The sequence below is a fragment of the Rickettsia endosymbiont of Pantilius tunicatus genome (assembly GCF_964291875.1).
GTDB lineage: Bacteria > Pseudomonadota > Alphaproteobacteria > Rickettsiales > Rickettsiaceae > Rickettsia.
The window spans coordinates 1,323,699-1,381,369 of sequence record NZ_OZ198175.1 but is presented as its reverse complement, the minus strand read 5'-3'; the positions used below and the strand labels follow the sequence as shown (position 1 = coordinate 1,381,369).

The following is a 57,671-nucleotide window of genomic DNA, read 5'->3' as shown; positions in this document are numbered from 1 at the left end:
CATTTCTTGGCTCTACTATCAAAAGCATCCCAAATACCTTCAAAGCTTCCTCATATTTACCTTGATCTAAATAGTTGATGCCTTTCTTCAAGCATGTTTTTTGTTCCTCCTCACTCATACGCATGCTTCTTTGGATATAATTCTTATTTGTCATATTCGTCCTACCACTGTTTTAGAGTTAACATCTTGTGTTATTTATAATTCTCTGCCGTTAAATGAGCATTGCTGCTAATGCTACTCTAATGTCATATCTACTAAATCTTGCTCTATTCCAAATGCACGTAATATATGTTCTTTCATCTTTGTATAGGTGATATCTGAAGGGGCATCGTCAAGTTAAGTAACATAGTGTCAAAAAGAGTAATATTTTTAGATTTCAGGCAGCAAGAAGTCTTTGAGTAGCTTCATCCCAAATGGATTTAGCGGATGCAAATGCAATTCTTTGGTCAGGTGCTGTTTTAGTATATCTTCCAACATTTACGGCAAATATATTTCTAACTTTTCCCATCAGTGATAATGTACATTGTGCTACATTAGGATGCTTAAATTTAATCAATATCTTCTCTTTTCGCCTAGTTGGTTGATGTGCATTCTCAACGCGATTATTTAATCTCTTATTAGTTCGATGTTTAGTCCTAGGACACATAAGCTTAATCAGTTTAATGTAACTCTTGAGCTTATCAGTAACAATTACTCTTGGAGCTGGGTAATTGCCCAATAATCTTAATAAAAAGCGAATAGCTGATTTCTTGTTGCGTCGCTTCTGTAGCAATACTTCTAATTCATGTCCCTCAGAGTCAACAGCCCTCCATAGTATGAATACTTCACCTTTAATCTTAATGTTCATTTTATCTAAATGCCATTTATCAGTTGGCTTCCGCTCTCTCCTTCTGATAACATCTTGAAAATAAACTGCAAATTTGTTGCACCAAAATCTTACTGTCTCATGACTCAAAATAATACCTCGATATGCCATCTGTTCTTGAACATCTCGGTAGCTACTATTAAAACGATGATATAACCATACTGCATGGCTAATGATGCTTGCTGGAAAACGATGTCTCTTCGGAGCTTGAGTAATACGCATAATGGTGAAATTTAGAGATAAATGGTTACTGCTATTCTATAAATTATTCCATGCATTTGCTCAATACTTAATTTACATCTCTCTTAACTTGACGGTGCCCATCCGCTAAATCCATTTGGGATGAAGCTACTCAAAGACTTCTTGCTGCCTGAAATCTAAAAATATTACTCTTTTTGACACTATGTTACTTAACTTGACGATGCCCTGGAATATTACAGTTCTTTATGAAACATATTCATGAAAGAGACTTACTTAAAAGATGGTATGAAGTAGCTGATCTATTACCTGAATTTGCTAAGTTAAATATTGGTATTGATTACCTAGAGCTGATATTAACCTATACATTGATTAAAATAGAAAAATCTGATAAAATAGAGTTAGAAAAAATATTAAAATCTCGTTTAAATAACCAACAAGGAGAAAAACTTATGATTAGCTTAGCTCATCATTGGGAACAATAAGGTGTAGAAAAGGGCATGCAGATTGGGGAAGCTAAAGGTCTACAGGTTGGTAGAAATGAGGGAAAACACGAAAGAACGATAGAAGTAGCTAAAAATATGCTTGCTAATAATCTGCAATAGTTGAGATTTTATCTTACATTTAGTAAAATAAATTAATTATTAAATGGAGATAAGAAATGAACTTAAATCAAAAAATAATAAAGCCAAAATTAGGATTACTAGAACTCGCTAAGAGTCTTGGTAGCATATCATCAGCATGTAAAGCGATGGGCTATAGCAGAGATAGTTATTACAGATTTAAAGAACTGTATGAAACTGGTGGTGAAGAAGCGTTGTATGAAATTAGTCGAAGAAAGCCAATAATAGCCAATAGAGTTGATCCAGCGATAGAGAAGGCAGTAATGGATATGGCAATAGAATATCCAGCATATGGTCAGCTAAGAGTATCAAATGAGCTTAAGAAGAGCGGTATACTTGTATCACCTGGAGGAGTGAGATCAATTTGGTTACGTAATGATTTAAACAATATCAATAAAAGGCTTAAAGCATTAGAAGCAAGGATGGCTCAGGATGGTATTGTACTTACTGAATCTCAGTTACAAGTACTAGAGAAACGACGTAGCGAAAAAGAAGCCCATGGCGAGATTGAGACACAGCATCCAGGTTATCTAGGATGCCAAGATACATATTATGTAGGAAATTTTAAGGGTATAGGTAAGGTTTATTCTCAGGTATTTATTGATAGCTATAGCAGAGTAGCTGATGCTAAACTATATACTGATAAAACAGCTTTAACTGCTGCTGATATGCTTAATGACCGCGTGTTACCATGGTATGAAACTCAAGGCATACAATACTTCGTATTCTGACAGATCGCGGGTCAGAATATAAGGGAAATATAGAGCATCATGCTTTTGAATTATTTCTAAGTATCGAAGGTATAGAACATACTATTACTAAAGCATATTCTCCTCAAACAAATGGTATGTGTGAACGTTTTAATAAAACTATGACACAAGAATTCTTTGATACAGCTATGCGGAAAAGGATCTACACTGATCTTGATGATTTACAATTAGATCTTGATATTTGGTTAGAGCATTTCAATAATGAGCGACCACATTCAGGAAAATATTGTTATGGTAAAACGCCTATGCAAACTTTTAAGGATAGTAAGAAATTAGCTATTGAAAAGAACAATGAAATCTTATATCTTGAATACTCATCTGACAGTCATAATTTATCAGATATTCAGATATAATTTTTATAGTGTCTGTAAGATCAAATCTTGACTTCTACAACTATTAACGGATTCCACAGCATTAGTTGTATAAATTATTTTCCTTATTTCTTCTGGATATCCTAAGAAAATCATTAAATTATCCCAGTGAATGTACCAAGATTTAGCAATTTGATGATATTGTTTATTCCATTTAGATTCAAAAGCCTCTAAAGCGGAAAGTGCTTCTTTTTCTGTGCTAGCTGTATAAATAGGTTTTAAATCACCAGCAAGCTCTTTCCGGTCCTTGTATGATACATATCTTAAACTATTTCTAATTTGATGTACAATACATAATTGATGCTCCGTCTTTGGAAAGTAGTAGCATCTACTACTTTCATCTATATTTTTACTTGATACTTTGTTCTCGTGTTTTGTCGCTGTTAATTATTCTGTACGGAAAACATATGTTTTACGACATAGTAACTATCCTCTATTTACAAATATAGCTTAATGCGATAAGATAGTGACTTAGAGTATGAGTTAGATTATACTAAATGAAAAACTTATGGCAAAGGCATATTCATACGATTTAAGAATACGAGTAATAAAAAGTTTAACAGATGGTAAAACAATAAAAGAGACTTCTGAGATATACTCTATTAGTAGGAAGACTATAATAGAATGGAAAAAATTAAAGAAACAAACCGGCGATATCAAAGCAAAAAGTGGTTATCATACAGGACATCGTAGAATAATAAGAGACATAGAGGGATTTAAAAAATTTATAGAATTAAATTTTGATAAAACCACCATGGAACTAGCTAACAACTGGAGTCAAAAAGTATCTGCAAGTACGATATCAAGATTGCTTAATAAATTAGGTTATAGTTATAAAAAAAACTTTTCTTCATCCCAAAAGAGATGTTGGTCTAAGGAATGAGTTTATATTGAAACTAAAAACTATAGACAAACAAGATTTAGTATTTATCGATGAATCTGGGATAGAACATACTATAGTAAATTAAGTTGAGGTTTGAGTATAGGGATGATATATATAAAGGAAAATGCCAAGATCATATAGTCAAGATTTTAGAAAAAGAGTTATAGGATATGTAGAAAGAGGTAATAGCTGCAATAGCACTGCGATAAGATTTGAAATAGCAGCAAACACAGTAAGGAATTGGTATAAGAGATATAAGTCCGAAGGACATTATTTAGCAAGAAGAATAGGAGGCAAAAAAGGACGGGTAACAAGTCAAGATGTTGAGTTGTACGTGAGTTCTAATCCTAATTTCACATTATTAGAAATGGGTACGTATTTTAATATGAGTTCTGTGGGTGCGTATTATTGGTTAAAGCAACTAGGTTTTAGCTATAAAAAAAAGACTTTTCCTACTTGGAAGCAAGTCAAGAAAAGCGAGATAAGTACCAAGAGGTCATAAAAGATACACCAATAGAACATCTTGTATATATTGATGAAAGTGGTATTGAGATAAATATCTGCAAAGATAGAGGATGGGGCAAAAAAAGCGAAAAACTTATTGGTAAAAAAAGCGGTAAATATTACAACAGAACAAATATCATAGCTGGTTATGTTAATAAAGAGTGTATAGCACCGATGATATTTAATGGAACATGTAATAGACAATTATTTGAAAGTTGGGTTGGAGAATTTTTAATAAAAGAGCTAAAACCTGGACAAGTTGTAGTGATGGATAACGCTGCTTTCCATAAGTCTCAAAGGACCAAAGAACTAATAGAATCAGTAGGTTGTAGGATAATATTCTTACCACCTTACTCCCCTGATCTAAATCCAATAGAGAAATTTTGGACCAATATGAAGCGATGGATTAAAGCTACAATTACTCAATTTGATCAATTATATAATGCTTTAATTCAATTCTTTAATACGCAAACTTCAACTTAATTTACCATAGCTGTAGAGAACACGGGTGGAGCATTATCGGTCAAAGATGTTATGGTGAAAGGGTCTATCAACATAAATCACGGATTAGTATGATTGCTGGGGTGTCTGCCAAAGATATTATTGCCCCAATAATATTTGATGGGACATGTAATAAGGACATTTTTGAAACTTATGTACAAGAGATATTGATCAAAGAGTTAAAGCCTGGTCAGATAGTAGTAATGGATAATATTAATTTTCATAAAAGTACAAAAGTGAAAACGTTAATTGAATCTGTTGGTTGCAGTATTTTATTTTTACCAACTTACTCTCCTGATTTAAATCCTATTGAGCATTACTGGTTTAAAATCAAGAACGAAATAAGAAAAACTGTTTATAATTTTGAGCACTTTTTTGATGCGGTTTACTATGCTCTTGAAAAAGTCACTACCTTATCGCATTAAGCTATACCAAAAAATAAGCTATTTTTATACGATAAACACTGTCGCATTGCTTTGCTGTACGACAACTGACTAAAAAAGGTTTTTCGTACATGCTTGTTGGATATATGAGAGTTTCCAGTGAAAATGATCGTCAAGTGTTCGATCTACAATATGATGCTCTTATTAAAGAAGGTGTCGATCCAAGACATATTTTTCAAGATAAGATAAGCGGAGCGACTTTGCAGTACTACTTATCCTTATCAGTTTTTCCATCCATAACAATTTTCGTTATAACTGTTCTCTCCAACAATACTAATGTATATACTGGATGCTACAAACAGTAATATAATCCCTACTACAATCATCAATGATACTACCCATGATAATTTTCCTTTTAATGCCAAAACCCCTAATCCCATTATAGCAATCATACCAATTATTCGTGTTACATTATATTGAAGTATTGCTATCATAAAGCACATTCTGCTTCCTATAGGCTCTGTATCATCATTTGCTAAAACATCAAAAGAAACAAATACAGTAAAGAATATAGCTAATAATTTCACCAACTATATTACTTAGATTGCCTTTAGTTGTACTATGCATTCAAACTACTTTTTTATATAAAATTTTCTTGAAAGTAATACTTCATCTCTATCAGAATTAATTACCTTGTTTATAGTAAAATATGATATTTGTATTGTCACATATTCAATAATGGAGATGCACAAATTGTAATATAACTGTTGTATCAAAGAGACAAAAAGTACCTAATACAATTTATAGTTTACTAATATCTTCACAAAATCTTAGCTTTCTTTGCAATATCACTCATAGCCATACTCCACAATATCAATCCCTACACTACCAGCCATCCTTCTTATCACATGCGAGTAATTATTCCTAATCCAATCCGCCATAAATCTTGTGGGCATTGTTAGCGTTAGTATGTTGGTTTCTGTACATGTCTTAGCTACAACTTTAGAAAACCAAGCTTGGTCAATGTGATCTCCTAACTCTTCTCTTAATCCCTGTCTGATTTGATTCCACACTGTGTTTTCTGATTTTGCTAAGGATGTATTACTTAAGGCTAAGTGCTTAATAGATTTGTTATTATATGCAATATCAGCTTTTGATGTTTTAGGAGGTTGTAGCATTTTCCTTTCCACTTCCTGTACATAATACCCATTAATGCCCATACTCCACCTTCTTAACACCGCATCCTTCGCTAAGTCTTCGTATCACCTTGCTTTAGCTAGATGAGGATGTCAATTTTGTCTTAAGTAGTTTTTTAATAAATCAAATCCAACTGAGCTTTCTACCTTACTATTTATATATTCATAATTTATTCTTTCATTTTTCATTGGAATTGCAATCTTTACATCTTTGAGTAATTTTGTGTTGCTACATTTTCTATAATAGGTGAATTTCCATGCACTACTTCTTATTGCAGTACATAAAAAGATTTTAAAATGTAGATTATTGTATTCTTCTTTTAGTTTACAAATTAATACATCTGCATTTGCACTAAATTCATAAGGATGATAAAAAGCACAACAAGAAGAACCATTCGCTGAAATTGTAATACAATCTTTATAAATCATATCTTCTGCTATGTTATAATACCCAACAATACCATTATTTGATTCCGTCGTTGTTATAACTGGTATAATACCCTCTGTTAATGAATTAATAGGGGGGCATTTACCTCTTTTTATTTCAGTAAAAAATTCTCTTATATCAAAATTTTTGATATTTTGATCATGGTTATTTGCACTTTGTTTGGATTTTTGTTTATCTTTATTAATAAAAGCTTGTAGCAGGTTTGTTGTAATTTCAAATGTTTGGGTAAAATCACTAGTCGCTTGCAGATAACTCTCAGGGGCAAAATCAACGGTTTCATCATCTTGGGTCAATTTTTCAAATCCAATGACTTTCTCTATTTGATTTACTTTATCATTCATTAAAAGAAATTTTCTTATCCCATCTTGTATTATTTTTATATTTGAAGGTACATTATCAGATAAAACTCTTTTTGCTTTTTTCATAGTGAAACCATCATCCATTATTGCGAATAACGTTTCTTTATTAAAATTGTGAGGTATATGAGCCTGAATAATTATTGCATAAGTCCCTTTTGAAGCAACAGGATAAAATAATTCATCTGATAATTTTATTACTGCTTTTACAGTATGCCTTTTTAATAATTCTCTTCTCCATTCTATTTCTCCATTGCCATTACTTGCAGATGTTATTGTCGAATTCGGAACTACGGCAAATAATAAACCTCCTCTTATCATTTGACTTAGTGCATGATTAATAAATTTATATTCTTGTTCATTCTCTATGGCAAAAGGTGGGTTCATTAATGTTTTTGTTAAAAAAGACTCTCCTATAAATGGTTTTCCTATTTGCTCCTTTAATCCTCTATCATTAATTTTAAATTCTTGATATTTGAGATTGATACTATTTTCTAATAATTCATAATCATGTTTCAATAAATCTATTCTTTTTAATTCATTATTAACTTTTTTAAAATGAGTGTTTAATGTGTTTCCTTCATAAATATTACTATTGCCATCTCCTCTGAATATCATATTCACAAGAGCCAACCCAACTATTTCAGGATCTTGTTCTATTCCATATATGTGGTTGTTCTTAAATTCTGTGATTTGCTCTTCGGAGGCATCTTGTTTAACATCATCAAAAGCAGAAACTAAAAAACCTCCAGTGCCACAAGTAGGGTCGTAAACATAATCATTATGCTTTATATCAATGCAAGTGACCGCAAATTCAGTGATATGTCTAGGTGTTAGAACTATCCCTATCTCTTTAGCATCATTTGCATATTTTAAAAATGCTTCATAGAACTGTCCTAGTACATCTCGACCACTATTTATTGCGGAACGAATATTTAAGTTTTTTAATTCCTGTATTGCATTAACTATTGCTTGCCTATGTTTTATATGATTATCTTTTGAGGTAGGTAATTTTAATTCAATCTCACCTATAAAATTCTCTTTATTATGTTTTGATAATATACTACTAACTCTTGTATTTATATCCTTTATTAAAGTTGTTGGGGCTTTACTGATTTTTAAATATTCATCTTCTGCCAATGCAAGTAACAATGAAGCAATAACCTTCGCTCTACTTCTTTTGTTTATTGCTCCATTATGTAGAATGGTATTAATTTTATTTGCTTTCTCTTGGAATAACTCATCACTTACAACCTCCTCATTTATAGAGTAATTATTTGTATTTATAATTTTATCAATTATTTCTTGAGTTAGAAAACCAGTGGTTTTATATCCATTAATTGTAATTCTATTCCATGAATTAGATTGCAAATAATATGTCTCTACTAAAAAAGAATCTTCCTTATTGCCTGCAACACCTGTAATAAAAAGACAACTATTCTGTTTCTTATTATTTAGCATTTCAGCATATCCCTTTGCTTCTTTAATAGCAGCTTCAATCTCATTATGACCGCTTTTTGCCTCAATAATCCAGTATGCATTGTTTTGTAATCTAATTACATTTTCTGGTACTTTTCTTTTTAAACTATCCTTCAAAAAGCTATCTTGTAGTGCCTCATGCTGGGTGTAAACCTGTCCACTTATATTAAAAGATGGATTTTTAACATTCCAACCTAATTCTTTTAGAGAATTAGGTATAAAAGCATATGCTCTAAATTCACTATTTTTCATTGTTTTTCTTTTTAGTTGCTTTCTTTCTATCTTTGACATCTTTATTTAGTTCTAATAGATGTATTAATTTTCTTTCTCTATAATATCACTCATATCCATACTCCACTCTCTTAACACCACATCCTTCGCTCAGCCTCCGTATCACATGCGAATAGTTATTCCTAATCCACTCAGCCATGAATCTTGTTGGCATTGTTAAGGTCAAGGTTTTGGTTTCCTTGCACTCTATAGCTGATGCTTTTGCAAACCATGCTTGGTCAATATGATCACCTAACTCTTCTCTTAAGGTTTTTCTGATTTGATTCCATACTGCGTTTTCTAGTATTTCTTCTGATCTTGCTGATGATTTGTTACTTGAATCTAGTATTTTAATAGATTTTCCACCAGATGCAATATTTGATGTTATTGTTTTTTGTGGTAGCATTTCTTGCTTCACCTCCTGCACATAATACCTATTAATGCCATACACTGCCTGTAGTAACTCAATATTCTGCTTCGTATCATCTACTATTAAAATATTTGCTGTCATTTACTCTCGCTCCTAATTTAGGAATATTATATTTTTACACAAAAACGTAAATATTTTATATATTTTAAGTCAAGTGTTCTTGATGCTACAATCTCTTGACTTTAGAATTCCTCTACTATCCCTTCAAGTTCTCTTTCATCTTTCAAAGCTTCTTGCCTGCAACTAATGCACGGAACAAGAATATCTGCATCTTGATATCTTTGAGTCATCTCATATTGCATCTCCGTATCCTGATCTTGCATGTTACTTTGTAGTAACTGGTAATCTGATATGATTTTTTCACCTAATTCTTGATTGTTTAAACTTTGTAGTAACTCTAGGTACTGATCAACGCCATCCTCTAACTCCAATAGCGAATTAGTATGAATTATGCCTGCCAGATATTTTTTAACATTTAAGAGGACTTGCTCCCTGTTCTGATCTGTCATGAAATGAACATCACTAGATACGTCAACCTGATTACTGCTATCTGAGCGTACTTTACTTAATTCATCATTGTACAATACTAGTGCTTGATTCTGATCCGTATATTTCTGATCTGTATTTGTCGCTCCTATATCTGATATGTCTATATCTTCTTCAAAACTCTCACTCGCTGAAGCTAAAGCGTGATCTATAGGTTTTTTAGTTAATGCAGATTGTGGTTCTATAGATTCTGCATCCTCATATTCTTCACAATCTTCAAACGCGTCCTCAAAACCTTCATCAATCAAATCTATCATTTGATCAATTACTTGATCCTCTTGGCTTGATATATATGGATCTTGGAAATCATCATTGTGTTGATCTATTGGTAATTGCGTTTTTTGTGGTTGATCATCGTTTTCAAATGCACTTTGATCTATGAAATGATGTCTGATATCTTCAATACTTAAATAATTAGCTTTTTTACCTAAACTATATCCAAGCTTAAATATTTCATTAGTGATTATCTTGATTAATTGTTGCTCCTTGATTTGTTCCTCCGAATATTCTATACCTCCCTTAACCCAAAAATTCTTAAGCTGCCCTAGATACGGTATATTATTGTACATTGCATTTTTGATCTTGGTAAAATATGACTCTTCTTGCGTTGGTACTAAATTAGGATTTGCTTCCCATTGTTCTAATATATTGTGGCATAACGCTGTTAATTCTTGTTTATCGATTCCTTCAACCGCATATAATATCTTTTTAGATATTCCTTGATCCATCTTATCTTTTAGGATTTTTGGCACGTTAATTACATTATTAATAGATATCATGCCTCCAGAGAAAAGCTTAACTACTCCAGATATCACTACTAAAGGTAAGGATAGCACATTTAAACTATGCCCTAAAATGCTGTATCTGGTAGAATGTGTTGTTAAATTATAGATTTCATGTGGTCTGTGTAACTCTTCATGCGATATATTATTCAGAGTTTCAAATGTTGTGTTTATTCTGTTTTCTATAAATAATGTGCTGTATAAATTCATATTTTACCTATTAACTTCTTAATTTTTTCTGATATTTCAGATATTTTTTGTTGTTTAGCCAATAACCTTGCTTGTAGTTTGTAAAACTCCTCTAATGCTCCAGCACTTTTCAATATCATCATTATTGCCGCTCTTCTATCGTCTGCATTTCTAATTGTGGTATCTAGGTCTTCTATCCTGTTGCGGAGTGATACTGTCTCTGCTTTTAAGAAGCGTTCTCTGTCTTTTACTATTTTTTCGTGGAATGTTCTTACTTCTTGAAGGGTTTTCTTTACATTTGCACTAAAATTTACTCCTAATTGTTCGTATAGATGATCTAATTCAGTGTCAGCTGGAGGTTTTTTGTATTCTACTGACTGCATATTGCTGGAGCATTGCTTTTTTGTTTATTGCTCCATGCATGATACGTGTGCATTCGTCCGCTTCTTCTTGAAGTTCCTTGTACTGATTGTGCACTTTGAACTTAGATAGTTCATTTTGATCCCTTTCTATTTCAAGCTCTAATGCTTCTTTCCTTGCCTTTAGCACTTCTACATTAGAAGCTAATATTAGAATTAGTATTAGCGTTAATTGTATCATTTGTTCCTAGCATAGCTTCTTCCTCATGAGTAAATTGTTTTCAATATCTATTAGTCCAAAACAAAACAGCAAATCTAAACCAAGAATAAATCTTTCATATGTTGCAATACTTGGTATATCTTTCGCTTCCTGCCAAAGTTTTGCTATATCCAACTGCTTACCTAAAATCTCAAGTAGGTCTATGCCTACTTGTAGCAAAGTATCTTCTTCCTCAATGAATTTTGTTGGTAATATCATTGCTCAGATACCTCACATGTTTGAATTGAATTTCTTAATATTTCGTTAATTGCACAAATAGCTCGTATGAAATTATCTTTAGCCTTAGTTAAATTTGCTAAATCTATCTTAACATATATTTCATCCTCATTTCTCCTTATGTCTAATTTTTGTAATATTTGTGCTATTAACTCTTGGTTTTCATCATAATTTGCTAAGTGCTTGATATCATCTAGTATCCAACCATCATCTGTTAGAGTGTATCCTTGCTCTTCAGCAATTAAATATATTTGCAAGTAATCATTACGTTGATCTAAGTACTGAGTGGTCAGACAGACTGTATTTCGCTCAATCTCTTCTACTTTTTTTGCATATTTAAACAAGATAATAGCTTTTTCTAAAACATCACTCATATCCACTTACCTCACAATCTCATGATTTTGTACCTCATCATCTATCCCTTCAAGGTCCATATCTTCCCTTGAAACCTCCTGTCTGCAACTCATGTAAGATGTCAGTTCATTATTATCCTCATTTGCATCTTCATCCTCGTTTACTCTAGTTGACTGATTCTGTAGCTCCATATCATGATTCTGCACTCTACTTTGCAATATTTTGTAATCTGATATGATTTTCTCACCTAATCCTTGGTTGCTTAAACTTTGTAATGAAGCAAGATACTGATCAATATTTACTTTTAAATCAGGATTATCATTTGCAAATGATGTAAGATACTGCTTGATTCCTTCAAGTATCTGCTCTCTATTTGCATTAGTGATAATAGAGTTATTTGCAGTGTCATCACCAACACCCTTATTAGCACCCTGAGCTTGTACTAATGTGCTACCCTCGATCTCTTCCTCTTTAGCATCTTCATGACCATTTGCTATATCATCAGATGTAACTGTTATAGCTTCCTTATTTACAATAGTAGTATTGTTATCACTACTATTATCTAAGCCTAAGCCAAGTTCTATTGCTACCTCAGTATCTTCTGCTACTTTCTCATAAGGCATAGCTTGAGTCTCAACTACTACATATTTTACTAAATTATCACATAGCTTTTGTAATTGCTCCGTGTGTTCTTCTATATATTTATGACCTACCGCTACTAATGCATCTATGTTTTTAGAGTTACTATTATCTAGACTACTTGTCTCTTTAGTAATAGGTAGCTTTACTTCCACAAACTCATCTTCTCCTAGTAAATCTAATTTTACCTCTGCTGTGGAGCTATCTTCGCTGCTTTGCATTAAACGACTAACTAACTTGCCTTTAACAAGCCATCCTATAAGCCCATCAAGTCCTATCTTAGGTATTGAGCTACTAGCTTCATGGTCATTATCAAAGTTAAGTGATAATACCATTGTATCATCTAGTATTTTTGCATTCTCTTCTCTGCTATGACCATTCTTTAATATCTTGAGTGCCTCATATGCAGGTCTATTAGCCCCAAGTCCGAGTCTTCCCAATTAAGTGTGTAAACTTTTTCAAAGGACTAGATTCTATCTTCAAATTTTATTAAAAAATGAGCCATAGCCGCATTCCAATTTGGCATAGGCATTGACCATTTTTTGGTCATGCAATAAATTGCTAAATATAAGCTTTTAAAAACAGCATTATCATTTGGAAAAACCCGTTTATTTTTTGTAACTTTTCGAAGTTGACTATTAACGGATTCCACAGCATTAGTTGTATAAATTATTTTCCTTATTTCTTCTGGATATCCTAAGAAAATCATTAAATTATCCCAGTGAACGTACCAAGATTTAGCAATTTGATGATATTGTTTATTCCATTTAGATTCAAAAGCCTCTAAAGCGGAAAGTGCTTCTTTTTCTGTGCTAGGCTGTAATAAATAGGTTTTAAATCACCAGCAAGCTCTTTCCGGTCCTTGTATGATACATATCTTAAACTATTTGTAATTTGATGTACAATACATAATTAATGCTCCGTCTTTGGAAAAACAGCACCTATAGCTTCAGACATACCATTAAGGTTATCGCTACATGCTATCAGTATGTCTTGCATACCTCTATTTTTCATCTCAGTAAAATTACCAAGCCAAAATTTAGCTCCTTCATTCTCGCTGATCCACAATCCTAAAATATCTTTCCGTCCTTCTAAATCAACGCCTAAGGCAACATATACTGATTTATTGATAATACGTTTATCTTGACGCACTTTTACTATTAAACAATCAAAAAATACTATAGCATATACTGGATCTAATGGACGGCTCTGCCATAGCTTAACATCCTCTATTATATCATCTGTGATCCCGCTAATTAAACTCTTGCTTACATCAGCTCCATATAACTCCTGAAGCTGTAATTTTATATCTGATAAACTCATACCTTTAGCATACAAAGATAGTACTTTATCATCAAAACCATCAAGTCTTCTTTGACGCTTTGCTACCAATGATGGTTCAAAGCTACTATTTCTATCTCTTGGTACCTCAATCTCAACAGCACCATTCTTTGTAATTAGATTCTTTGTATTATAACCATTACGTGAATTCTGGGCAGCACTTTGATTATACTTGCTATATCCTAAATGATTATTCATCTCAGACTGTAAAGCTCTCTCTACAAGACGCTTGGTCAGTTCTTTTAATAAATCATCCTACGCAAATAAAGTTGATACATCTGTATCATTATTGATCAATAAATCTATCGCTTGATCCATTGCAGCATTTTGTTTCTCTGTCATTGTAATTTCTCTTTTTGTTATATTTTCTTTTATATAACCTTTGGGAAATTTACACACTTATTTGGACAGAGCCCAAAAAAGAAGCCCATGGCGAGATTGAGACACAGCATCCAGGTTATCTAGGATGCCAAGATACATATTATGTAGGAAATTTTAAGGGTATAGGTAAGGTTTATTCTCAGGTATTTATTGATAGCTATAGCAGAGTAGCTGATGCTAAACTATATACGGCACCGTCAAGTTAAGAGAGATGTAAATTAAGTATTGAGCAAATGCATGGAATAATTTATAGAATAGCAGTAACCATTTATCTCTAAATTTCACCATTATGCGTATTACTCAAGCTCCGAAGAGACATCGTTTTCCAGCAAGCATCATTAGCCATGCAGTATGGTTATATCATCGTTTTAATAGTAGCTACCGAGATGTTCAAGAACAGATGGCATATCGAGGTATTATTTTGAGTCATGAGACAGTAAGATTTTGGTGCAACAAATTTGCAGTTTATTTTCAAGATGTTATCAGAAGGAGAGAGCGGAAGCCAACTGATAAATGGCATTTAGATAAAATGAACATTAAGATTAAAGGTGAAGTATTCATACTATGGAGGGCTGTTGACTCTGAGGGACATGAATTAGAAGTATTGCTACAGAAGCGACGCAACAAGAAATCAGCTATTCGCTTTTTATTAAGATTATTGGGCAATTACCCAGCTCCAAGAGTAATTGTTACTGATAAGCTCAAGAGTTACATTAAACTGATTAAGCTTATGTGTCCTAGGACTAAACATCGAACTAATAAGAGATTAAATAATCGCGTTGAGAATGCACATCAACCAACTAGGCGAAAAGAGAAGATATTGATTAAATTTAAGCATCCTAATGTAGCACAATGTACATTATCACTGATGGGAAAAGTTAGAAATATATTTGCCGTAAATGTTGGAAGATATACTAAAACAGCACCTGACCAAAGAATTGCATTTGCATCCGCTAAATCCATTTGGGATGAAGCTACTCAAAGACTTCTTGCTGCCTGAAATCTAAAAATATTACTCTTTTTGACACTATGTTACTTAACTTGACGATGCCTCTCATATAACTAATATTATATAAGCTTAAAACTTAAGTCAAGCATAATTCATACTTATGAAGTAATAATTATTTTTTATGAAGTATAATTATTATTAACTTGTTATATTTTGATATAGCAAAATTAGTTTTTAACATTTAATGAAAAATTTTTATGATTGTGATTATAGGAAGTAATAAGGGTGGTACAGGTAAAACAACTACTGCTACTAATATTGCATTAGCACTTGCATATAGCAATTATGATGTGTGTTTAGTAGATGCTGATTTCCAAAGATCCGCATCACGTTGGCATCAAGATCGGCAAGAAGCAAAACTTTTGCCATCAATTACTTTGATAGAGAAATACGATAATATTTCCACTACTTTAGAAGAATTAGACAAAAAGTTTAATTATATTATTGTGGATGTTGCTGGACGTAATAGTAGGGAAATGATTACAGGTTTAAGTGTTGCTGACATACTAATATCCCCTCACCAAGCTAGTCAATTAGATCTAGATACGATAGTTGAATTACAAGAACAAATCATAAGAGTTAAAGATATTAATCCTAAGTTGTCATCTTACATATTACACACCATGGCTAGCACGAATCCAACTGTGAGAGCAAATGAAAGAAAAGAATTTTTTGAGTATCTTAGTGATTTTCCGCAGCTAAAACTATTAAATACATGTTGTTATTACCGAAAAATATATAGAGATGTGATGCCTTTAGGAAAGGCAGTCATAGAATATAACAATTTGCAAGCTAAAAATGAAATACTAGAATTAATTAAAGAAGTGTTCTGATTATGGCATTAAAAAAACGTCCATTGCAGATTTCTCAACAAAAGATTGAGAATTTAGCAAATGAATTAGCAGATAAACCTTATGGTAATGCAAAAGAAGATGATACTCTTGTGCGTACTACAATTTCACTCCCTTCTTCTGTTTTATTCAAATTAGAGGATCTCTCAAGACATAATAAACGGACAAAGAGCTCATTAAAATCCGTGAGTGCAATAATACGTGATTGTATTGCAAAATCTTTAAATATTTAATTATAGGACATGATGTATATAACAGCGCTACAGTTAAAAGTTGCTCGGAATATTTTAGATTTAGGGGTGCGCGACATCGCAGTATTATTACATGTTAGTAAAACTACAATTAGCAAAGTAGAACTCAACAAAACTCGCGATTTCCTACTAAAACATAATGCTGCACTTGTTCATTTTTTTTCTTGTAATAATATCTCCTTTCCTAATCAATTTAGCATTCAATATAAATCACAAAATATAATTAATACCAACACAGAGAGTACAATAACTAGATTCCAGTTAAAAGGTGCTCGATGCATTCTCAATATCAGTCAAGCCGATCTTGCTAAAGCATTAAATATAAATAGATCAGTAATAATTGAGGCTGAAAAGCACCAAAATGAGCAATGCTTAACACTTTTTGGGAAACAGAAAGAACTTGAGATAATACAATTTTTTAATGACAATAATATTGTACTATATGATCATTTGTCCTTATTTTTTAGAAAAAGAGTAGACAAATGATTTTTGTTATGCTAGGCTCATACTTCATGAGGTTATTTTGCATAACAAAACAAAGGGTTAAGTCCTAGAATTAAAATGTCCCAAGACTTAACGACTTATAAAAGCTTTCGCAGGGCTTTATAGGTTTATAGTACATGTTTTTACATAAAAAGTCAAGAATTTTAGGCACTTAGCTCCATAAAAGGAGCATAAAATGCAATTATTTTATCCACTTGGTAACCCAAGTGATAATATTGGTATACATGGGTTCCATGATACCACAAAGAATCAATCACAATCATACATCCCAATAACTGGATGTGTCTTATCTCACATATTATCATGCCCTAGATTATCTTCCAACATTTACGGCAAATATATTTCTAACTTTTCCCATCAGTGATAATGTACATTGTGCTGCATTAGGATGCTTAAATTTAATCAATATCTTCTCTTTTCGCCTAGTTGGTTGATGTGCATTCTCAACGCGATTATTTAATCTCTTATTAGTTCGATGTTTAGTCCTAGGACACATAAGCTTAATCAGTTTAATGTAACTCTTGAGCTTATCAGTAACAATTACTCTTGGAGCTGGGTAATTGCCCAATAATCTTAATAAAAAGCGAATAGCTGATTTCTTGTTGCGTCGCTTCTGTAGCAATACTTCTAATTCATGTCCCTCAGAGTCAACAGCCCTCCATAGTATGAATACTTCACCTTTAATCTTAATGTTCATTTTATCTAAATGCCATTTATCAGTTGGCTTCCGCTCTCTCCTTCTGATAACATCTTGAAAATAAACTGCAAATTTGTTGCACCAAAATCTTACTGTCTCATGACTCAAAATAATACCTCGATATGCCATCTGTTCTTGAACATCTCGGTAGCTACTATTAAAACGATGATATAACCATACTGCATGGCTAATGATGCTTGCTGGAAAACGATGTCTCTTCGGAGCTTGAGTAATACGCATAATGGTGAAATTTAGAGATAAATGGTTACTGCTATTCTATAAATTATTCCATGCATTTGCTCAATACTTAATTTACATCTCTCTTAACTTGACGGTGCCATCTCAAATGCTAAGACTATAGAGCAAGACACGCTAATTACAAATATGCATAATATGGTAGTATATGCTAGGAAACATGGTATATTCAATGACCAAGATATACTAAATCAATTTAACTCTAATGAGAGTCAAAACGCACTTAATAATTTAAGTAAGACATGCCAGAAGCATTATATGGATCATCACAATGAAAATATTAAGCAGCTGTTAGATGATGAGCATGTAATGGTAGGAACTAAGAAATATACATGCCCGCTTAAATATATGAAGCATGAGATGCAAAATAATATACCAAGCTTTGTAGATGAAAAACAAGTAGCTACAACCTTTGCAAAGGTAAAAGCAGAAGTTAAAGAGCTACGTCTAGAAAGAGAGTTAGAACATACAATGACTATGAGATTTTAAGGATTTGCAAACATGACTAACAAAGAGCTTAATCAGAGGCAACAACAAGCAGAATTAAGTACAGATGGCGATGTTAGTGCTACTGGCGATAATTCTACTTCTGAACGTCCAAAACATGATGAACTATTCAAAAAGGTCATGAGCGAGCCTGTAGCTGCTCGTGAGTTTCTAGAGCATTATTTGCCAGTATCATTTAAGAACAAGATTAATCTTGATAGTATTAAAATAGAAAAAGAAAGTTTTGTTACAGAGTATTTACGCAAAAGACTTAGTGATGTTATTTATTCCGTTTCTTTAAAAAAGAATAATATTAAAGATAGCACTACTGAAAGTGTCAATAATGACAAAGCTTATGTATATGTTCTGATCGAACACCAGTCTAGTAGCGATTACTGGATTGCTTTTAGACTATGGCAATATATGCTGCTATTATGTGAAAGGCATAAGGACGCTAATCAAAATATAAGGAATGCCACAAAAGACCACGATAATAAGCTTCCTCTAATATGTCCTATAGTAGTATATGCAAATGATAAGCCCTATAATGCTCCAAGGAGCTTTTGGGAGTTGTTTGAAGATAGCAAGACTGCTAAAGAAATGATGGGTGATGAGTATTTACTTGTAGACTTACAAAAACAAAGTGATAATGAGATAGAGCAAAAGAAGCATCTTGGTATGATGGAGTATATGCTTAAACATATCAAAGCTCGTGATATCTTAAATCTATGGCACAGTCTACTTGAGAAGTTTGCAAGTAGTATTGAAATAGATAAAGAAAATGGCTACATTTACATTAAGTGGTTATTGTGGTATAGTGATGCTAAGGTATCTGAAGATAAACAAGTAGAGCTTGCTAAGATCATAGCTAGCTACTTAAAACAAGAAGATCAAGAGGGACTTATGAGAACAATAGCTGATAAATATATTGATGAAGGCATGCAAAAAGGTATGGTCCAAGGCATGCAGATTGGTAGAAACGAAGGCGTGCAGATTGGTAGAAATGAGGGAAAATACGAAAGAACGATAGAAGTAGCTAAAAATATGTATAATGCCGGTGCTGATATTTCTTTTATATCTAAAGTCACCGGACTATCTATTTCTGAGCTCAATAAGCTTCTCAAGTCCTAACCCCTAGGTGCAAAAGGATATCCATTTGTGCCTAAAGTCTTCGGGGCTCTGTCCAAATAAGTGTGTAAATTTCCCAAAGGTTATATAAAAGAAAATATAACAAAAAGAGAAATTACAATGACAGAGAAACAAAATGCTTGATGGCTCATTTTCAAATCCAAAACTGTCTACCCTTACAAAACTCGCAGATTTTTGTAATGCTTCTATTGATGAAATATTAGGTTGCGACCCCAAATATTATTCATCCAGAAAACAGACTTCCAATCCAGTTGATGCTAATTCAATTACCAAACATTAAGAAAACTACCTCTACCAAGCACCTGAATAAGCAAAAAGATGATGGTAAAGTGTAATAGTTGAGTTTTAAAAATCGCTATGGTTGATCTGTTCGCCTAATATTTCTGTATTAGAATCAGATGTATTAGATCCATCTGTTATTAATTTAAAAATTTCTCTACCATCTGGTAATATCATTACTTTACTAAAATCATCCATTTGTTTATTAACATGCTGCATATCGATTCCTGATTTTGGTATTTTCACCTGTTTCATCAATGCCGCAGTTTCATGCACCTTATCTTTAAAAGATATAGGCAACGAAAACATACATTCTTTATTAGCAACTCTTACATCTTTTAATTCTTGAGCTAACGCAAACATGAAACTTGCTATATCATTATCTTGTTTTACGCCAATGCCCTGTCCAAAACATGCATATAATGAGAATGGGGCTTTTTCATAACCTAAGCACAAAGCAACCCAAAAATCTTTAGCTGCTAGCACTCCTGCACTATCAATTTTAGTTTGGGATTCATTATTATCTATTAATTTTTGTCTATCATGATAATAATTTTCTGCAAGTTTATACCAGTACTCTCCTGTAGTATGTGCATAAGTATTATTTTTTCTCTTAAAGATATTCTTAAACATATTATTATCCTTTTATAATTTATAAAATACACAGCACTAAATCTGCTTATCTCTGAGGCAAGCCTACGGGGTATTGACGGCAAATTTTCCTTTGTACCGTTCTGCTTTGATTATAATAATCGTAGCTGACCGCAGGGGATATAACCAGAAAAGATTTAAATATCCCATTGCTGCTTAGTCTTTTTATTTGTTTTACCATTTTCCTTAGCTTGGCTCTGTAGCTTTGATGCAGCTTTATTTGTAATCTTTGTTTTGTCTTTTGTATCGCTTGAGTCCATACCTTGATTATTTATATCAGACAACGATCTGATTTTATCAACTTTCTCTGAAACCTCAATTGAGAGTTTAGCCTTTTCAGGATGCATTGCATGTATATTCTCAAAAACTTTTGCTTGGTTAACCCAAAAACTTTTTATATCTTGAGTCTTTGCAAATTCCAAACCCTGCCCAATTTTTATCGCTTCCTTTTTTCTCTCATCATAATGTTTTGCTGTTTCTTTAATTTTAGTTTTCGCTGCTTCTCGTTGTGCTATGTGAAAATCTTTTTTATTCTTTAAAAATATAATTTTTTCATAGTTTGTTGAATGATTAACTTTTGATATCTCTTGATCTATTTTGTCTATTTCAGTTGAATGGTGCATATGCTCATTGTGTGCGACAACTCTAGCATTATGAACTTTTGCCCATTTTTCTTTTTCTTCCTCTATATCTTTGGGTGTACGCTTTAACTGTTGTCTTAATTCTTTACTAAGCTCTCTGCCGGATTTGGTAGCATCTAATGCTTTATCCAGCTTTGCATTACGATCCTGTTGTTGATTTAAATATTCTTCACTTATCGCATCAAAACTACTATACACAGCTTGCGTTTCCATAAACCTTAACATTTCTTCTTTCCAAGCTTGGACTTGGGCAGCTTCATCAGTGATGCGTTGATTTTCAGACAAGATATTAGTTATTAGGCTATTTTTTTCCTCTTTTTCTTTTTCGATAATAGATGCGATTAAATCTTTTAGCTCTTTTGCAATCTCGGGGTCTACCCCTTCAGTTGATATAGATGCGGCATTAGATTTTAATTGCTGTATTTCTGTTGGATTAAAAGCGTTAATACGACCTATTATTTTATTTATTACATTTTTTACTTGTGCACCACTATATAATTGTGTACTTATCTCGTCGTTATCTTCATTTTTATCATCTTGTCCATCATTACTCATAGAACCTCCTTTATATTTTAATTTTTTATAACCTAAATACTTTACGACTGGCTGATTCCTTCAGTTTCTTACACAAAAATGTTAGTATGTTATATGCTCTCGGTCAAGCATTTCTATCTGAATTAAGTTGCTGTCCAATTTTTGCAATCTATTATACTTTAAATATTAAATACTATCGTGAGTATCTCACTTACATGTGATACAAGATGTATTACTAGCGCTTTCTTGATTTCCTCAGGTATCTCAGATAAATCACGCTCGTTATCCTTAGGTATGATTACTTCCTTAATACCCTCTCTTACTGCAGCAGTGAGCTTTTCTTTAAGCCCTCCTATCTCAAGCACCCTACCTTTTAATGTAATCTCACCAGTCATTGCTATATCTTGTCTAATCTTCTTGTTGCTTAACAGTGAATAAAGAGCTGTGTAAATGGTAATACCTGCAGATGGTCCGTCTTTAGGTGTTGCTCCTGCCGGTAGATATATGTATGTCATGCGTCTTTAAGATATCATCGCTGATCTCGTGGGTTTTAAAATCTATACTTGATTTTAAACAGGTCATAGCAGCATCTATTGATTCTTTTAATACCTCTCCAAGTTTACCTGTTGCTTTAATCTTGCCGTCGCCTTTGTATTTTGAAGCTTCTATTGTAATTAAATCGCCTCCCCTTGCTGTATGAGCAAGACCGTTGATCATTCCAATAGTTACTTCATCATCTTGCAATTTTTGTTTGTGATATTTAGAGTGCTTGAAATACTGATCTATAGTTTCTTTAGTTAAGGTGCTTTGTTCCTTTCTTGCTTCTGCTAAGAGATATTTTTGTAGTAGCTCTCTTATTTTTCTCTCAATGTCTCTTACGCCTGATTCTCTGGTATAATTCTCGATTATGTGCTTGATTAGTTCATCTGAGAGTGTGAATTTGTTGCTCGGAACATTTACCTCTTTCATTAGCTTTGGTATGATGTAATCTTGCGTGATCTTTACTTTTTCATTATCTGTATATCCACTAATATCTATGACCTCCATACGGTGTAATAGTGGATATGATATATGATCTATTGAGTTTGCTGTGGCGATGAAAAATACTTTTGACATGTCATAGCCGGAATCAAAGTAATCATCAGTAAAACTATCATTTTGTGATGGATCTATTAACTGCAGCAACGCTCCTTCAAGAGCTGCTCCTCGCTCTTTGCTAATTTTATCTATTTCGTCTAAGATCATTACGGGGTTGCTGCTACCTACTTCAGAAAGTAGTGACAATGCCTTGCCAGGTCTTGCACCCATATAGAAATCCATGCATCCCCTGATTAGCCCCTCATCTCTTGCCCCAGCAAGTGATAATGTTACACTCTTGCGGTTTAGTGCTTTTGATATTATTTTAGCAATTGATGTTTTTCCGACTCCAGGAGCACCGACTAAGCATAATATTGGAGGTTTTGTATCTTTAGAAGTTGCCATGAATGCTAGAGCTTCTATTCATCTTCTGTTTAACGCTCTCAAGACCATAGTGATTTTCGTTTAGTACCTGCTCTGCTTCTATAATATCAATAGATGCTTCGTCATATTTACCCCATGGAAGCCTGAATAGATAATTTAGATATTTTTCTGTATAACTTCTATCTCCATCATTACTACCATGACTTCCTTTAAGGCGTGCTATTTTCTGCTCTGCTACTTTTCGTGCCACTACTGATAAAGGTGTGTTTTTTAGTAATATTTCAAAATCTTTGTTACTTGCTTGGCTTACCATAGCTTCTAGTGCTGCCTTTTTATTATCTAATGCTTCTTGAAAATGAGGATCTAGTATTATTGCTTTGTTATACTCCTTTACAGCTTCATCATACTTACCTTCTCCTTGGAATGAATCACCTTTACAAGAATATGCAAAGGCATATTTGTAATCTAACGCTATTGCTTTGTTACAACACTTAAGTGCATCATCATACTGTTTCAAAGCAATATAAGTGTTACCCTTATAAGCATAAGCAGCTGCATTATCAGGCTTTAACTCTATAACCTTGTCGTATGCTGCTATAGCCTCCTCGTATTTTCCAAGTTGGTGTAATGTAGTGCTTTTATCTATATAAGCTTCAGCATAATCAGGCTCTATCTCTATAGCTTGATCATATGCTACAATCGCCTCCTCATATTCTTGCTTATATGATAGTGCAATACCTTTTTTATAATAATATACCGAATCTTCAGGTTTGAGTGCTATAGCTTGATCATACTCTATGATTGCTTCGTGGTACTTCTTCTGTCTATATAACGCATCTCCTCTATAACAATAAGCAGCTCCATAATCAGGCTTTAGCTTTAAGGCTTCATCAAACGCTTTTACTGCCTCTTGTGCAAAAACACGATCGTGTATATTAAGATTTCTACCGATCTCATAGTAAAGCTTTGGATCATTTGGCTCTAACTCTATAGCTCTTTCATAACAACTATGTGCTTCAGAAAGCCAACCTGTCTTAGATAGCAATAATCCTTTATTATAATAGACACCGGAGCATAGTTTGTTTATAGCTCTATCATATGCTTCTTCCGCTAACTCTTGATGACCTGTAGGTAATAAACTAGCTCCTTTGCATAAATAGGCCTCTCCAAACATATTCTCCTCATTCATAGCTATTGCCATATCAAATGCATTTAAAGCTTCCTGATATCTTTCACGCTTATATAATTTGTAGCCCTTATTTAAAAAATTTAATTTACTTAGAGCCTGTCTTGAAAAGATATAAGAAATAATTTATATTGTCAAAAAATAATAAAGTAGGAATATGTATCCCAGTGATATAGTGGAAGAAGAAAGGATACATTTAGCTCCATTTGTTGGTCCTTGCAAGATAGGACGGTCACGTAAACATAATATAAGAGATATAATTAATGGCATTCGTTACGTAATGAGGAGTAGTTGTCAGTGACGATTATTACCTAAAGATTTTCCCCCATGGCAAACAGTATATGACTATTATTTACGTTGGCGTAAGAATGGTAGATGGCAAGAAATACATGATAGATTAGTCCAAAAAGTAAGGGAGAAAGAAAGTAAGAAATCCACTCCTACTGTAGGGATTATAGATAGTCAGTCTGTTAAGACTACCCAAAAAGGGGAGCTAGAGGATATGATGCAGGCAAGAAGATTAAGGGTAGGAAACGCCATATAGTTACAGATACACTTGGTTTAGTATTATCATGTGAAGTACATTCAGCAGGTATACAAGACAGAGATGGTACTAAAAATGTAATAATCAAGGCAAAAGCAAAATATCCTAGTATTATCAAATTTTTTGCAGATAGTGGTTATGCTGGAGCATTACAAATTTGGTGTTTTTTAACTGTAAGAGCATTACTGACAATTTCTCGTAAAATTGTTGATCAAGTGGGGTTTAAAGTGATTCCCAAGCGTTGGATAGTTGAACGTACTTTTGGCTGGCTCAATAATTTTCGTCGTATGAGTAAAGACTATGAGCATAACTATAAAACTTCTGAACATATTATTTATATCAATATGATTACACTTATGCTTAAAAAATTGACTAAACCTTAATTTCAAGACAGGCTCTAATATATCCAAGGTAAAATGCGGTGCAATAAAAGGTAAGTTTTTACTTTGACTAAATTTAATTGGTAAATTTATCAATTCTTTATAAGTAATATCTTGTGGATGATTTTCTAGCCACTTAGTAAATAAATATTTTCGCATTTCTAAAATATTTAGATTATTACCTCCTCTTTTTACAGGATTTTGCGGGATGACAGCTAAGCTTAAGATATCAATTAAGTTTAAACCTTTCAGATCACGATTAAAATAAATATAACTACTCGCCGATATCCCTTCAATATTACTACCATAAGGTACTAAGTTTAGATAAGCCGTTAAAATCTCATTTTTTGAGCAATGTAACTCTATGTGAATAGCTTTGATAATTTGATAAATTTTACCAAAAATAGTAGAGGAATTTATCCCATATTTTAGACGAGCTACCTGCATTGTTATGGTAGAGCCACCTATTTTACGATCATTTTTTAGATAAGTAGAATAAAAAGCTTTGATTAAAGAGGTAGGATTAATACCGAAATGTTTATAAAAATGCTTATCTTCATATAGCAATACTGCTTCTATAAAGCTCTGCGGCACTTCATCAAGCGGAGTAAATATCCGATATTTATCATCTTTAGAAAGCGAAATATGCATAAATAGCCTATATAAAAATACATCATTGCAAGGATTTGTAAGATTTTCCACATGGATCGAGAGTCGTCACTGCGAAGAAAAACTGAAAGTTTTGACGAAGCAATCCAGTTGAAAAATGCTAACTTTTAGCATTTTTATTATTTTTTCTGGATTGCCACGCTCCTTACTGTCGCTCGCAATGACGCACCTCGATCCAAGCAACAAACCTTAAACAAGGATGACATAACAATAACTATACAACATTATAAAGCATCTTTTCAAGTTCCTCTAAACGTTGTTCTATTCTTTCAATATCTTCTTCTGTTGCGGGGTTTTCTAATAAATGTGCAACTTCATCTTTAAGAGTATTTATCTCTTTTTCAACGGAATCTAGCGTAATATTGTTGATGGCTTTTTTGTTTTGATTTGACATTTGATGACTCCCGATTAATTAAACCACCAAAGAAAATCTCAGGTGGTTGGGGAGTTAGAAGAACCGTCGTAGAAACAGTTATAATAGCTTTTAGGTTTAAAGTTATGCACTTTAAACCCTGAACATATGCTATTATCTCCCCAACCATAAAGTTGAGGAGCATTTTTAAATGGATAATGCTAACCATCTACGTTAAAGGACTTCTACATCCCAGAAAAGCTTAATAGCCGTTCCGATTACGATTCTATATGTGACTACTAGAAAGTCAATAAGTTTATAGGTTGAATGTAATTTCCGCTTCTGTCACACTGTAGCGGCATTGTTGCGTGGATACTAAGTCGTCTGAGCTACGCGAATGAAATGAGCTTGGCAATCCAGAAAAAATAATCCACGCTGGCAATGCCTCCCGTGACTTGGGAACTAGAACCAGTAATAAAAATATATTAATTATTATTTAGCTCTTCTTTCTGCTGCTTATACCAAAGTTCTGCGTAATAGCCTTTTTGTTTCAACAGGGTTTTATGGTTGCCACACTCGACTATATAGCCATTATCTAAAACAATAATCTCATCAGCGTCGATTATCGTTGATAACCTGTGAGCAATAATTAAGGTAGTATAATGCTCCGATATTTCTTTAAGACTTGCCTGAATTAACTTTTCAGTTTTGGTATCAAGCGAGCTTGTTGCTTCATCAAACACGTATATAGATGGATTTTTGAGTAACGTTCTTGCTATGGCGATACGTTGCTTTTCGCCACCAGAAAGTTTTAAACCACGCTCACCTACTTGAGTTTCATACCCCTCCGGCAGGCTAGTAATAAACTCATGAATATGGGCGTTTTTCGAAGCAGCTATAACCTCATCATAGCTAGCCGAATTATCACCATAAGCGATATTGTAATATATTGTATCATTGAACAGGACAGTATCTTGTGGCACGATTCCAATAGCTTTGCGAAGCGAGCTTTGTGTAACTCCTCTTATATCCTGCCCATCTATAGTAATACTGCCACTATTAATATCGTAGAATCTGAAAAGCAAACGTGAGATAGTCGATTTACCTGCTCCGCTACTCCCAACTATGGCAAGTGTCTTACCGCTATCTATAGCAAAACTGATATTATGCAAAATCGGACGTTCTGGATTATAAGCAAAATTCACTTCTTTAAAAGCAACCTCGCCTTTTGATATAATCAGCTCTTTAGCATCTTTAGCGTCCTCTACTTCTTTTGGTATATCTAAAAGATTAAACATATCTTCCATACCGACTAGGGCGTTCTTAATTTCCCTATAAGCAAAACCAAGTATTGAAAGCGGAATTGATAGCTGGAAGAGATAAGTATTAACCATAATTAAATCTCCGACTGTCATTTTACCTTGGTTTATTTTAGTCGCCAATAGTATCATAAGAGCTACAAGACCAAGGGATATTATAACATCCTGCCCTATATTTAAAATTGATAAGCTATTAGTTGTTTTTGTGGCTGATCTTTCATAAATTTGCAATGCTTCATTAAATTTAGAGGCTTCATATTCTTCATTGCTAAAATATTTAACAGTCTCAAAATTCAGCAAGCTATCGATTGCCCTATTATTTGCGGTATTGTCGCTTTGATTCATCTCGCGGGCAAACGAAATTCGCCAAGTACTAATTAGAAAAGTGAAAAGAACATAAATTGACATGGTTACTAGGATAGTAACAGAAAACCAAATACCATATACATACCATAATATCCCGCTTACAAGAATAATTTCTACACTTGTCGGAAGAATATTAAATAATGAATAACGCAGTACCGCTTCTATGCCTTTAGTTCCACGCTCTATTGATCTACTTAAGCCACCGGTTTTTCGGGTAACATGAAACCGCATGCTTAAATTATGCATGTGTTTAAAGACGTTCAGAGCAATAAGCCTAGTCGCTTGATGCCCTACTTTTGAGAAAATAATATTGCGTAACTCATTAAATATTCCAACAAATATTTTAGTCCCGCCATATGCAATAATTATGCCGATAATAACCGAAAGTGCTAGATTTTTATTTAATCCATCTATTACGTATTTATAAACTATTGGTACGAAAATATTTATTGCTTTAGCAAGAAGCAGACAAATAAGTGATGAAATAATACGCAAACGTATGTTAAAATCTTTCGACCATAAATAAGGCAGAAGTGAGTAAAATGAATTTTTATGTTGAGTTTGATTAGTCATTGTTTGGGCTTTATGAATAGGTTTTAACGTCATTGCGAGGAGATGCATAGCAGATGGCGGAGGCAATCTCAGGAATTATACATTATTTCATGAGATTGCCATGCTCACTTTGTTCGCTCGCAATGACGAGTTAGTATCTAAGCAAAAATGACATAGAAGTTGCAGGATGAAAAATGTGGCAATACGCTCCTCACAATGATGATAGGTTTCAAGCACCGGCAGCAGCTGAATCCTTCTTCGGTTGTCCTTCCAACAACTTATCTAATCTTCTTTCTTTATCAAGATCATATAAATCGTCACAACCGCCTATATGCATACCATCTATAAATATCTGCGGAAACGTTAATCTATCAGGATTATTTAACTTCTTTCTTAATTCTGCTACATTTGGATCTTGAGCATTCTGAACTTCGATTTCTTGATAAGCAACTTCTTTTTTATCAAGTAGTGCTTTAGCTTTTATGCAATAAGGACAACCGGCAAGGGTGTAAATAATAATAGCGTGTAATATAGCTTTATTCATAATGTTGTACTCTTTTATTTAATTTTAATATATTATCTTAAACTATAATTATTAAAGCAAGAAAAAAGCGATGAATAACTTTTCTATTATATCAGATTATAAACCAGCAGGTGATCAACCGAAAGCAATTGATGAAATTATCAAAGGTTTAAACAGTAAAAAGCGTTCACAGATGCTGCTTGGTATTACAGGCTCAGGTAAAACCTTTACTATGGCAAATATTATAGAAAGAACTAACCGACCAACGCTTATTATGGCACATAATAAAACGCTAGCGGCACAAATTTATTCCGAAATGAAATCGATTTTTCCGAAGAATGCAGTTGAATATTTTGTATCATATTACGACTATTACCAGCCGGAAGCTTACATCCCAAAAACCGACGTTTTTATAGAAAAAGACTCCTCTATTAACGAGCAGATCGATTTGATGCGGCACTCAGCCACAAGATCATTATTAGAGCGTCGCGATGTTATAGTTGTGTCCTCTGTTTCTTGCATTTATGGTCTTGGCTCCCCTGATTTATATTACCAAATGACAGTCAATTTAGAGCCTGGTAAAAGTTACCCTCGTGATAAGCTACTTAATGATTTAGTGAATTTGCAATATGAGCGTAATGATATTGGTTTTGAACGTGGTTGCTTTCGGGTCAAAGGCGATAATGTTGATGTTTTTCCATCACACTATAGCGATAAGGCTTGGCGTTTATCATTTTTTGGTAATGAACTTGAGTATATTCACGAATTCGATCCGCTAACTGGCGAAAAACTTGCCAAGCTTGATAAGGCTATAATATATGGTAATTCTCACTTCGTAATGCCGAAAGAGACAGTAAATAAAGCAATATCGGAAATTGAAGAGGAATTGCAAAAACGTATCGCATTCTTAAAATCGCAAGATAAATTACTAGAAACTCAAAGGATTAATCAACGTACCCAGTATGACCTTGAAATGTTAATCGAAACAGGAAGCTGTAAAGGTGTAGAAAATTACTCTAGGTTTTTCTCAGGTCGTAAAACTGGTGAGCCACCGCCAACTTTGTTTGAATACCTACCAAAAGATACATTATTATTTGTTGATGAAAGCCACGTATCCGTCCCACAAATTAGAGCTATGTATAATGGCGATAGAGCAAGGAAAGAAGTGCTAGTAGAACATGGATTTCGTTTGCCGTCAGCTCTTGATAATAGACCGCTAAAATTTGAGGAATGGGAAAATTTTAGACCGCAAACTGTTTTCGTATCAGCAACCCCTTCACCTTTTGAATTAAATGAAACCGGCGGTGAAGTCGTAGAGCTGATAATTAGACCTACGGGGCTACTTGATCCTGAATGTATTATTAAGCCAGCTACTAATCAGGTTGAGGATTTAGTAGGCGAAATTCAAAGCACCATCGCAAAAGGCTTCCGTGTGCTGGTTACTACTCTTACTAAAAAAATAGCAGAAGATTTAACCAATTATTTGCAGGAGCTTAAATATAAGACTTCTTATTTGCATTCTAACGTCCACACATTAGAGCGTATCGAAATATTAAGGGATTTAAGGCAAGGAACAATTGATATTCTAGTAGGTATTAACTTACTACGTGAGGGTTTAGACATTCCCGAATGCGGCTTAGTTGCCATACTTGATGCTGATAAAGAAGGGTTTTTGCGTTCGGAAGTGTCGCTAATACAAACAATTGGTAGAGCTGCAAGAAATAGCGAAGGAAGAGTTATTCTTTATGCCGATAAAATGACTAAGTCCATCGATAAAGCTATTAGCGAAACGATGCGTAGACGCACAATACAGCAAGAACATAACGAAAAACACGGTATAATCCCAAAAACCATCAACCGCACTATCCATGCTTTAGCAGAGCTTGAAAAGGTAGATATTAAGCTTGATAAAAAACAAACCCATAATTTATTTGATAATCCTGCTAAACTGAAAGCTCATATTGATAAATTACGAAAAGAAATGCTCAAAGCTGCAAGTAATCTTGAATTTGAACAAGCAGCAAAGCTTCGTGATCAACTCAAAACTTTAGAAGCGGCAGCATTAGAATTGAGTTAAATTTACGATAAGTACACTTCTTTATCTAAAGTCCCCTCACTATTATCGATAAGCATAGTAATCGTTGCATCACCGGTAATATTGATAGTAGTACGAAGCATATCAAGTATACGGTCAATACCTGCAATAATTGCTACTCCCTCAATTGGTAGATGTACAGATGAAAGCACCATAGGCAGCATTATTAAAGAAGCTCCTGGAATACCAGCACCACCAATTGAGCCAAGAGTTGAGGTTAGAATAATTACTAAATAATCATGTGGAGCAAGTGTTACTCCCATCATTTGAGCAAAAAAGATAGTGGTAAGCGATAAATTTATAGCAAAACCGTCCATATTAATTGAAGCACCTATCGGCAATACAAACGAAGTACTAGACTCTGAAATTCCAAGTTTCTCACGACAAACTTGCATAGTAGTTGAAAGAGTCGCTTTACTACTTGAAGTGGAAAAAGCAAGTATCTGATACTCAAAGCTTTTCTTATAAAAAGGTATAGGGGATACACGACAAAATATATATATAAGCAAACCGAATACTAGATATTGGAATGTCATAGCCACAACAACCGCTATAACAAGTTTTGAAAGGCTTATCATTACTTCTATACCTTGCGTACCTATAATCCAAGCTGTTAAAGCAAAGGCACCATAAGGTGATAATTGAATAACAAAAGATATCATTTTTAGTACTAATTTTGACATTAAATGTACTAAATCAGTAATAGGTTCTGCTGCTGCTTTCATTTTATTTAAGGTAATACCGACAAAGACGGCAAAGAATACTACTTGCAAAACATCACCATTTGCAAAAGCACCGACAGCATTATCAGGAACTATATTGACAAAAAAATCTATTATATTAAACGATGTTCTTTCAATTTTACTAGAGCCCGAAGGAGAAAAATCTATATGCATGCCTACGCCAGGCTTTAATATTGCAGCAACAGTAAGACCAAAAACCGTAGCAAAGAAAGTAGTTCCTAAAAAGGCTGCTACCGCTTTCATGCCTACCCTGCCAAGTGCAGAAGTATCATTCATACTAGTAATGCCTGAAACCAAGCTAGAGAAAATTAGCGGTGCAATGATCATTTTTATCAAACGTAAAAATATGTCACCTGCCGGCTTAATATAATCAACATATTGCGGTAGGTAAATACCGAATATAATACCGAAGATTAGACCTAAGGTAACTTTTTGCCATAATTTCATTTTTTACTCCGAGTATACTTACTTTATTTTTCGATTTAAATTATTCAACCATAGGTTTACTTACTATTTTGATTAATCCATTCTAAGTATTTTTGAAGACCGCAGTCAATGTTTATTTTTATTATTTGCGGTAATTCATAATTATGAACTTCAAGGATTTTATTTTCAATCTTTTTATAATTAGAAGATTTTGCTTTAATCACAATTCTATATTCTTTTTCTAAAGCTACTTTAGCATCCCATTTAAAGTAACTTTTCACATCATCAATTTGTATACAAGCAGCAAGATCTAACTCTAATAATAGAGAGGCTATTTTTTCAGCAATTTGTAAATCATTAGTCGTGGTCAAAACTAAGCAAAACTCTTGCATGCTTAGACCTCAACAAAACAATTAGGTGTTTCAAATAGTTTTATATTGGTAATAAAGAATTTTTGACTTTCAAAAAGCTTAGGGAAAATCTCGTTTTTTAAATGCATAGCAATATTTTCAGCCGTCGGATTATTCTTCAAATAATATACTTTCTGACCTGTATGACTTTCAATTTTCTGCCCAATTTCTTTATCATCCTGATGCAAGATTAGGCTGTGATCAAAATTCTTATCAACCCAAACTTTAGCTAAATCTTTGATCAAACCGAAATCCGCTACCATACCAAGTTCGTCAGTATCATTTGCTGCTATAGTTATTTCAAGAACATAGCGATGACCGTGCAGATATTGACATTTATTTTGATGACCGATAATTCTATGCCCTGCATCGAACTCAATACGACGAGTACATTTTATCATTAATTATACTCCAAACTATAAGTTTAGCAGCAGCTTTTCAGGACTTTCTATTAGCTCTTTAATTTTCACTAAGAATGAAACGGCTTCTTTTCCATCAATTATACGGTGATCATACGATAGAGCTATATACATCATCGGGCGTATTTCAATTTTACCGTCTATAGCTACCACTCTTTCCTCAGTTTTATGTAACCCTAAAATACCGGATTGAGGCGGGTTAATAATAGGAGTAGATAAAAGCGAACCATATACACCGCCGTTGGAAATCGAGAATGTACCGCCTGATAAATCACCCATAGAAAGCTTACCATCTCTTGCTTTTTTAGCGAGTCCCCCTATCGTCTTTTCAATATCAGCAAATCCCATTTTATCCGCATCTCTAACCACCGGTACAACAAGACCTTGCTCAGTTCCAACAGCTACACCTATATCGTAATAATTTTTATATACTAAATCATCACCATCTATCTCAGCATTTACTGACGGAATAAGTTTTAAAGCTTCGATAGTTGCTCTAACAAAAAATGACATAAAGCCAAGCTTCACGCCGTGCTTTTTCTCAAACTCATCTTTATACTTACCACGCAGAGCTATAACTTTTGACATATCAATTTCATTAAAGGTAGTCAAAATAGCAGCTGTATTTTGTGAATCTTTTAAACGCTGTGCAATAGTTTTACGCAAACGTGACATACGCACACGCTGCACTCTTTCTTCATTAGTTTTAGCTGAAGAAGTAGTGACAGGAACAGGAGCGTTCATCGTTTCCAACACATCACCTTTAGTAATTCTACCGTCTTTACCTGTCCCTTTTATATTATTTGGATCAAGCTTGTTTTCAGCAACTAGTTTTTGTACGGATGGAGCAAGATTATTATTAACTACTGCTGGTTTTTCTGCTGGCTTTTCTGGAGCAACCTGGGGAGCTGCTTGAGGCTTTGCTGCTTCGTTATTATTTGTTGCTACAGCTTCTCCCTCATTTATCTCGCCTATTTCTTCACCAACTCCAACATTTGCTCCGTCAGCTTTTGTTATTTTGCCTATAGTACCATTGCATGGGGAATTAACTTCCAATGTTACTTTCTCAGTTTCAATTTCCAATAATAATTCATCGGTTTTAACAGCATCGCCCTCTTTCTTATACCACTTGGCAATAGTCGCTTCTGTTACCGATTCACCGAGAGACGGTACTATAATTTTAACACCCATATTATTTTACTCCTAAGGCTTCTTTTAATAATTTTTCTTGCTGCTTATTATGTGCTTGTAGTGAGCCTACTGCCGGAGATGCTGATTCTTCTCTACCTATATATTTGAATTCATTATTAATTCCTGCTTCTTTTAAAGCATTATTTAGGTGAGAGGTTATATATCTCCAAGCTCCCATATTCATTGGCTCTTCCTGACACCAAATAAATTCACTTGCTTTATTATATTTTTTTAACAGCTCTACTACAACCTTTTTTTCAAATGGGTATAATTGTTCAAGCCTAATAATCACTATACTATTATTACTGCCACGCATTTCAAATAGATCATAATACACCTTACCGCTACATAAAATTACTTTAGTAATATTGCTTGCTTCTAGTTTATTTACTTCATCTAAAACCGGTAAAAAAGTAGTATTGCTATCTAATTCATCAAGTTTAGAAACCACATTTTTATGACGCAATAAAGATTTCGGTGACATCACGATTAGTGGCTTTCTAACATTATCAATTATTTGACGACGAAGTAGATGGAAAATTGAAGCAGGCGTAGTAGGATATGTAACATACATATTATCCTCAGCTGCTAGCTGTAGGAATCTCTCAAGTCTTGCTGAGCTATGCTCTGGTCCTTGCCCCTCAAAACTATGTGGTAGTAAAACTACTAGTCCGCTCATGCGAAGCCATTTTGTTTCACTACTTGAAATAAATTGATCAAAAATAATCTGGGCTCCGTTAGCAAAATCGCCAAACTGTGCTTCCCATAAAACTAAATTTTTTGGATTTGCGAGTGAATAACCATATTCAAAACCAAGTACTGCATATTCAGATAAATTACTATCTGCTACTTCATATGTTGCTTGTTCTTTGGACAAATTATTTAGAGGTATATAGGTAGTATCATCAACTTGACTATGTAATACCGAATGGCGATGCGAGAAAGTGCCACGTCCGCAGTCCTGCCCTGTTAATCTTATATTAGTACCAGATGTTAGCAAGCTTGCAAAAGCGAGCTGCTCAGCTGTTGCCCAATCAATAGGCTGATCTGCGGTTAAAGCAGCTTTTCTAGCGTCAAATAGCTTAACTAATTTTGGATTAACGGCAAAATCTTTTGGCATTTCGCATAGCTTAGTCCCTAGACTTTGTAAGGTCTTTTTATCTACCCCAGTTACTGCCGGTTGTGTGCGAGTGCGAGTAATACCTTGCCACAAACCACCTAAGAAATGAGCTTCTTGCTTATAATTCTTAGCCTGCTCATATTCCTTATCTAGTTTTGCTTTAAACTGTTCTTTTAATTTAGCAAAATAATTATTATCGATCACACCACTTTTCACTAGCTCATTTGCATAGATATTTCCAGGCGTTAGCTTACTCTTGATAATGTTATACATTTTACCTTGTGTATACATTGGCTCATCGCCCTCATTATGCCCATATTTTCGGTAGCAAATGATTTCCACAATAACATCTTTACCGAATTTCTGCCTATATTCCACCGCAATATTTGTGGCTTTTAATACTGCTTCTATATCATCACCATTAACATGCAAAATCGGTGCTGCTATTATTTTTGCAAATTCTGTAGAATATCTACTGGCTCTGGTATCTGCTGCATTCGCTGTAAAACCTAGCTGATTGTTAATTACGAAATGTAGCACTCCGCCAATATTGTAAGCAGCTAGGGGGGACATAGATAAGCCCTCCGCAACAACTCCTTGACCACAAAAAGCAGCATCACCATGCACTAAAATAGCTTTGACTTTACTACGTTTAGTATCTTTAAGTATGTCCTGCTTTGCTCTTACTTTACCTGCAACTATCGGGTTTACAGCTTCTAAATGCGATGGGTTATCAGCAAGCGATAAATGTATTTTCTTATCACCTACGACCCTATCCGATGAATAGCCTAAATGGTATTTTACATCACCTGAAACATTTAGCTCATCAGGAAAAACGCTACCACTTATAAAGCCTGCAATAACAGCTCTATAAGGTTTACCGACTACTTTAGTTAGCGAGTTTAATCTACCACGATGAGCCATTCCTATGACGATTTCTTCTACACCTTGATGCAGAGATAAATCAATAGCCTTATTCATGGCAACTATGGAAGCATCACCGCCCTCTACCGAGAAACGCTTAGCCCCTGGGAATTTTGTATGTAGATATTGCTCAAATCCTTCTACTTCCACTAAGTCATTTAGGATATTTTTCTTTTCTTCAGAGGAAAATGAAATAACACCTGATTCTAATTTAGAATATAACCAATTTTTTTCCTCTTCGTTTTCTACCTGCTCAAATTCAGTTCCAATAGAACCTGAATAAGTTTTATCAAGAAAATTAACCAACTCACCTAAGCTATATGTTTTGTCTAAAAATTTATGTTCTATTACTTTATTAAGCTGATCATTTGTGAAACCAAAATTCTCTATACTAAGTTTTAAATCTTCTTTAGTTTTAGTAACTTCAAGCCCTAGCGGGTCTAGCTTTGCAAGATAATGGGCATATTTACGGTAATTTTTTATCATCGCACCAACATTAAAATTATTTGTGGTGGATGCAGGATTTTCTGAAATTTTGGAATCGTCTGTGGCTACTGTTTTTAAAATTACTTTAGCAGTACTCTTATTAAGAAGTTCATTGCTATCCTTAACGCCCGTGAAAAACTCTTGCCAAGTTTGATCAACTGAAGCAGGGTTTTCTAAATATTGTTTATATAATTCTTCAATAAAAACAGCGTTCCCACCGAATAAAAAACCTGTTTTCTTTAAATTTTCTTCCATATTATTTTTATGATAATTTAATTTTTTAACGTCATTGCGAGGAGATTCGTAGAAAGAAGGCGGAGGCAATCTCAGGAATATTATATTGCCTCATGAGATTGCCACGCTCATTTCATTCGCATAGCTTATGACATAATTCACTACAAATACTTCTCTTCCAAGTACTTAATAAACACCTCAGGATTTATACTTTCCTCACCGCTAGCACTTTTTAGCAAGTCAGGTGAATTTTTTAGTGAACCGAAATTTCTAAAATTTTTATTTAAATAATTATTTAAGTTACTAAAGTCACCTTTTAAAATATCATCTTTTACATCTTTGTGCATCTCTTTTACTTTCTTCATCACCATTGATGCGATAATTGCACCATTTGTATAAGCAGGAAAATAACCGAACCAACCACTAGACCAATGAATATCTTGCAGACATCCTTTGCTAAAACTTTTAGGTTTTATTCCTAAATATTCTTGCATCTTACTATCCCAAAAATTTGGCAATTCATCAAGATTTAATTCACCGTTGATAAGTAATTCTTCTATTTCAAAACGCAATATTACATGCATTGGGTAAGTTACCTCATCAGCGTTAACTCTGATAAAATCAGGCTCAACTTTTGTAATTGTCCTATATAAATTATCTGCCGAATATTCTTCCGACTTAAGGTTAAATTCATCACGAAGTAGTTTTGCTAAAAACTCCGTAAACTCTCTTGACCTACCTACTTGCATCTCCATAAATAAAGACTGACTTTCGTGAAAAGCCATGCCTTTAGCACGCCCAACCGGCTGCCCTTTATATATTTCTGGTAAATTTTGTTCATATAAAGCATGTCCAGTTTCATGAATAATACCCGTTAAACCGCTTATGAAATTATCTTTATCATATCTGGTAGTTAAGCGTATATCATTTGGCGTTCCACCGCAAAAAGGATGAGTAGATTCATCAAGCCGCCCTCTGCTCCCATCAAACTGCATAATTTCCATTATACGCTTGCCGATATTTTTTTGTATTTCAGGACTTAATTCAGTACTTTTTACTAGTTCTTTTTGACTTTTCTGTTTTTCTAAAACCTTACCAATAAGCTCGGAAAGATTTTCTTTAACGTGTGAAAAAACTTTTTTAATCCCGCTGCTTGTTCTACTTGGGTCATACATATCAATTAATGCGTCGTACGGACTGCAATTAAATACACTTGCTCGTACTTTAGCAACTTCTCTTGTATAATCTAAAACTTTCTGCAAATGAGGCTTAAATAAATTATAGTCATTAGTCTCTCTAGCTTTTCGCCAAACAAGTTCAGATTTAGTAGTTGCAGCTACTATTCTTTTTTGTAATTCCTCATCGATACAATTTGCATCTAATATCTTCCGCTCAATTTCTCTTATATTAGCATTTTGCCATTCATCAAGATTTTTTGTCTCTTCTTTTGCTCTGATAACTAACTCTTTAAGCAACGGAGATTTAACCAAAGAATGAACTAGAGAAGTCAGGGATACCATCTCGTTTGTCCTACTCTCACCTGAACCTATAGGCATATTTACCGCTATATCCCAATATAATATGCTTAAAATATTCTCAAAATTTGAAATTGTTGAAAGTTCATTTTCTAGTTTTTTGTAATTGTTCATGTTTTTTTCCTATTGTCATTCGGTGACTTGTGGCGTTGTTGTCTAACTCATATGACATTACTAGTTCATAAATACAGGTAGACGAAGATCAAATTCAAAAAGAGCAAGGCGTCCACAAAACGAGGAACGGAAGCAGTTACTTAATACGTGAGTACCGAAGTATTTGTAGGATGACGTAGCCAATTTTTGAAGTTCTATCTACGTATACAGTAATTCTTTCGCCGCTTTTAAACTTGCCTCAGTAATTGTTTTGCCTGAGATCATACGAGCAAGCTCCTGCTGTCTTTCGGCTAAATTTAAAATTTTTACTGTTACTTTTGTTTCTTTTTCTAACTGCGTTTTCTCAATTTTTATATGCAAATCTGCTTTTCCTGCCACTTGAGGTTGATGCGTTATAACTATCACTTGCGTAGCTGAACTAAGCTTTTTAAGCCGCATCCCAACTTTATCCGCAACCTCACCACCAATCCCAACGTCTATTTCATCGAATATAATAGCAGGTTTCACCATCTTGTTAAATAAAGAAGTTTTTAAAGCAAGCATAAATCTTGATAATTCGCCACCTGAAGCGATTTTATTAATTGCCTCCGGAGTCATCCCTGGGTTAGTGGAAGCTTTAAAAACTATATCATCTATGCCATATGCTGCTGCTTCCTTTCTTTCTGCTATATTAACATGAAAAGTAGCTTTTTCCATTTTCAGCTGCTTTAATTCATAGTGCAGCACTTCTTCTAAACGTTTTGCTGCGGCAAGACGTTTTTCTGATAAATTTTTGCCAAGTTTATAATATTCCGTATTTAACTTTACTTCTTGCACTTGCAGCTCTGCTTGATTTGCTATTTTACCTTTCAAGCTATTTAACTGATTTGAAGACTCCTCTAAAAATGTCTTGAGTGCGTCAGCAGAAACATTATATTTGCGACTAATTGCTTTTATTGCAAATAATCTTTCTTCTATTTCTTCAAGGTTATAATCTAACTTGTTAAAATTTTCTAGAAGATTCGATAAATTTTGTCTTGCCTCTTCCAAATTATTATAAGCTTCTTCAAGATTTGTCGAAATATTTACGAATTCTTCATTTTGACTTTGCTTTGCTAATAGTTTTTCCGCTTTACTAATTGAGTTATTTATTTCAGGATTATTAACTTGCTCGAGAATATCTTTGATTAGCTGCAAATCCTTATCTTTATTTTGCAAATCTTTTCGTATATTTGTTAGCTGCTCTTCTTCACCTATTTGAACATTAAGCTTAGTCAACTCTTCGGTTACGAAGCTTAAATAATCAATTTCTTGTTCAATAGAATTTTGTTTAAGTGCTATTTCGACAATTTCATTGCGAATATTCTGCCAAGCTTGATAACATTTAGCAAGCTGCATTCGAAGTTCTAAAAGATCTCCAAAACTATCTAAAATGTCACGCTGAGTATTGATTTCTAAAAGAGAGATATTATTGTTTTGTCCGTGAAGTTCAAATAAATAAGTAGCTAATTGCTGCATAATAGCTTTGTTAACTACTTGATTATTGATAAAGAAATTTTTGCGTCCTTCTGCTTTTTGGACACATTTTATAAGTAGCGATTCCTCTAATTCAATAAAATTTTGAGTTAGAAAATTTTTTATTTCATCATTTAATGAAAAGACTATATTAACGGCTGCATAATCTTTCCCATGCTTTATTATGCCGGCACTTGAAGTTTTATAGCCCAAACAAAATAAAATAGCATCCAGTAAAATAGACTTACCGGCACCGGTTTCGCCGGTAATAACGCATAAACCACTAATAAATTCGATTTCTAACTCGTCTATCAGGATAAAGTTTTTAACTGAAAGACTCTGGAACATTTATATTCCCCTAATAAATAAAGAGCAATAGACGAAGATCAACTTTAAAAAGAGCTAGGAGTTCACAAGGCAAGGAGCGGATCATATAATAATATGTGAGCACCGCAGCTCTTGTAGAATGACGACGCCAATTTTTAAAGTTCATCGAGTATAGCCTTTAACCAGTCTATACGCATAACTATACCATTTACTATCAGGATAGTTATGACCAAGAACCGAAGCATATTTCATTGCCTCATCTGGCAATCCAAGCATCATATAGCTTTCAGTTAAACGATAAAGTGCTTCTACACAATGAGAGGTAGTTTGATAATTTTCGACTACTTCTTCAAATCGATTAATTGCTGCCATTGGATTCTTTTTCTTTAAATAGAATCTACCAATCGTTAACTCTTTACCAGCCAAATGGTCATTTACTAAATCAATTTTTAAAGATGAATCAATAGCATATTTAGTATTTGGGAATTTTGTAATTAGATCTTCGAAACTATCTTTAGCCAAGAAAGTTCTAGATTGATCATGATTCACATCCGAAATTAGCATATAATATGAAAGAGCTTTAAGGTAATACGCATAAGCAATATCAACATTTGCAGGATGTAAATTAATGAAAATATCAAGTACATCAACTGCCTCTTCATATTGAGCAGCAAGGAATAATGAGTATGCTTGCATCAATTCTGCCTGGGGCGTAAATTCATTACCTGGATGCTGATAAAATATTTTTCCAAATTCTTCAGCAGCATTTTTATACTTCTTTTTCTCAAGCAAAGTAATGCCCTCATTATAAAGAGTAGAAATAGGAGTAACTAAATCATCACTATTTTTCTTGCTTTTACATCCGTTTAGAATGAGCCCTAAGCATAAAAGGACACTTAATATTTTTGCTAATTTCATAAGAACTTAAATTCAGTTAATACCTAAATATACATACAGGTTTAAAGGATTTCAAGAATTCAATTTCTAAAATTTCGTAAACTTATATATTTTTGCTAGGTTTTGTGTGTTTTTGATAAGTATTTTAGTTATTTTAATAAAAACTAGAATTTATAATTTTGAGTTTTTAAACCTTAAAAAAGAAAAAAGTACCCACAAGAGCAAAGCTTATGGGTACTTTTATTTTTAGAACTTAAATGTTAACGATTATGAAGTAACGCTGGTGGTACCACAATTAGCATTACCAGTACTACCTGATACCATAGATACTATGTCTGGAGCTTTGAATAATATTATGATCGCAGCAACTATAACTAAAGCCACTTCCCATTGCAGTTTTCCTCTAAGTGTTTGAATACCTAGCACGATTATACCAACAACAGCTATACCTCTTGCTGTATTACCTCTAAATATTAAAATTACATTACATAATGCCGCACCTACTGGATCACCGACACTACCACCAGCTAAACTATCCATGGACATTGTTATAATAGCTAAACCAAGTACCATAAATAATAGACGTAGCGACATGTTGTAATCAATTAAGTCTTCATTTAATTTACGCAAATTCATATTTTTTACCTCAATTATGATTAGTTATTTAACGATTAATGTATATTCTATATATATATAAATCAACTCATAAATATATGTAATTTAAATTAATATACCAAAATATTGCAAAAATACTTGTTTTAAGTAACATTATAATCACATATTATGGTCTATAGTCTATGACTAACTACCAAATATATAAACAAAAGTAAATAAAAATAGCCATACTACATCAACAAAATGCCAATACCATGCTGCGAATTCAAATCCTAAATGCCCATTATTTTTAATAGCAAAATCACCTCTTTTCGCCCTAAAATAGCATACTATTAAAAATATAGTACCTATAATTACATGTGCACCATGAAAGCCGGTTGCTAAATAAAAATTAGAAGGATATATACCATCAGTAAATTTAAAAGCAGCATGGTAATATTCATATGCTTGCATACAAGTAAAGAATATTCCAAGAATTATAGTAAGACCAAGAGCTGTTACACAATCCTTTTGATTACTTTCTTCTAAAGCATAATGAGCCCAAGTAACGGTAGTACCAGATAAAAGCAATATTAAAGTATTAATAAAAGGAATATCAAATGGGTCAAAAACTTTAATACTAGGTGGCGGCCACACACCTTGTTTTATTACCCATACACCATCTAAAAGACCAACAGGTGATAAACTTGATTTAAAGAAAGATGCAAAAAATACTCCAAAAAACATTATTTCGGTTAAAATAAATAAAGCCATCCCAATTCTTAGACCATGCCTAACAGGCTCAGTATGACTATGATCTATTATTCCTTCTTTTATTACATCTCTCCACCAAGAATATAAACAATAAGCTACTGAAATAAATCCAAAAGCTAGTATGTAGTGGTTAAATTTATAGCTATGCATAAATGAAACCCCACCAGCGACTAAAATAAGCAAAGCAAATGAAGTTAAAATAGGCCAAGGGCTTGGATCAACTATATGAAATAAATGAGATTTAGTATTAGGGTGAGAGTTATTCATTTTTATTTTTTTATTTCTGATTACACATGTAAATATAAATTATTATTTATCCAAAAGCAAATTTTACCACAAAATATCACCCAAAAAATATAAAAAATAGTACTTATTAACTAAAAATTACATTTTTTATCAATATAACAACTAAAACCTCTTGACTATTTATATTATTCAACTAATATATGAAACGTTAATGATGTTTAAGCTCCATTGTTGCAAGACCAATCTGTCAAAAACTTATAAGTCAAGTTTATGCCAGGGGTCTGTTATTATAAGTGAGTAAAATCATGAAGTATAATGGAGGTTGTTACATTGTAACAACGGAGCTTAACCCCTGGCACCCTATTTTTTCTTAATTTCTAATACATTAGAAGACTAAAAACCACAGTTTAAGCAATTTAGAATTATATACTGCTGAAGATGCTACCGTAATTTTGGACTTGGCTTTACAAGAACTTGAAATAATTAAATTATTTGGCAGCAATAACTATTGTCAAGACACGAAGAAAACGTTTTCTAAGATTGGGTATTGCTATAAAAACTTGGGGATATTGAAAAAAGTAAGAACTATTTTGAACAAGCAGAACTGTATAATTTACAGCCTACCCAAGACATAGAAAATATATATTCAGAACTTCTTAGATATGAAAATGGTGAAGATTAAATCTTTTTGCTTAGTTTAATAGCAATTCTACAAATCGCTTTTACTATACTATTTGTTGTTTTTGCAAATATTGCTTGCTCGCTATCATTTATTATAGCTGTGTCTTTATGCTCAATCTCATCTAACCGAAATTTTATAATATTATTTAATAATTCTGGTTCAATGTCTTTATTTTCTAAATAATTTATTTGCTGGGCGTAATGCTTCTCTATTACTTCTTCTACACTCTCCGTAACTAACATTGCGGTTTTTGTACCAATCCTAGAAGATACAGCCCCAAGTAAAAACCCATAATGATGCCAAAAATATAATAAGGCAGTAGGTCTTACTTTCTTCTCTAGCAATTTTTCCTCAAAATAATTTAGATGCACTTCTTCTTGCTCTAGCATCTCTTTAATTAATACATAGTCATTTTGAGATTTAGTATATTTTAACTGTCCTTGATAAATCCTTTTTGCCCCATACTCACCAGCATGGTTAACTCTAATTATCTCTTGAATTTGTTTATCAGGATCAGAAAAATCAGGTCTTGGCATATCTGCTACTTTATCTTTCTTTTAAATAATCTATAAACTTCTCCATCATTTCTTTTTCCTACTAAAAAAATATATGTATTAATCTTATCTTTTTGATAAATTATTCTAAATTCGCCTACATCTACTCTATAATACTGCTCTTCCAAACCTTTTAAAACTTACTATCATTAGGTTGACCTATTAACAGGTGTAATTCTTTAATCTTAATTACTATTTATTGAGCTTGCTTTTTATTTAATTTTTCAATAAAATTTTGTGAATTTTTAGATATTATTAAAGTCATGCTATTCCTTTAATATTTTATTTAAAAAATCTTCACTTTCTTTTTCTGATAAAAAACCTTCTTTAGCTGCGTTCTTTGCTTGTATTGTCCAATACATATCTTCAAACTGGCTAAATTTTTCATACTCCTCATGTGATATGAGTACTGCAGCAGGTTTACCATATCTATTTATAATAATTGGTTCTTTTATTACTTGTATCATCAATTCTCCAAAATGATTTTGAGCCTCTCTACTACTTATATTTTTCATGCATTTACCTATCTTATATATAAAAAAATATATCATAAATAATAGCTATTATTTATTAAATTAAAATTTTTAGCTTTATAACATGTAATTATAAAATAATGATAAAAATAAAGCTTTGCTTAAATATAAATTTTTTGCAATAAGTCAAAACCAGCAGGATTCAGTTTATAATCCACTTCCGCTTGTTGCAATATTCTTAAAGTCTTCAAGCACTCAGATAGACTAAGGCTATTTGCTATTTTGGTAAAATCATTAATATACTGATAAAAAATAGGCGGTGATAGCGATTTTATTGCAGAATCAATATGCTCCCCATTTTTTACTTTCGACAATACTATGTATAAATTTAGATAATGCCTTATTAAGGCTCTAATCATCAGCACTTCATTTATATTTTGCTTTTTTAATATATCTAGTTCGTTTAAAAAACTGATATAATTTTTTTGTGAAAAGTACATTGCTAAATCGCTACCATTAGCCATGATCTCACTACTGAGCACTTCTCTAATATCATTTAAGGTAACTTCTTGTTTATCATGAACAAAATATATCAACTTATTTATCTCATTGGAAACTAACTCATGATCCCCCTTTAAATGATTTTTTAAATAAATTAGTGCTTCCCTATCTATAATTTTACTACATTTAGCTAATTTTTCTAAAACTATCTTCTCAATCTTTGCTTCATCATCATGATAACAAGCAAGAGAAGCTAGCGATTCTTCAGTTTCAAAAAATTTTCTAAAGCTGCTGCTTGAGCTAATATCTTCACCGATAAACACAGGAAAATTAATATAATTATCATTTAGAATTACTTTTAAATTCTTATCAATTGAATTTCCCACGCCTCTAATTCTAATTAATTCTTTCTGATTGAAGAAGTTAGGCGAATTAAGTAATATCTCTAAAGAAGAAATATTAAGGTCACTATATTCTATAGAAGTTTGCAGCATGTTAAGCTTTTTCACTAAGTGACGACAAATTTTATCTATATAACCTTTATCAGGACCATATAATAATAGAGCCTTAACCTTACCACTGGCTATTAATTCAAATAAACGATTAATTTGCGAAAAATAGAATTTCATAAATTATTATTTCGAGTAAAGTATAAAATTATTCTGCGGCGAATTTCTTCAGCTGCCGCATAGGCAAGGTCTATTCCTGTTTCATCTCGCTCAACACTCGAAGCATAAGGGGTAAAGATAGAGTTATATGATGTTGATTGATAAAACTTTTCTTTGATTAATACTTTTTGGCTTTCTATATCAACTAATTGGTATTTGACTGACTGATTAATATACTCCCTTAAAACATTCGAGTTTTTTTCTATAGTAGCAGGCGTAGTTGCCCCTGCTAGTTCTGCTTTAAGAATATATTTCGCTTTTGTTTTTTGTGGCAAGATACTTGTTAATCGGTGATAAAATTCAGCCCCTTCTATTGTTTTAATAGACTCTACCTCAATAGATTCTAAATTTTTAACTACCTCACTATTACTATATTCTGTATCATAAACAGGTTTTAAATTACAACCATTTACAAATAAGAGTAGTAAAACAATAAATAAATAACGCATAATTTTTTAGACTTTTTTTGATTAATAAGATGCTGGTGGTTTCACTGTAGTCTTATGTCATTCAACAACAATGATCAAACCACGAGATAACAAACAATCCCCTAACATCTTACTATATTAATATCAGTTTATTTTGATTTTGTGAAAGGAAATTATGATAATTACTTTTTATTAATATTTAGCATTAGATTTATTAATTTATGTTGACACACTTAAACAAGCTTTGTATATTGCCGATTCGAAATAATTTCAGGACCATGTTATATGATAAATATTAGTTTAAAAAGAGCAAAAATGGACAATATTAGAAAAATAGCTACAAACAACATAACTAACCAAGATTTAAAAAAATCTTTTGAGTTATATGAGAAAAAATTGATAGAATTATCATAAAAATTTTCCTTACAAGCAGCAACTAATAATGATAATTACCACCCTAAAACAGAATGGCATAATGTTGAGATCATGGGTGCAGATGGAAACATAGTAACAAAAATTATACCAGTCACTGAGTTATAACTAATAAAAAAGTATAAGATCATTCAAAATCTTATCCTTTATAAAAGTATCCTTAACCAAGTGTTGTGATATCAATATGCTCATACAGGTAATATCCTAGTTCTTCCATCTCTTCACGTGTAAAGGCTTCTACTTCAATATTCTTTTTTTCATAGTCTTCCAATAACTTCCTCATTTCAATAATTTCCTCTTCTGATTTTGCACCTCCAAAACTATGCTTTTCTCCGAACTTAATTGGAGTTAGACCTTCTTTATTTGATTCATGTATTAATTTAGGCATAACCTCTAATAATGTTTTTATCATCACTAATTTAGCTTTTCCTCCAAGTGCAGTATATAATATAGTGTAACCTGTAGGAGATAGACGATCTATCCAATGCGGAGCTAACTCTAATATTTTGTCTACTAATTTCTGCTTATTCTCTTCTACTGCATCATGCAATATATATTTATTTTTTGAATCAAATAAAAATTCTTTTAATTCATTTTTATTATTTCTTCTTACTAATTTTTCTAGTTGCTTTAAGGCATCTTCTTTTTTAAAAACTTCTTTTTCCATATCGTCATCTGAACCAGGTGATGGGTACGGAGCGGCATAAGATTCATTAATCTCTGTAAGAGATAGTTTTGGTATCGTTGTCTTTTCTTCTTTTTTATTGAGCTTTTTTTTGTCATTTATTCTCCTAATTTTAGAATTGATAGCAATAATATTATCTAACTGTATTCGTTTAATTTCTCATATATAAAATAGTTTATTATTTCTTCGGAAGAAAAATCTTCAGAAGTAAATTCCGGTGGTGTAAACATTTTTTCATAGTTTTCTAATACCAATTCAACGTTTCTATCTACAAGATTACATTTTTCTTCACATTCTTTTTTGAGCATAGAAGGAGTAAAATCTTTTGTATCTTTTGCTATTATTAAATTAGGTTTATTTTGCAATAATATCTCTACCATTTCACCACCTGCTATACCCAAAACGGCAATATGCAAAATATTATGGTTACTTGGCTCAGTAGTTACATTTATTAAATTAGAATTTATTTCCAATATATTTTTCACTATGGTAAATTAAGTTGAAGTTTGCGTATTAAAGAATTGAATTAAAGCATTATATAATTGATCAAATTGAGTAATTGTAGCTTTAATCCATCGCTTCATATTGGTCCAAAATTTCTCTATTGGATTTAGATCAGGGGAGTAAGGTGGTAAGAATATTATCCTACAACCTACTGATTCTATTAGTTCTTTGGTCCTTTGAGACTTATGGAAAGCAGCGTTATCCATCACTACAACTTGTCCAGGTTTTAGCTCTTTTATTAAAAATTCTCCAACCCAACTTTCAAATAATTGTCTATTACATGTTCCATTAAATATCATCGGTGCTATACACTCTTTATTAACATAACCAGCTATGATATTTGTTCTGTTGTAATATTTACCGCTTTTTTTACCAATAAGTTTTTCGCTTTTTTTGCCCCATCCTCTATCTTTGCAGATATTTATCTCAATACCACTTTCATCAATATATACAAGATGTTCTATTGGTGTATCTTATTATGACCTCTTGGTACTTATCTCGCTTTTCTTGACTTGCTTCCAAGTAGGAAAAGTCTTTTTTTTATAGCTAAAACCTAGTTGCTTTAACCAATAATACGCACCCACAGAACTCATATTAAAATACGTACCCATTTCTAATAATGTGAAATTAGGATTAGAACTCACGTACAACTCAACATCTTGACTTGTTACCCGTCCTTTTTTGCCTCCTATTCTTCTTGCTAAATAATGTCCTTCGGACTTATATCTCTTATACCAATTCCTTACTGTGTTTGCTGCTATTTCAAATCTTATCGCAGTGCTATTGCAGCTATTACCTCTTTCTACATATCCTATAACTCTTTTTCTAAAATCTTGACTATATGATCTTGGCATTTTCCTTTATATATATCATCCCTATACTCAAACCTCAACTTAATTTACTATAATTGTATTTCATTTTGTTCTACTGCCTGGCAAAAAATATTTTGATTATGATATGGTGTATTGTGACTAAAATAAATTTTTAATTCATTTTTATTTAAGCTTTTAACATCTTTTAATTCTGGAATATCGCTCGAATGAACATCTGAATTAATTTTAAATAAAGATAATAAAGCTCTTAATCCACTTTTTTTTAACTAGTGAATCTACTAGCACTATTTTTCTGGACATCTTTTCTCCTAAATTATAATAATTAGAGTTTAATTAATAAATTATAATCAGTTTCAGCTTTTTAAAGCTTCTTATCTATAAATTATTTCTCCCAAAAAGTTAGTTTCTTCTATTTCATGTGTTGATGATTGCTGATGGCTTATGGTTGCTTCCATAAAATTAATTGCCAATCCAGGGTTTATTTTCACCATATTTTCTACTAATTCTTTTTCATTATTTTCTTTTGCCTGACGAAAAATATTTTTAACGAATTCTTCATTATAATCATTAACATAATGTTTCAACATATTGGGGCTTTTAGAATTTATCGTTTTAAAAAATGTTAAATCTAATGGCTCAAATTTTTTTGTGATATTAAAGAATCTATGATTGCTTCTTCCATTGCAGGTGTAATTAAATTATAGATATCCTTCACATTACTATTGGGGGGTAAGTTTAAGATGGGTATTTCTTCGGTCATTATTTCTCCTAAATTGATAAAAATTAAATTCTTGATAATTTAAAGTTTATAAACTTAGGAAAAACAACACAATAAACAGAGTTGAATTTGATATTATTTAATTGATTAACGATTGTTAATTTATCACAACTGAATTAGTTACTGAAGCTTTATATTTTCTGCATCCCATTCGTGAGAAACATTATTATATTTAAGTATATAAGGCTTAGTATCTATGGAATCTAGCGTTATATCCGCTCTCATTTCATCATGAGACGAAATAATTTCATTATAGCCAAAATGAGCATAATATGGTTGATAATTTTTAAACCTGATGGTTATGAACTTATCTTTAGTAATATTCGGCATCAGCTTTATTAAATCATCAAGATTATTTAGCTTTAAATCTTTTATCTCAAAAATTTGCAGTCTATAAACATTTTTATAATCTTTAGTAAAAAATGTTGGGATAGAACTAAAGCTGCTACCGGACTGAACGGAAGCTATGGCTAGAGATTTAAGCGGAATACCTGATTTGTTACTAAAATAATCATCTACTTCAAAAAATATAGCACCGCCAAAATTTATCATTCTACTGATTTTATTATTATTGACGTTATATAAATTTACTGTTTGCTCAAGCTTTTTTCCATCACGGAATATAGTAAGTTTCGTAACAGCGTTTTTAGAATTATCCATTTCTCTATCGAACATTGCTAAATTACCGCCTAGCTCTTTATCATTAATAGCCCAAATAATATCACCGGCTTTTAAGACTTTTTCGGCAGGTGAACCGGCTAAAACTGTCTTAATGCTTATAACTCTATTTCTGCTATCAGGAAATTTCTTTATATATTTATCCATTTCCTCCTTGGGGAAATTATTATGTCTAACAGCTTTATTTAAAGAATATAAATCACTTATTATTCCTATATGTTGCCTTGTTGGCTCTTTATTATTTTTTAAGCTTTCTAAAGTGCGGATTACATAATCGCCGTGCAACGCTAAAGAGTGGGTCTTACCACCGCCATATAATACGCCTATAGCCTCAATCTTATCATTAAGCACTGGTGAACCACTAGCACCACCGGTAACATTTAAATTAATTATATAAGTACCTTGCGGCATCATACCATCAATATTATATAGATCAGACAAATATCCAGTATGGAAAGAAAAGCCTTGTGCCTCGGTATTACCGACTACAAAAACTTTCTGGTTTAATTTTGGAGACTCGCTAGAAAATGGTATTTCCATTGCGGAGTCAGGTATATCGTTACTTACTACCTTTAAAACGGCATAATCTTGCCAAATATCATAATATATTAATTTTGCTTCAGCTTGCTCACCATTATAAAAGGTAACAAAATAAGTACCGATTGAGCTAAGCCCAATAACGTGAGTATTAGTAACTATATAACCATTTTTCTTATCATTAATAAATCCGGTTCCTGTCCAGCTATTTGTATCTTCATAAGCTGATACGGCAATCCTAGTATCAATCGTTACAATCGCTTTCTTAGCTTTTTCAAATATGCTACTACTTATTTCCGACGATGCTAAAACTATATTATTTAATAAAAATAGATTAACGATAAATAAAATTTTTGGTAAAATTAATAATTTTTTCATTCCCACCTCTTGTAAAATCATTAGATCAGCACTATATCAAATAAAAAGCAATAAACAAAATAAAAAATTAATAGAGGATTTATGGGAAAAGTAATAGGTATAGATCTTGGAACCACCAACTCTTGCATTGCAGTGATGGAAGGTAAGGAGCCAAAAGTAATAGAAAACTCTGAAGGTGAGCGAACTACGCCATCGATTATAGCTTTTGCAAATGGTGAAAAATTAGTTGGTCAGTCCGCTAAAAGACAGGCTGTAACTAATCCACGTAATACTGTGTATACAGTAAAGAGATTAATCGGTAGAAATTTTACCGATCCGATGGTTAAAAAAGATCAAGAAATAGTGCCGTATAATATAGTTAAAGCTGATAACGGTGATGCATGGGTTGAAGTTGAAGGAAAAAAATATTCACCTAGCCAAATTAGTGCTTTTATCTTACAAAAAATGAAAGAGTCAGCTGAAAATTATTTAGGTGAAAAAGTAACACAAGCTGTTATTACTGTGCCTGCTTATTTTAATGATGCACAACGTCAAGCAACAAAAGACGCTGGTAAAATCGCAGGGCTTGAGGTTCTTCGAATAATCAACGAACCAACTGCAGCAGCTCTTGCTTATGGTTTTGATAAATCAGCAAGCAAAACTATTGCAGTTTATGACCTTGGCGGCGGAACATTCGACGTTTCAATTCTTGAGATTGGTGATGGTGTTTTTGAAGTAAAATCAACTAACGGCGATACATTCCTTGGTGGTGAAGATTTTGATACAAGAATATTAGAGCATTTAATAAATACTTTCAAAAAAGAAAGCGGCATTGATTTACGTAACGACCCGCTGGCACTTCAGCGTTTAAAAGAGGCAGCCGAGAAAGCTAAGAAAGAATTATCATCTGCATTAACCACTGATATTAATTTGCCTTATATAACAGCTGATAATAGCGGTCCAAAACATTTAAATATTAAATTTACTAGAGCAGAACTTGAAAAATTAGTAGATGATTTAATTGAGAAAACCATAGAACCTTGCCGTAAAGCTTTAAAGGATGCAGGCTTAAAAGCTTCTGATATTCAGGAAGTAGTGCTAGTTGGCGGTATGACAAGAATGCCAAAAGTACAAGAAGCGGTGGAAAAATTCTTCGGGCGTGCACCACATAAAGGCGTGAATCCTGATGAGGTTGTAGCTCTTGGTGCAGCTATTCAAGGCGGTGTATTAAATAAAGAAGTAACTGATATATTATTACTAGACGTTACACCTCTATCTCTTGGTATCGAAACCCTAGGCGGCGTATTTACAAGATTAATTGATCGTAATACCACAATTCCAAGTAAGAAAAGCCAAGTATTTTCTACTGCCGATGATAATCAGCACGCAGTAACTATTAGGGTATTCCAAGGTGAGCGTGAAATGGCAAAAGATAATAAGATGCTTGGGCAGTTTAATTTAGAAGGAATCCCTCCTGCTCCACGTGGCGTGCCGCAAATAGAAGTGACTTTTGACATTGATGCAAACGGCATAGTGCATGTTTCGGCTAAAGATAAGGCTAGCGGTAAAGAGCAGAGAGTAACAATACAGGCTTCCGGCGGTCTTAACGATGCTGAAATAGAGCAAATGGTTAAAGATGCTGAGAAAAACGCTGATGAGGATAAAAAACGTAAAGAGCTTATTGAAGCCCAAAATGCTGCTAATAGCTTAGTTTATTCTACTGAAAAAACCTTAACAGATTATAGTGATAAATTATCGTCTGAAGATAAAGGAGGGGTAGAAGAAGCCTTATCTGCTTTAAAAGCTGTTTTAGATTCAGAAGATGCTGCATTAATTAAAGAAAAAACAGAAAGCTTAACCGCTGCTAGTATGAAAATTGGCGAAGCAATGTATAAAGCACAAAGCGATGCTGGTGCTGCAGATAGTGCTTCTGAAGAAAATACTACTAGCAACGAAAAAGTAGTAGACGCAGACTTTGAAGATGTAGAGAAGAAGTAAAGTAAAACGTCATTGCGAGGAGCGTAGCTTTGTTGCAATCTCATTAAACATCCTGAGATTGCGTACGTACAATTACTTTGTAATTTCCTCGCAATGACGTTTTATTAGTTATATATAGCCCCAAACAACCATATAATATAATTTCATGTCACAAGATTATTATCAAATCCTTGGAGTTAGCAAAACAGCAAGTAGTGCTGATCTTAAAAAAGCCTATCATAAGCTAGCTAAACAATATCACCCTGACAATGCAGCAGCTGGAGATACAAACACTGAGAAAAAATTCAAAGAAATAAATGCTGCTTATGAAGTTTTAAAAGACGAGCAGAAAAGAGCCGCTTATGACCGATTTGGACATGATGCTTTCCAAAATCAACAAGCAAGAGGCGGAGCTAGCAGTCAAGGCGGTCATCCTTTCGGTGCTGATATCAACGATATATTCGGTGATTTCTTTAGCGACTTTATGGGAGGCGGTAGAAGAAAACCTACCTCAAGCAAGGTTAGAGGCTCTGATTTAAAATATAATCTTACGATTAATTTAGAAGAAGCGTTTCACGGCATAGAGAAGAATATCAGTTTTTCCAGTGAAGTAAAATGCGATACTTGTCATGGTAGTGGTTCTGAAAAAGGTGAAACTGCAACTACTTGCGATGCTTGCGGCGGCGTAGGTGCAACTAGAGTTCAGCAAGGCTTTTTTATGATTGAACAAACTTGTCATAAGTGCCAAGGTAATGGTCAAATCATCAAGAACCCTTGTAAAAAATGTCATGGCTTAGGGCGTTACCATAAGCAGCGAAATTTATCGGTGAATATTCCCGCAGGTGTTAAAAATGGCACTCGAATAAGACATCCAGGCGAAGGTGAAGCAGGTATTAGAGGCGGCAATAATGGCGATTTATATGTTGATATTGCAATAAAACCTCATGATATTTATAAGGTAGATGGAGCAAATTTACATTGCAAATTACCTATTAGTTTTGTAAATGCAGCCCTTGGAGGCGAAGTAGCGGTGCCGGTAATTGAAGGCGGCAAAGTTAATTTAACCATTCCGGCAGGCACACAAAACGGTGATCAGCTAAGATTACGCGGCAAAGGTATGTCTAAAATAAGATCAACTATTAGAGACGATATGCTTGCACATGTGCATGTTGAAGTGCCTAAAAATTTATCAAAAAGACAAAAAGAATTATTAGAAGAGTTAAGAAAAGAATCTATAAATGAAAAAGAAAATGATGGCAGCTTTTTTGATAAAATGAAAAGTTTATGGTCATAAAATTAAGCTTAACTTTTCTCTAGAAATAAAACCTCTGATGTTATAAGATATCTTATATATTATTCCATTCTAGCGTGAGGCTTGCCCTGCGTGGATCGTTTTCCCCCTGTCATCCCGTGATTTATTCATGGGATCCAGTTAAAAATATCAATAATATTGATATTTTTAGTTACTATTGTAGTCAAACAACTAGATGACACTTAGGGTGTTTTTCGACCCACGCAGGCAAGCCTCCACAAGAATGACTCTAAACAATATTATACATGCGAGGTTTTTTATGCCTTACAAAAACAAATACCGACCTATAGCTTAATGCGATAAGATAGTGACTTAGAGTATGAGTTAGATTATACTAAATGAAAAACTTATGGCAAAGGCATATTCATACGATTTAAGAATACGAGTAATAAAAAGTTTAACAGATGGTAAAACAATAAAAGAGACTTCTGAGATATACTCTATTAGTAGGAAGACTATAATAGAATGGAAAAAATTAAAGAAACAAACCGGCGATATCAAAGCAAAAAGTGGTTATCATACAGGACATCGTAGAATAATAAGAGACATAGAAGGATTTAAAAAATTTATAGAATTAAATTTTGATAAAACCACCATGGAACTAGCTAACAACTGGAGTCAAAAAGTATCTGCAAGTACGATATCAAGATTGCTTAATAAATTAGGTTATAGTTATAAAAAAAACTTTTCTTCATCCCAAAAGAGATGTTGGTCTAAGGAATGAGTTTATATTGAAACTAAAAACTATAGACAAACAAGATTTAGTATTTATCGATGAATCTGGGATAGAAGATAATAGCTGTAGAGAACACGGGTGGAGCATTATCGGTCAAAGATGTTATGGTGAAAGGGTCTATCAACATAAATCACGGATTAGTATGATTGCTGGGGTGTCTGCCAAAGATATTATTGCCCCAATAATATTTGATGGGACATGTAATAAGGACATTTTTGAAACTTATGTACAAGAGATATTGATCAAAGAGTTAAAGCCTGGTCAGATAGTAGTAATGGATAATATTAATTTTCATAAAAGTACAAAAGTGAAAACGTTAATTGAATCTGTTGGTTGCAGTATTTTATTTTTACCAACTTACTCTCCTGATTTAAATCCTATTGAGCATTACTGGTTTAAAATCAAGAACGAAATAAGAAAAACTGTTTCTAATTTTGAGCACTTTTTTGATGCGGTTTACTATGCTCTTGAAAAAGTCACTACCTTATCGCATTAAGCTATACCTGATTCAGTCAAAAATCACCTCCCAAAACATGCTCAAGATATTTATCGTGAAGCTTTTAATCATGCGCTTGAACAATATGAATCTCCTAAAAAAAGACGTGGTAATGATTCTAGAGAAACTGTTGCACATAAAGTAGCATGGTCAGCTGTAGAAAAGAAATATCATAAGGGCGATTGGGTGAGTCATTAGATTTTAAATTATTTTTTTCAGAGTCCCATAGTAATATTTTAGATTAAATTCAATCATGCAAAGAAAAAAAGAAGAATATTCAAAATTAATCTATAACTCTTCCTTAATTTTTAAAATTAAAAAAGTAGCACTTCCTACTTTTAAAATTTTTCAACAAGAAATAACTAAGAAATATCCTAATATTTCTATTAAAATTGATACTCAAACTATAATAAAAGAGATGGTTGACTCATTTTCAAACGCTTTGTCTTCTTTATTTAAAGAAGATGATATAAAGTTTAATAATTTACATTATGCCGGAGGATATGTTTTAGGTTTTTTTCATCTGATTTATGGACTTATTGGAAAGGTGAATATCTCTATCCTAAAATTCCAGAATATCAAAACCTAATGTTTTTAAGATCAATGTATCTTTATAGTAAAACTGATTATATGTTTAACTATAGTAAATTAAGTTGAGGTTTGAGTATAGGGATGATATATATAAAGGAAAATGCCAAGATCATATAGTCAAGATTTTAGAAAAAGAGTTATAGGATATGTAGAAAGAGGTAATAGCTGCAATAGCACTGCGATAAGATTTGAAATAGCAGCAAACACAGTAAGGAATTGGTATAAGAGATATAAGTCCGAAGGACATTATTTAGCAAGAAGAATAGGAGGCAAAAAAGGACGGGTAACAAGTCAAGATGTTGAGTTGTACGTGAGTTCTAATCCTAATTTCACATTATTAGAAATGGGTACGTATTTTAATATGAGTTCTGTGGGTGCGTATTATTGGTTAAAGCAACTAGGTTTTAGCTATAAAAAAAAGACTTTTCCTACTTGGAAGCAAGTCAAGAAAAGCGAGATAAGTACCAAGAGGTCATAAAAGATACACCAATAGAACATCTTGTATATATTGATGAAAGTGGTATTGAGATAAATATCTGCAAAGATAGAGGATGGGGCAAAAAAAGCGAAAAACTTATTGGTAAAAAAAGCGGTAAATATTACAACAGAACAAATATCATAGCTGGTTATGTTAATAAAGAGTGTATAGCACCGATGATATTTAATGGAACATGTAATAGACAATTATTTGAAAGTTGGGTTGGAGAATTTTTAATAAAAGAGCTAAAACCTGGACAAGTTGTAGTGATGGATAACGCTGCTTTCCATAAGTCTCAAAGGACCAAAGAACTAATAGAATCAGTAGGTTGTAGGATAATATTCTTACCACCTTACTCCCCTGATCTAAATCCAATAGAGAAATTTTGGGCCAATATGAAGCGATGGATTAAAGCTACAATTACTCAATTTGATCAATTATATAATGCTTTAATTCAATTCTTTAATACGCAAACTTCAACTTAATTTACCATATCAATATACTGATAAAATACAAAGAATCTATAATTATTTTACTCAATCCGATCAGAGTAATATTATCCATGCGAATGATTCTAAGGACAACCTAGTGTCATTAGAAGATTTTAAAAAGCAAAAAAACTTATACTAATCAAAAATTTGCTGATTCGCTTACTAACTATTTAGAAAATTTACTTTTGTAAGAACATTATAAAGCTTTTGATAAAATTAATATAAATGATAACTTAAGCAGCATATGCAACCTTTTTGAAAGGGATGAAATAATGGAATTAATTAGTTCTATTAAATCATCAAATTGAACCGACTAGTATACTCGTTTTATTTGAAAAATTGGCTATGTCGTCTTTGTAAATCCTTTCGATGCTCACGTACCTTTGTACGCTCCGCTCCTCGGCTTACAGACTCCATGCTCTTTTCCA

At 32.9% G+C, this 57,671-nt stretch carries 58 protein-coding genes and 10 pseudogenes (1 of these 68 only partly in view); 26 read left to right on the top strand and 42 right to left on the bottom strand.

From position 1 onward, the window contains the following. Positions 1 to 124: the start of a tetratricopeptide repeat protein gene (locus ACICQC_RS08135; protein ID WP_395476637.1), read on the bottom strand. Its footprint begins 386 nt before the window's first position; the window shows 124 of its 510 coding nt (coding positions 1-124); its start codon is at positions 122 to 124; its stop codon lies beyond the left edge, outside the window. A gap of 252 nt (positions 125 to 376) precedes the next feature. Further along, a complete protein-coding gene (locus ACICQC_RS08130) occupies positions 377 to 1,087 on the bottom strand; it encodes an IS6 family transposase (protein ID WP_395476627.1) in 711 nt (236 codons plus the stop codon). A 206-nt stretch (positions 1,088 to 1,293) separates the two neighbouring features. Between ACICQC_RS08130 and ACICQC_RS08125 the strand changes: the two are divergent. Both ACICQC_RS08125 and ACICQC_RS08120 read left to right on the top strand, forming a co-directional pair. Next, positions 1,294 to 1,668 (top strand): annotated as a pseudogene (locus ACICQC_RS08125) (transposase); the annotation flags it as partial. Between the two features lie 56 nt (positions 1,669 to 1,724). Continuing rightward, positions 1,725 to 2,809: pseudogene (locus tag ACICQC_RS08120) on the top strand (IS481 family transposase). 3 nt (positions 2,810 to 2,812) lie between these two features. Here ACICQC_RS08120 and ACICQC_RS08115 read toward each other — a convergent pair. Beyond that, the gene (locus ACICQC_RS08115) at positions 2,813 to 3,106 is read right to left on the bottom strand and encodes a transposase (protein ID WP_395477690.1); all 294 of its coding nucleotides are present in this window, start codon (positions 3,104 to 3,106) and stop codon (positions 2,813 to 2,815) included. 229 nt (positions 3,107 to 3,335) lie between these two features. Here ACICQC_RS08115 and ACICQC_RS08110 point away from each other — a divergent pair, with 229 nt between their 5' ends. From ACICQC_RS08110 to ACICQC_RS08090, 5 genes and pseudogenes are all read left to right on the top strand, one after another. Then, a complete protein-coding gene (locus ACICQC_RS08110; RefSeq protein ID WP_395476636.1) occupies positions 3,336 to 3,710 on the top strand; it encodes a transposase in 375 nt (124 codons plus the stop codon). Positions 3,711 to 3,834: 124 nt separating this feature from the next. Further along, on the top strand, positions 3,835 to 4,212 hold the full coding sequence (locus ACICQC_RS08105) for an IS630 transposase-related protein (protein WP_395476240.1): 378 nt from the start codon (positions 3,835 to 3,837) through the stop codon (positions 4,210 to 4,212). After that, the gene (locus tag ACICQC_RS08100) at positions 4,167 to 4,697 is read left to right on the top strand and encodes an IS630 family transposase (RefSeq protein ID WP_395476334.1); all 531 of its coding nucleotides are present in this window, start codon (positions 4,167 to 4,169) and stop codon (positions 4,695 to 4,697) included. Before ACICQC_RS08105 ends, ACICQC_RS08100 begins: the two co-directional genes overlap by 46 nt. Positions 4,698 to 4,702: 5 nt before the next feature. Then, positions 4,703 to 5,140, top strand: a pseudogene (locus tag ACICQC_RS08095) (IS630 family transposase); the annotation flags it as partial. An 89-nt stretch (positions 5,141 to 5,229) separates the two neighbouring features. Next, positions 5,230 to 5,355, top strand: a pseudogene (locus tag ACICQC_RS08090) (recombinase family protein); the annotation flags it as partial. 24 nt (positions 5,356 to 5,379) lie between these two features. Here the strand turns inward: ACICQC_RS08090 and ACICQC_RS08085 are convergent. From ACICQC_RS08085 to ACICQC_RS08040, 10 genes and pseudogenes are all read right to left on the bottom strand, one after another. Then, positions 5,380 to 5,685, bottom strand: coding sequence for a TrbC/VirB2 family protein (locus ACICQC_RS08085; protein ID WP_395476635.1), 306 nt, complete (start codon positions 5,683 to 5,685; stop codon positions 5,380 to 5,382). A 261-nt stretch (positions 5,686 to 5,946) separates the two neighbouring features. Then, complete coding sequence (locus ACICQC_RS08080) at positions 5,947 to 6,276, bottom strand: DnaA N-terminal domain-containing protein (protein ID WP_395476634.1); 330 nt, start codon at positions 6,274 to 6,276, stop codon at positions 5,947 to 5,949. A gap of 111 nt (positions 6,277 to 6,387) precedes the next feature. Next, positions 6,388 to 8,829, bottom strand: coding sequence for an N-6 DNA methylase (locus ACICQC_RS08075; protein WP_395476633.1), 2,442 nt, complete (start codon positions 8,827 to 8,829; stop codon positions 6,388 to 6,390). Positions 8,830 to 8,914: 85 nt separating this feature from the next. Next, a complete protein-coding gene (locus ACICQC_RS08070) occupies positions 8,915 to 9,358 on the bottom strand; it encodes a DnaA N-terminal domain-containing protein (protein WP_395476632.1) in 444 nt (147 codons plus the stop codon). 101 nt (positions 9,359 to 9,459) lie between these two features. Continuing rightward, on the bottom strand, positions 9,460 to 10,815 hold the full coding sequence (locus ACICQC_RS08065) for a hypothetical protein (protein ID WP_395476631.1): 1,356 nt from the start codon (positions 10,813 to 10,815) through the stop codon (positions 9,460 to 9,462). Then, on the bottom strand, positions 10,812 to 11,177 hold the full coding sequence (locus ACICQC_RS08060; RefSeq protein ID WP_395476630.1) for a hypothetical protein: 366 nt from the start codon (positions 11,175 to 11,177) through the stop codon (positions 10,812 to 10,814). The genes ACICQC_RS08065 and ACICQC_RS08060 overlap by 4 nt, the downstream gene beginning before the upstream one ends. Positions 11,178 to 11,400: 223 nt before the next feature. Beyond that, the gene (locus ACICQC_RS08055; protein ID WP_395476629.1) at positions 11,401 to 11,631 is read right to left on the bottom strand and encodes an ABC-three component system middle component 6; all 231 of its coding nucleotides are present in this window, start codon (positions 11,629 to 11,631) and stop codon (positions 11,401 to 11,403) included. Then, on the bottom strand, positions 11,628 to 12,023 hold the full coding sequence (locus ACICQC_RS08050; RefSeq protein WP_395476628.1) for a DUF1828 domain-containing protein: 396 nt from the start codon (positions 12,021 to 12,023) through the stop codon (positions 11,628 to 11,630). The genes ACICQC_RS08055 and ACICQC_RS08050 overlap by 4 nt, the downstream gene beginning before the upstream one ends. 453 nt (positions 12,024 to 12,476) lie before the next feature. Continuing rightward, positions 12,477 to 12,734: pseudogene (locus ACICQC_RS08045) on the bottom strand (hypothetical protein); the annotation flags it as partial. A 374-nt stretch (positions 12,735 to 13,108) separates the two neighbouring features. Continuing rightward, positions 13,109 to 14,325 (bottom strand): annotated as a pseudogene (locus ACICQC_RS08040) (IS256 family transposase). A 77-nt stretch (positions 14,326 to 14,402) separates the two neighbouring features. Here ACICQC_RS08040 and ACICQC_RS08035 point away from each other — a divergent pair. The 5 genes and pseudogenes from ACICQC_RS08035 to ACICQC_RS08015 form a co-directional block, all read left to right on the top strand. Continuing rightward, a pseudogene (locus ACICQC_RS08035) lies at positions 14,403 to 14,555 on the top strand (IS481 family transposase); the annotation flags it as partial. A gap of 98 nt (positions 14,556 to 14,653) precedes the next feature. After that, the gene (locus tag ACICQC_RS08030) at positions 14,654 to 15,364 is read left to right on the top strand and encodes an IS6 family transposase (RefSeq protein WP_395476627.1); all 711 of its coding nucleotides are present in this window, start codon (positions 14,654 to 14,656) and stop codon (positions 15,362 to 15,364) included. A gap of 206 nt (positions 15,365 to 15,570) precedes the next feature. Further along, on the top strand, positions 15,571 to 16,206 hold the full coding sequence (locus ACICQC_RS08025; RefSeq protein WP_395476626.1) for a division plane positioning ATPase MipZ: 636 nt from the start codon (positions 15,571 to 15,573) through the stop codon (positions 16,204 to 16,206). Between the two features lie 2 nt (positions 16,207 to 16,208). Beyond that, complete coding sequence (locus ACICQC_RS08020) at positions 16,209 to 16,457, top strand: hypothetical protein (protein WP_395476625.1); 249 nt, start codon at positions 16,209 to 16,211, stop codon at positions 16,455 to 16,457. Between the two features lie 9 nt (positions 16,458 to 16,466). Next, positions 16,467 to 16,961 (top strand): hypothetical protein, encoded by a 495-nt coding sequence (locus ACICQC_RS08015; RefSeq protein ID WP_395476624.1) that lies wholly within the window; start codon positions 16,467 to 16,469, stop codon positions 16,959 to 16,961. A 331-nt stretch (positions 16,962 to 17,292) separates the two neighbouring features. Here ACICQC_RS08015 and ACICQC_RS08010 read toward each other — a convergent pair whose 3' ends face one another. Then, positions 17,293 to 17,916, bottom strand: a complete 624-nt coding sequence (locus ACICQC_RS08010; RefSeq protein ID WP_395476623.1) for an IS6 family transposase — start codon at positions 17,914 to 17,916, stop codon at positions 17,293 to 17,295. A 144-nt stretch (positions 17,917 to 18,060) separates the two neighbouring features. On the opposite strand from ACICQC_RS08010, the gene ACICQC_RS08005 reads away from it, so the two are divergent. From ACICQC_RS08005 to ACICQC_RS07995, 3 genes are all read left to right on the top strand, one after another. Next, positions 18,061 to 18,420 (top strand): hypothetical protein, encoded by a 360-nt coding sequence (locus ACICQC_RS08005; RefSeq protein WP_395476622.1) that lies wholly within the window; start codon positions 18,061 to 18,063, stop codon positions 18,418 to 18,420. Between the two features lie 12 nt (positions 18,421 to 18,432). Next, positions 18,433 to 19,548 (top strand): Rpn family recombination-promoting nuclease/putative transposase, encoded by a 1,116-nt coding sequence (locus ACICQC_RS08000; protein WP_395476621.1) that lies wholly within the window; start codon positions 18,433 to 18,435, stop codon positions 19,546 to 19,548. Positions 19,549 to 19,681: 133 nt separating this feature from the next. Continuing rightward, positions 19,682 to 19,846, top strand: coding sequence for a hypothetical protein (locus ACICQC_RS07995; protein WP_395476620.1), 165 nt, complete (start codon positions 19,682 to 19,684; stop codon positions 19,844 to 19,846). A 65-nt stretch (positions 19,847 to 19,911) separates the two neighbouring features. On the opposite strand, the gene ACICQC_RS07990 is transcribed toward ACICQC_RS07995, so the two are convergent. From ACICQC_RS07990 to ACICQC_RS07975, 4 genes and pseudogenes are all read right to left on the bottom strand, one after another. After that, positions 19,912 to 20,478: a hypothetical protein gene (locus ACICQC_RS07990; protein ID WP_395476619.1), complete on the bottom strand. Its 567-nt coding sequence runs from the start codon at positions 20,476 to 20,478 to the stop codon at positions 19,912 to 19,914. A 155-nt stretch (positions 20,479 to 20,633) separates the two neighbouring features. Next, a complete protein-coding gene (locus tag ACICQC_RS07985) occupies positions 20,634 to 21,692 on the bottom strand; it encodes a hypothetical protein (RefSeq protein WP_395476618.1) in 1,059 nt (352 codons plus the stop codon). A 158-nt stretch (positions 21,693 to 21,850) separates the two neighbouring features. Continuing rightward, positions 21,851 to 23,153, bottom strand: a pseudogene (locus tag ACICQC_RS07980) (S16 family serine protease). Further along, the gene (locus ACICQC_RS07975; RefSeq protein ID WP_395476617.1) at positions 23,140 to 24,333 is read right to left on the bottom strand and encodes a tetratricopeptide repeat protein; all 1,194 of its coding nucleotides are present in this window, start codon (positions 24,331 to 24,333) and stop codon (positions 23,140 to 23,142) included. The pseudogene ACICQC_RS07980 and the gene ACICQC_RS07975 overlap by 14 nt, the downstream one beginning before the upstream one ends. Positions 24,334 to 24,475: 142 nt before the next feature. On the opposite strand from ACICQC_RS07975, the gene ACICQC_RS07970 reads away from it, so the two are divergent. The 3 genes and pseudogenes from ACICQC_RS07970 (at position 24,476) to ACICQC_RS07960 (ending at position 25,245) form a co-directional block, all read left to right on the top strand. Continuing rightward, positions 24,476 to 24,619, top strand: a complete 144-nt coding sequence (locus ACICQC_RS07970) for a hypothetical protein (protein ID WP_395476275.1) — start codon at positions 24,476 to 24,478, stop codon at positions 24,617 to 24,619. 42 nt (positions 24,620 to 24,661) lie between these two features. Further along, positions 24,662 to 24,862, top strand: a pseudogene (locus ACICQC_RS07965) (transposase); the annotation flags it as partial. Further along, the gene (locus ACICQC_RS07960) at positions 24,838 to 25,245 is read left to right on the top strand and encodes a transposase (protein ID WP_395477632.1); all 408 of its coding nucleotides are present in this window, start codon (positions 24,838 to 24,840) and stop codon (positions 25,243 to 25,245) included. The pseudogene ACICQC_RS07965 and the gene ACICQC_RS07960, both read left to right, overlap by 25 nt. 15 nt (positions 25,246 to 25,260) lie before the next feature. On the opposite strand, the pseudogene ACICQC_RS07955 reads toward ACICQC_RS07960, so the two are convergent. The 4 genes and pseudogenes from ACICQC_RS07955 to grxC all read right to left on the bottom strand — a co-directional run. Next, a pseudogene (locus ACICQC_RS07955) lies at positions 25,261 to 25,893 on the bottom strand (transglycosylase domain-containing protein); the annotation flags it as partial. A 232-nt stretch (positions 25,894 to 26,125) separates the two neighbouring features. Beyond that, positions 26,126 to 26,305, bottom strand: a complete 180-nt coding sequence (locus tag ACICQC_RS07950; RefSeq protein ID WP_395476616.1) for a hypothetical protein — start codon at positions 26,303 to 26,305, stop codon at positions 26,126 to 26,128. A 443-nt stretch (positions 26,306 to 26,748) separates the two neighbouring features. Then, positions 26,749 to 28,521 (bottom strand): ABCB family ABC transporter ATP-binding protein/permease, encoded by a 1,773-nt coding sequence (locus ACICQC_RS07945; protein ID WP_395476615.1) that lies wholly within the window; start codon positions 28,519 to 28,521, stop codon positions 26,749 to 26,751. A gap of 208 nt (positions 28,522 to 28,729) precedes the next feature. Continuing rightward, the gene (grxC, locus tag ACICQC_RS07940) at positions 28,730 to 29,044 is read right to left on the bottom strand and encodes a glutaredoxin 3 (RefSeq protein WP_395476614.1); all 315 of its coding nucleotides are present in this window, start codon (positions 29,042 to 29,044) and stop codon (positions 28,730 to 28,732) included. Positions 29,045 to 29,114: 70 nt separating this feature from the next. On the opposite strand from grxC, the gene uvrB reads away from it, so the two are divergent. Beyond that, entirely contained in the window at positions 29,115 to 31,100 is a 1,986-nt protein-coding gene (gene uvrB, locus ACICQC_RS07935) for an excinuclease ABC subunit UvrB (RefSeq protein WP_395476613.1), read from the top strand. 2 nt (positions 31,101 to 31,102) lie between these two features. On the opposite strand, the gene ACICQC_RS07930 is transcribed toward uvrB, so the two are convergent. The 20 genes from ACICQC_RS07930 to ACICQC_RS07835 form a co-directional block, all read right to left on the bottom strand. Beyond that, the gene (locus ACICQC_RS07930; protein ID WP_395476612.1) at positions 31,103 to 32,308 is read right to left on the bottom strand and encodes a dicarboxylate/amino acid:cation symporter; all 1,206 of its coding nucleotides are present in this window, start codon (positions 32,306 to 32,308) and stop codon (positions 31,103 to 31,105) included. Positions 32,309 to 32,364: 56 nt separating this feature from the next. After that, positions 32,365 to 32,679 carry a divalent-cation tolerance protein CutA gene (gene cutA / locus ACICQC_RS07925; protein WP_395476611.1) on the bottom strand — a complete coding sequence of 105 codons (315 nt, stop codon included), beginning with the start codon at positions 32,677 to 32,679 and terminating at the stop codon, positions 32,365 to 32,367. Between the two features lie 2 nt (positions 32,680 to 32,681). Further along, entirely contained in the window at positions 32,682 to 33,098 is a 417-nt protein-coding gene (locus ACICQC_RS07920; RefSeq protein WP_395476610.1) for a 6-pyruvoyl trahydropterin synthase family protein, read from the bottom strand. A 15-nt stretch (positions 33,099 to 33,113) separates the two neighbouring features. Next, positions 33,114 to 34,307 carry a 2-oxoglutarate dehydrogenase complex dihydrolipoyllysine-residue succinyltransferase gene (odhB, locus tag ACICQC_RS07915; RefSeq protein WP_395476609.1) on the bottom strand — a complete coding sequence of 398 codons (1,194 nt, stop codon included), beginning with the start codon at positions 34,305 to 34,307 and terminating at the stop codon, positions 33,114 to 33,116. Position 34,308: 1 nt separating this feature from the next. Continuing rightward, positions 34,309 to 37,092, bottom strand: coding sequence for a 2-oxoglutarate dehydrogenase E1 component (locus ACICQC_RS07910; RefSeq protein WP_395476608.1), 2,784 nt, complete (start codon positions 37,090 to 37,092; stop codon positions 34,309 to 34,311). A 140-nt stretch (positions 37,093 to 37,232) separates the two neighbouring features. Beyond that, complete coding sequence (locus ACICQC_RS07905) at positions 37,233 to 38,720, bottom strand: carboxypeptidase M32 (RefSeq protein ID WP_395476607.1); 1,488 nt, start codon at positions 38,718 to 38,720, stop codon at positions 37,233 to 37,235. Positions 38,721 to 38,918: 198 nt separating this feature from the next. Further along, the gene (recN, locus tag ACICQC_RS07900; protein ID WP_395476606.1) at positions 38,919 to 40,562 is read right to left on the bottom strand and encodes a DNA repair protein RecN; all 1,644 of its coding nucleotides are present in this window, start codon (positions 40,560 to 40,562) and stop codon (positions 38,919 to 38,921) included. Positions 40,563 to 40,703: 141 nt separating this feature from the next. Beyond that, on the bottom strand, positions 40,704 to 41,459 hold the full coding sequence (locus ACICQC_RS07895) for an outer membrane protein assembly factor BamD (RefSeq protein ID WP_395476605.1): 756 nt from the start codon (positions 41,457 to 41,459) through the stop codon (positions 40,704 to 40,706). A 246-nt stretch (positions 41,460 to 41,705) separates the two neighbouring features. Then, a complete protein-coding gene (locus ACICQC_RS07890; protein WP_395476604.1) occupies positions 41,706 to 42,074 on the bottom strand; it encodes a TrbC/VirB2 family protein in 369 nt (122 codons plus the stop codon). A gap of 165 nt (positions 42,075 to 42,239) precedes the next feature. Further along, entirely contained in the window at positions 42,240 to 43,073 is an 834-nt protein-coding gene (locus ACICQC_RS07885; RefSeq protein ID WP_395476603.1) for a cytochrome c oxidase subunit 3, read from the bottom strand. Between the two features lie 657 nt (positions 43,074 to 43,730). Further along, positions 43,731 to 44,270: a demethoxyubiquinone hydroxylase family protein gene (locus ACICQC_RS07880; protein WP_395476602.1), complete on the bottom strand. Its 540-nt coding sequence runs from the start codon at positions 44,268 to 44,270 to the stop codon at positions 43,731 to 43,733. Between the two features lie 284 nt (positions 44,271 to 44,554). Further along, positions 44,555 to 44,803, bottom strand: a complete 249-nt coding sequence (locus ACICQC_RS07875; RefSeq protein WP_395476601.1) for a type II toxin-antitoxin system Phd/YefM family antitoxin — start codon at positions 44,801 to 44,803, stop codon at positions 44,555 to 44,557. 119 nt (positions 44,804 to 44,922) lie between these two features. Continuing rightward, on the bottom strand, positions 44,923 to 45,891 hold the full coding sequence (gene holA, locus ACICQC_RS07870; RefSeq protein WP_395476600.1) for a DNA polymerase III subunit delta: 969 nt from the start codon (positions 45,889 to 45,891) through the stop codon (positions 44,923 to 44,925). After that, positions 45,888 to 46,379 carry a hypothetical protein gene (locus ACICQC_RS07865; RefSeq protein ID WP_341791222.1) on the bottom strand — a complete coding sequence of 164 codons (492 nt, stop codon included), beginning with the start codon at positions 46,377 to 46,379 and terminating at the stop codon, positions 45,888 to 45,890. The genes holA and ACICQC_RS07865 overlap by 4 nt, the downstream gene beginning before the upstream one ends. Before the next feature lie 571 nt (positions 46,380 to 46,950). Then, the gene (locus ACICQC_RS07860) at positions 46,951 to 47,457 is read right to left on the bottom strand and encodes a hypothetical protein (protein ID WP_395476599.1); all 507 of its coding nucleotides are present in this window, start codon (positions 47,455 to 47,457) and stop codon (positions 46,951 to 46,953) included. 155 nt (positions 47,458 to 47,612) lie between these two features. After that, a complete protein-coding gene (locus tag ACICQC_RS07855; protein ID WP_395476598.1) occupies positions 47,613 to 47,948 on the bottom strand; it encodes a hypothetical protein in 336 nt (111 codons plus the stop codon). A gap of 21 nt (positions 47,949 to 47,969) precedes the next feature. Continuing rightward, positions 47,970 to 48,398 carry an IS630 family transposase gene (locus ACICQC_RS07850; RefSeq protein WP_395477689.1) on the bottom strand — a complete coding sequence of 143 codons (429 nt, stop codon included), beginning with the start codon at positions 48,396 to 48,398 and terminating at the stop codon, positions 47,970 to 47,972. 57 nt (positions 48,399 to 48,455) lie between these two features. Continuing rightward, the gene (locus tag ACICQC_RS07845; RefSeq protein WP_395476240.1) at positions 48,456 to 48,833 is read right to left on the bottom strand and encodes an IS630 transposase-related protein; all 378 of its coding nucleotides are present in this window, start codon (positions 48,831 to 48,833) and stop codon (positions 48,456 to 48,458) included. 350 nt (positions 48,834 to 49,183) lie between these two features. Continuing rightward, positions 49,184 to 49,399 carry a hypothetical protein gene (locus ACICQC_RS07840; protein WP_395476597.1) on the bottom strand — a complete coding sequence of 72 codons (216 nt, stop codon included), beginning with the start codon at positions 49,397 to 49,399 and terminating at the stop codon, positions 49,184 to 49,186. Positions 49,400 to 49,710: 311 nt separating this feature from the next. Next, complete coding sequence (locus ACICQC_RS07835) at positions 49,711 to 51,204, bottom strand: S1C family serine protease (protein ID WP_395476596.1); 1,494 nt, start codon at positions 51,202 to 51,204, stop codon at positions 49,711 to 49,713. Positions 51,205 to 51,264: 60 nt separating this feature from the next. Here ACICQC_RS07835 and dnaK point away from each other — a divergent pair, with 60 nt between their 5' ends. The 7 genes from dnaK to ACICQC_RS07800 all read left to right on the top strand — a co-directional run bounded on the left by dnaK (position 51,265) and on the right by ACICQC_RS07800 (position 57,237). Then, on the top strand, positions 51,265 to 53,160 hold the full coding sequence (gene dnaK / locus ACICQC_RS07830) for a molecular chaperone DnaK (RefSeq protein WP_395476595.1): 1,896 nt from the start codon (positions 51,265 to 51,267) through the stop codon (positions 53,158 to 53,160). A gap of 145 nt (positions 53,161 to 53,305) precedes the next feature. Continuing rightward, positions 53,306 to 54,433, top strand: coding sequence for a molecular chaperone DnaJ (gene dnaJ / locus ACICQC_RS07825; RefSeq protein WP_395476594.1), 1,128 nt, complete (start codon positions 53,306 to 53,308; stop codon positions 54,431 to 54,433). A 367-nt stretch (positions 54,434 to 54,800) separates the two neighbouring features. Then, positions 54,801 to 55,683, top strand: a protein-coding gene (locus ACICQC_RS07820) for an IS630 family transposase (RefSeq protein ID WP_395476242.1) whose coding sequence is annotated in 2 segments (ribosomal slippage) — positions 54,801 to 55,127 and positions 55,129 to 55,683 — 882 coding nt in all. Because the reading frame shifts where the segments join, the coding sequence is not laid out codon by codon here. 3 nt (positions 55,684 to 55,686) lie between these two features. Beyond that, positions 55,687 to 55,881 carry a ChaB family protein gene (locus tag ACICQC_RS07815; RefSeq protein WP_395477688.1) on the top strand — a complete coding sequence of 65 codons (195 nt, stop codon included), beginning with the start codon at positions 55,687 to 55,689 and terminating at the stop codon, positions 55,879 to 55,881. Positions 55,882 to 55,936: 55 nt separating this feature from the next. Next, a complete protein-coding gene (locus tag ACICQC_RS07810; RefSeq protein ID WP_395476593.1) occupies positions 55,937 to 56,272 on the top strand; it encodes a hypothetical protein in 336 nt (111 codons plus the stop codon). Between the two features lie 102 nt (positions 56,273 to 56,374). Then, complete coding sequence (locus ACICQC_RS07805; RefSeq protein ID WP_395476240.1) at positions 56,375 to 56,752, top strand: IS630 transposase-related protein; 378 nt, start codon at positions 56,375 to 56,377, stop codon at positions 56,750 to 56,752. Then, on the top strand, positions 56,707 to 57,237 hold the full coding sequence (locus ACICQC_RS07800; RefSeq protein ID WP_395476342.1) for an IS630 family transposase: 531 nt from the start codon (positions 56,707 to 56,709) through the stop codon (positions 57,235 to 57,237). Before ACICQC_RS07805 ends, ACICQC_RS07800 begins: the two co-directional genes overlap by 46 nt. The last annotated feature ends 434 nt before the right edge of the window (positions 57,238 to 57,671 follow it).

What these genes read in the sequence shown, in the direction of transcription:
- ACICQC_RS07845 (WP_395476240.1), bottom strand. Translation starts at nt 48,833, where the DNA reads ATGCCAAGATCATATAGTCAAGATTTTAGAAAAAGAGTTATAGGATAT.
- ACICQC_RS07860 (WP_395476599.1), bottom strand. Translation starts at nt 47,457, where the DNA reads ATGGAAAAAGAAGTTTTTAAAAAAGAAGATGCCTTAAAGCAACTAGAA.
- ACICQC_RS08055 (WP_395476629.1), bottom strand. Translation starts at nt 11,631, where the DNA reads ATGATATTACCAACAAAATTCATTGAGGAAGAAGATACTTTGCTACAA.
- ACICQC_RS08030 (WP_395476627.1), top strand. Translation starts at nt 14,654, where the DNA reads ATGCGTATTACTCAAGCTCCGAAGAGACATCGTTTTCCAGCAAGCATC.
- ACICQC_RS08050 (WP_395476628.1), bottom strand. Translation starts at nt 12,023, where the DNA reads ATGAGTGATGTTTTAGAAAAAGCTATTATCTTGTTTAAATATGCAAAA.
- ACICQC_RS08065 (WP_395476631.1), bottom strand. Translation starts at nt 10,815, where the DNA reads ATGAATTTATACAGCACATTATTTATAGAAAACAGAATAAACACAACA.
- dnaJ (WP_395476594.1), top strand. Translation starts at nt 53,306, where the DNA reads ATGTCACAAGATTATTATCAAATCCTTGGAGTTAGCAAAACAGCAAGT.
- ACICQC_RS08110 (WP_395476636.1), top strand. Translation starts at nt 3,336, where the DNA reads ATGGCAAAGGCATATTCATACGATTTAAGAATACGAGTAATAAAAAGT.
- ACICQC_RS08020 (WP_395476625.1), top strand. Translation starts at nt 16,209, where the DNA reads ATGGCATTAAAAAAACGTCCATTGCAGATTTCTCAACAAAAGATTGAG.
- ACICQC_RS07905 (WP_395476607.1), bottom strand. Translation starts at nt 38,720, where the DNA reads ATGAACAATTACAAAAAACTAGAAAATGAACTTTCAACAATTTCAAAT.
- ACICQC_RS07930 (WP_395476612.1), bottom strand. Translation starts at nt 32,308, where the DNA reads ATGAAATTATGGCAAAAAGTTACCTTAGGTCTAATCTTCGGTATTATA.
- ACICQC_RS07970 (WP_395476275.1), top strand. Translation starts at nt 24,476, where the DNA reads ATGTATCCCAGTGATATAGTGGAAGAAGAAAGGATACATTTAGCTCCA.
- odhB (WP_395476609.1), bottom strand. Translation starts at nt 34,307, where the DNA reads ATGGGTGTTAAAATTATAGTACCGTCTCTCGGTGAATCGGTAACAGAA.
- ACICQC_RS07840 (WP_395476597.1), bottom strand. Translation starts at nt 49,399, where the DNA reads ATGTTGAAACATTATGTTAATGATTATAATGAAGAATTCGTTAAAAAT.
- ACICQC_RS08070 (WP_395476632.1), bottom strand. Translation starts at nt 9,358, where the DNA reads ATGACAGCAAATATTTTAATAGTAGATGATACGAAGCAGAATATTGAG.
- ACICQC_RS07975 (WP_395476617.1), bottom strand. Translation starts at nt 24,333, where the DNA reads ATGGCAATAGCTATGAATGAGGAGAATATGTTTGGAGAGGCCTATTTA.
- uvrB (WP_395476613.1), top strand. Translation starts at nt 29,115, where the DNA reads ATGAATAACTTTTCTATTATATCAGATTATAAACCAGCAGGTGATCAA.
- ACICQC_RS08005 (WP_395476622.1), top strand. Translation starts at nt 18,061, where the DNA reads ATGCATAATATGGTAGTATATGCTAGGAAACATGGTATATTCAATGAC.
- ACICQC_RS07875 (WP_395476601.1), bottom strand. Translation starts at nt 44,803, where the DNA reads ATGAAAAATATAAGTAGTAGAGAGGCTCAAAATCATTTTGGAGAATTG.
- ACICQC_RS08015 (WP_395476624.1), top strand. Translation starts at nt 16,467, where the DNA reads ATGATGTATATAACAGCGCTACAGTTAAAAGTTGCTCGGAATATTTTA.
- ACICQC_RS07990 (WP_395476619.1), bottom strand. Translation starts at nt 20,478, where the DNA reads ATGTTTAAGAATATCTTTAAGAGAAAAAATAATACTTATGCACATACT.
- dnaK (WP_395476595.1), top strand. Translation starts at nt 51,265, where the DNA reads ATGGGAAAAGTAATAGGTATAGATCTTGGAACCACCAACTCTTGCATT.
- ACICQC_RS07890 (WP_395476604.1), bottom strand. Translation starts at nt 42,074, where the DNA reads ATGAATTTGCGTAAATTAAATGAAGACTTAATTGATTACAACATGTCG.
- ACICQC_RS07945 (WP_395476615.1), bottom strand. Translation starts at nt 28,521, where the DNA reads ATGACTAATCAAACTCAACATAAAAATTCATTTTACTCACTTCTGCCT.
- ACICQC_RS07865 (WP_341791222.1), bottom strand. Translation starts at nt 46,379, where the DNA reads ATGCGTTATTTATTTATTGTTTTACTACTCTTATTTGTAAATGGTTGT.
- ACICQC_RS07985 (WP_395476618.1), bottom strand. Translation starts at nt 21,692, where the DNA reads ATGAGTAATGATGGACAAGATGATAAAAATGAAGATAACGACGAGATA.
- ACICQC_RS08060 (WP_395476630.1), bottom strand. Translation starts at nt 11,177, where the DNA reads ATGCAGTCAGTAGAATACAAAAAACCTCCAGCTGACACTGAATTAGAT.
- ACICQC_RS07810 (WP_395476593.1), top strand. Translation starts at nt 55,937, where the DNA reads ATGCAAAGAAAAAAAGAAGAATATTCAAAATTAATCTATAACTCTTCC.
- ACICQC_RS07920 (WP_395476610.1), bottom strand. Translation starts at nt 33,098, where the DNA reads ATGATAAAATGTACTCGTCGTATTGAGTTCGATGCAGGGCATAGAATT.
- holA (WP_395476600.1), bottom strand. Translation starts at nt 45,891, where the DNA reads ATGAAATTCTATTTTTCGCAAATTAATCGTTTATTTGAATTAATAGCC.
- ACICQC_RS08075 (WP_395476633.1), bottom strand. Translation starts at nt 8,829, where the DNA reads ATGAAAAATAGTGAATTTAGAGCATATGCTTTTATACCTAATTCTCTA.
- recN (WP_395476606.1), bottom strand. Translation starts at nt 40,562, where the DNA reads ATGTTCCAGAGTCTTTCAGTTAAAAACTTTATCCTGATAGACGAGTTA.
- cutA (WP_395476611.1), bottom strand. Translation starts at nt 32,679, where the DNA reads ATGCAAGAGTTTTGCTTAGTTTTGACCACGACTAATGATTTACAAATT.
- ACICQC_RS07910 (WP_395476608.1), bottom strand. Translation starts at nt 37,092, where the DNA reads ATGGAAGAAAATTTAAAGAAAACAGGTTTTTTATTCGGTGGGAACGCT.
- ACICQC_RS07885 (WP_395476603.1), bottom strand. Translation starts at nt 43,073, where the DNA reads ATGAATAACTCTCACCCTAATACTAAATCTCATTTATTTCATATAGTT.
- ACICQC_RS07895 (WP_395476605.1), bottom strand. Translation starts at nt 41,459, where the DNA reads ATGAAATTAGCAAAAATATTAAGTGTCCTTTTATGCTTAGGGCTCATT.
- ACICQC_RS08080 (WP_395476634.1), bottom strand. Translation starts at nt 6,276, where the DNA reads ATGCTACAACCTCCTAAAACATCAAAAGCTGATATTGCATATAATAAC.
- ACICQC_RS07835 (WP_395476596.1), bottom strand. Translation starts at nt 51,204, where the DNA reads ATGATTTTACAAGAGGTGGGAATGAAAAAATTATTAATTTTACCAAAA.
- ACICQC_RS08025 (WP_395476626.1), top strand. Translation starts at nt 15,571, where the DNA reads ATGATTGTGATTATAGGAAGTAATAAGGGTGGTACAGGTAAAACAACT.
- ACICQC_RS08130 (WP_395476627.1), bottom strand. Translation starts at nt 1,087, where the DNA reads ATGCGTATTACTCAAGCTCCGAAGAGACATCGTTTTCCAGCAAGCATC.
- ACICQC_RS07995 (WP_395476620.1), top strand. Translation starts at nt 19,682, where the DNA reads ATGCTTGATGGCTCATTTTCAAATCCAAAACTGTCTACCCTTACAAAA.
- ACICQC_RS08010 (WP_395476623.1), bottom strand. Translation starts at nt 17,916, where the DNA reads ATGCGTATTACTCAAGCTCCGAAGAGACATCGTTTTCCAGCAAGCATC.
- ACICQC_RS07880 (WP_395476602.1), bottom strand. Translation starts at nt 44,270, where the DNA reads ATGCCAAGACCTGATTTTTCTGATCCTGATAAACAAATTCAAGAGATA.
- ACICQC_RS08000 (WP_395476621.1), top strand. Translation starts at nt 18,433, where the DNA reads ATGACTAACAAAGAGCTTAATCAGAGGCAACAACAAGCAGAATTAAGT.
- ACICQC_RS07950 (WP_395476616.1), bottom strand. Translation starts at nt 26,305, where the DNA reads ATGTCAAATCAAAACAAAAAAGCCATCAACAATATTACGCTAGATTCC.
- ACICQC_RS07805 (WP_395476240.1), top strand. Translation starts at nt 56,375, where the DNA reads ATGCCAAGATCATATAGTCAAGATTTTAGAAAAAGAGTTATAGGATAT.
- grxC (WP_395476614.1), bottom strand. Translation starts at nt 29,044, where the DNA reads ATGAATAAAGCTATATTACACGCTATTATTATTTACACCCTTGCCGGT.
- ACICQC_RS08105 (WP_395476240.1), top strand. Translation starts at nt 3,835, where the DNA reads ATGCCAAGATCATATAGTCAAGATTTTAGAAAAAGAGTTATAGGATAT.